Origin of the sequence: Nocardioides sp. NPDC058538 (assembly GCF_042719275.1) — a bacterium.
Lineage (GTDB): Bacteria > Actinomycetota > Actinomycetes > Propionibacteriales > Nocardioidaceae > Nocardioides.
Map to the genome: position 1 here is coordinate 1 of NZ_JBHXNY010000031.1, position 55,151 is coordinate 55,151.

General features: G+C 69.7%; 55 protein-coding genes, 1 tRNA gene and 1 pseudogene (1 of these 57 running past the window's edge). 23 read left to right on the top strand and 34 right to left on the bottom strand.

The annotated features are described in order from the left end of the window. Positions 1–70: 70 nt before the first annotated feature. Positions 71–1,087: a LacI family DNA-binding transcriptional regulator gene (locus ACFWQC_RS22135; protein WP_378682944.1), complete on the bottom strand. Its 1,017-nt coding sequence runs from the start codon at positions 1,085–1,087 to the stop codon at positions 71–73. Positions 1,088–1,386: 299 nt separating this feature from the next. Here ACFWQC_RS22135 and ACFWQC_RS22140 point away from each other — a divergent pair, with 299 nt between their 5' ends. The 4 genes from ACFWQC_RS22140 (at position 1,387) to ACFWQC_RS22155 (ending at position 3,553) form a co-directional block, all read left to right on the top strand. Continuing rightward, entirely contained in the window at positions 1,387–2,331 is a 945-nt protein-coding gene (locus tag ACFWQC_RS22140) for an SDR family oxidoreductase (protein WP_378682947.1), read from the top strand. Positions 2,332–2,403: 72 nt separating this feature from the next. After that, positions 2,404–2,787, top strand: a complete 384-nt coding sequence (locus ACFWQC_RS22145) for a glycosyltransferase (RefSeq protein WP_378682950.1) — start codon at positions 2,404–2,406, stop codon at positions 2,785–2,787. After that, positions 2,784–3,044: a glycosyltransferase gene (locus ACFWQC_RS22150; RefSeq protein ID WP_378682952.1), complete on the top strand. Its 261-nt coding sequence runs from the start codon at positions 2,784–2,786 to the stop codon at positions 3,042–3,044. Before ACFWQC_RS22145 ends, ACFWQC_RS22150 begins: the two co-directional genes overlap by 4 nt. Positions 3,045–3,070: 26 nt before the next feature. Next, complete coding sequence (locus ACFWQC_RS22155) at positions 3,071–3,553, top strand: hypothetical protein (protein ID WP_378682954.1); 483 nt, start codon at positions 3,071–3,073, stop codon at positions 3,551–3,553. A gap of 44 nt (positions 3,554–3,597) precedes the next feature. On the opposite strand, the gene ACFWQC_RS22160 is transcribed toward ACFWQC_RS22155, so the two are convergent. Next, on the bottom strand, positions 3,598–4,746 hold the full coding sequence (locus ACFWQC_RS22160; protein WP_378682956.1) for an acyl-CoA dehydrogenase family protein: 1,149 nt from the start codon (positions 4,744–4,746) through the stop codon (positions 3,598–3,600). A 169-nt stretch (positions 4,747–4,915) separates the two neighbouring features. On the opposite strand from ACFWQC_RS22160, the gene ACFWQC_RS22165 reads away from it, so the two are divergent. Then, positions 4,916–5,860 (top strand): alpha/beta fold hydrolase, encoded by a 945-nt coding sequence (locus ACFWQC_RS22165; protein ID WP_378682959.1) that lies wholly within the window; start codon positions 4,916–4,918, stop codon positions 5,858–5,860. A gap of 144 nt (positions 5,861–6,004) precedes the next feature. Continuing rightward, positions 6,005–6,979, top strand: coding sequence for a 2-hydroxyacid dehydrogenase (locus ACFWQC_RS22170; protein ID WP_378682962.1), 975 nt, complete (start codon positions 6,005–6,007; stop codon positions 6,977–6,979). On the opposite strand, the gene ACFWQC_RS22175 is transcribed toward ACFWQC_RS22170, so the two are convergent. Next, entirely contained in the window at positions 6,930–8,222 is a 1,293-nt protein-coding gene (locus ACFWQC_RS22175) for a hemolysin family protein (protein WP_378682965.1), read from the bottom strand. The two genes, ACFWQC_RS22170 and ACFWQC_RS22175, sit on opposite strands and share 50 nt — an antisense overlap. Positions 8,223–8,418: 196 nt before the next feature. Here ACFWQC_RS22175 and ACFWQC_RS22180 point away from each other — a divergent pair, with 196 nt between their 5' ends. From ACFWQC_RS22180 to ACFWQC_RS22190, 3 genes are read left to right on the top strand one after another with little or no spacing between them, the layout of a single operon-like run. Then, positions 8,419–8,643, top strand: coding sequence for a hypothetical protein (locus tag ACFWQC_RS22180; RefSeq protein WP_378682968.1), 225 nt, complete (start codon positions 8,419–8,421; stop codon positions 8,641–8,643). Further along, a complete protein-coding gene (locus ACFWQC_RS22185) occupies positions 8,640–9,587 on the top strand; it encodes an NADP-dependent oxidoreductase (protein WP_378682970.1) in 948 nt (315 codons plus the stop codon). Before ACFWQC_RS22180 ends, ACFWQC_RS22185 begins: the two co-directional genes overlap by 4 nt. Then, a complete protein-coding gene (locus ACFWQC_RS22190; RefSeq protein WP_378682973.1) occupies positions 9,530–9,673 on the top strand; it encodes an alpha/beta fold hydrolase in 144 nt (47 codons plus the stop codon). The genes ACFWQC_RS22185 and ACFWQC_RS22190 overlap by 58 nt, the downstream gene beginning before the upstream one ends. On the opposite strand, the gene ACFWQC_RS22195 is transcribed toward ACFWQC_RS22190, so the two are convergent. From ACFWQC_RS22195 to ACFWQC_RS22205, 3 genes are read right to left on the bottom strand one after another with little or no spacing between them, the layout of a single operon-like run. After that, positions 9,663–9,797: a hypothetical protein gene (locus ACFWQC_RS22195; protein ID WP_378682976.1), complete on the bottom strand. Its 135-nt coding sequence runs from the start codon at positions 9,795–9,797 to the stop codon at positions 9,663–9,665. The two genes, ACFWQC_RS22190 and ACFWQC_RS22195, sit on opposite strands and share 11 nt — an antisense overlap. Further along, positions 9,794–10,585: a mycofactocin-coupled SDR family oxidoreductase gene (locus ACFWQC_RS22200; RefSeq protein WP_378682979.1), complete on the bottom strand. Its 792-nt coding sequence runs from the start codon at positions 10,583–10,585 to the stop codon at positions 9,794–9,796. The genes ACFWQC_RS22195 and ACFWQC_RS22200 overlap by 4 nt, the downstream gene beginning before the upstream one ends. Beyond that, positions 10,582–10,794 (bottom strand): hypothetical protein, encoded by a 213-nt coding sequence (locus ACFWQC_RS22205; RefSeq protein WP_378682982.1) that lies wholly within the window; start codon positions 10,792–10,794, stop codon positions 10,582–10,584. The genes ACFWQC_RS22200 and ACFWQC_RS22205 overlap by 4 nt, the downstream gene beginning before the upstream one ends. Before the next feature lie 150 nt (positions 10,795–10,944). Between ACFWQC_RS22205 and ACFWQC_RS22210 the strand changes: the two are divergent. Beyond that, positions 10,945–11,218 (top strand): annotated as a pseudogene (locus ACFWQC_RS22210) (hypothetical protein). A 557-nt stretch (positions 11,219–11,775) separates the two neighbouring features. Here ACFWQC_RS22210 and ACFWQC_RS22215 read toward each other — a convergent pair. The 13 genes from ACFWQC_RS22215 to ACFWQC_RS22275 form a co-directional block, all read right to left on the bottom strand. Further along, a tRNA-Ala gene (locus ACFWQC_RS22215) sits at positions 11,776–11,848 on the bottom strand. A 62-nt stretch (positions 11,849–11,910) separates the two neighbouring features. Continuing rightward, on the bottom strand, positions 11,911–12,546 hold the full coding sequence (locus ACFWQC_RS22220; protein ID WP_378682985.1) for a histidine phosphatase family protein: 636 nt from the start codon (positions 12,544–12,546) through the stop codon (positions 11,911–11,913). 6 nt (positions 12,547–12,552) lie between these two features. Continuing rightward, positions 12,553–12,927, bottom strand: coding sequence for a ribosome silencing factor (gene rsfS / locus ACFWQC_RS22225; protein WP_091047921.1), 375 nt, complete (start codon positions 12,925–12,927; stop codon positions 12,553–12,555). Then, complete coding sequence (gene nadD, locus ACFWQC_RS22230; RefSeq protein WP_378682989.1) at positions 12,924–13,613, bottom strand: nicotinate-nucleotide adenylyltransferase; 690 nt, start codon at positions 13,611–13,613, stop codon at positions 12,924–12,926. Before nadD ends, rsfS begins: the two co-directional genes overlap by 4 nt. Before the next feature lie 11 nt (positions 13,614–13,624). Next, positions 13,625–13,786 carry a hypothetical protein gene (locus tag ACFWQC_RS22235; RefSeq protein WP_160027856.1) on the bottom strand — a complete coding sequence of 54 codons (162 nt, stop codon included), beginning with the start codon at positions 13,784–13,786 and terminating at the stop codon, positions 13,625–13,627. 30 nt (positions 13,787–13,816) lie between these two features. Next, positions 13,817–15,067 (bottom strand): glutamate-5-semialdehyde dehydrogenase, encoded by a 1,251-nt coding sequence (locus tag ACFWQC_RS22240; RefSeq protein ID WP_378682993.1) that lies wholly within the window; start codon positions 15,065–15,067, stop codon positions 13,817–13,819. Between the two features lie 156 nt (positions 15,068–15,223). Then, positions 15,224–15,634, bottom strand: coding sequence for a hypothetical protein (locus tag ACFWQC_RS22245; RefSeq protein ID WP_378682996.1), 411 nt, complete (start codon positions 15,632–15,634; stop codon positions 15,224–15,226). Between the two features lie 52 nt (positions 15,635–15,686). Next, positions 15,687–16,592 carry a phosphotransferase family protein gene (locus ACFWQC_RS22250; RefSeq protein WP_378682999.1) on the bottom strand — a complete coding sequence of 302 codons (906 nt, stop codon included), beginning with the start codon at positions 16,590–16,592 and terminating at the stop codon, positions 15,687–15,689. A 107-nt stretch (positions 16,593–16,699) separates the two neighbouring features. Further along, positions 16,700–17,917, bottom strand: coding sequence for a phosphatidylserine/phosphatidylglycerophosphate/cardiolipin synthase family protein (locus ACFWQC_RS22255; RefSeq protein ID WP_378683002.1), 1,218 nt, complete (start codon positions 17,915–17,917; stop codon positions 16,700–16,702). Between the two features lie 289 nt (positions 17,918–18,206). Beyond that, the gene (locus ACFWQC_RS22260) at positions 18,207–19,160 is read right to left on the bottom strand and encodes an electron transfer flavoprotein subunit alpha/FixB family protein (RefSeq protein ID WP_378683004.1); all 954 of its coding nucleotides are present in this window, start codon (positions 19,158–19,160) and stop codon (positions 18,207–18,209) included. 22 nt (positions 19,161–19,182) lie between these two features. Further along, entirely contained in the window at positions 19,183–19,983 is an 801-nt protein-coding gene (locus ACFWQC_RS22265) for an electron transfer flavoprotein subunit beta/FixA family protein (protein WP_378683007.1), read from the bottom strand. A 110-nt stretch (positions 19,984–20,093) separates the two neighbouring features. Then, entirely contained in the window at positions 20,094–20,429 is a 336-nt protein-coding gene (locus ACFWQC_RS22270; protein ID WP_378683010.1) for a hypothetical protein, read from the bottom strand. A gap of 5 nt (positions 20,430–20,434) precedes the next feature. Beyond that, complete coding sequence (locus ACFWQC_RS22275; protein WP_378683012.1) at positions 20,435–21,214, bottom strand: enoyl-CoA hydratase/isomerase family protein; 780 nt, start codon at positions 21,212–21,214, stop codon at positions 20,435–20,437. Positions 21,215–21,354: 140 nt separating this feature from the next. Here ACFWQC_RS22275 and ACFWQC_RS22280 point away from each other — a divergent pair, with 140 nt between their 5' ends. After that, a complete protein-coding gene (locus tag ACFWQC_RS22280; protein WP_378683015.1) occupies positions 21,355–24,768 on the top strand; it encodes a M36 family metallopeptidase in 3,414 nt (1,137 codons plus the stop codon). A gap of 161 nt (positions 24,769–24,929) precedes the next feature. Here the strand turns inward: ACFWQC_RS22280 and ACFWQC_RS22285 are convergent, their stop codons facing one another. Together ACFWQC_RS22285 and ACFWQC_RS22290 are read right to left on the bottom strand one after the other, a co-directional pair. Continuing rightward, on the bottom strand, positions 24,930–26,123 hold the full coding sequence (locus ACFWQC_RS22285) for an MFS transporter (protein ID WP_378683018.1): 1,194 nt from the start codon (positions 26,121–26,123) through the stop codon (positions 24,930–24,932). Between the two features lie 67 nt (positions 26,124–26,190). After that, positions 26,191–27,072, bottom strand: coding sequence for an RNA polymerase sigma-70 factor (locus ACFWQC_RS22290; RefSeq protein ID WP_378683021.1), 882 nt, complete (start codon positions 27,070–27,072; stop codon positions 26,191–26,193). 263 nt (positions 27,073–27,335) lie between these two features. Here ACFWQC_RS22290 and ACFWQC_RS22295 point away from each other — a divergent pair, with 263 nt between their 5' ends. Continuing rightward, positions 27,336–28,079 carry an NUDIX domain-containing protein gene (locus ACFWQC_RS22295; protein ID WP_378683024.1) on the top strand — a complete coding sequence of 248 codons (744 nt, stop codon included), beginning with the start codon at positions 27,336–27,338 and terminating at the stop codon, positions 28,077–28,079. A gap of 9 nt (positions 28,080–28,088) precedes the next feature. On the opposite strand, the gene ACFWQC_RS22300 is transcribed toward ACFWQC_RS22295, so the two are convergent. From ACFWQC_RS22300 to ACFWQC_RS22310, 3 genes are all read right to left on the bottom strand, one after another. After that, the gene (locus ACFWQC_RS22300) at positions 28,089–31,502 is read right to left on the bottom strand and encodes a glycosyl hydrolase (RefSeq protein WP_378683026.1); all 3,414 of its coding nucleotides are present in this window, start codon (positions 31,500–31,502) and stop codon (positions 28,089–28,091) included. Positions 31,503–31,511: 9 nt separating this feature from the next. Further along, positions 31,512–32,390 (bottom strand): alpha-L-rhamnosidase C-terminal domain-containing protein, encoded by an 879-nt coding sequence (locus ACFWQC_RS22305; protein ID WP_378683029.1) that lies wholly within the window; start codon positions 32,388–32,390, stop codon positions 31,512–31,514. A gap of 123 nt (positions 32,391–32,513) precedes the next feature. After that, complete coding sequence (locus tag ACFWQC_RS22310) at positions 32,514–33,446, bottom strand: EamA family transporter (protein ID WP_378683032.1); 933 nt, start codon at positions 33,444–33,446, stop codon at positions 32,514–32,516. A gap of 73 nt (positions 33,447–33,519) precedes the next feature. Between ACFWQC_RS22310 and ACFWQC_RS22315 the strand changes: the two genes are divergently transcribed. Next, a complete protein-coding gene (locus tag ACFWQC_RS22315) occupies positions 33,520–34,446 on the top strand; it encodes a LysR family transcriptional regulator (RefSeq protein WP_378683035.1) in 927 nt (308 codons plus the stop codon). Here ACFWQC_RS22315 and ACFWQC_RS22320 read toward each other — a convergent pair. The 4 genes from ACFWQC_RS22320 to ACFWQC_RS22335 all read right to left on the bottom strand — a co-directional run bounded on the left by ACFWQC_RS22320 (position 34,419) and on the right by ACFWQC_RS22335 (position 38,144). Next, a complete protein-coding gene (locus ACFWQC_RS22320; protein ID WP_378683038.1) occupies positions 34,419–35,378 on the bottom strand; it encodes a co-chaperone YbbN in 960 nt (319 codons plus the stop codon). The genes ACFWQC_RS22315 and ACFWQC_RS22320 overlap by 28 nt on opposite strands. A 50-nt stretch (positions 35,379–35,428) precedes the next feature. After that, the gene (locus ACFWQC_RS22325; RefSeq protein ID WP_160027818.1) at positions 35,429–35,935 is read right to left on the bottom strand and encodes a PH domain-containing protein; all 507 of its coding nucleotides are present in this window, start codon (positions 35,933–35,935) and stop codon (positions 35,429–35,431) included. 64 nt (positions 35,936–35,999) lie between these two features. Next, positions 36,000–36,944, bottom strand: a complete 945-nt coding sequence (gene meaB, locus ACFWQC_RS22330; protein WP_378683042.1) for a methylmalonyl Co-A mutase-associated GTPase MeaB — start codon at positions 36,942–36,944, stop codon at positions 36,000–36,002. 12 nt (positions 36,945–36,956) lie between these two features. Beyond that, positions 36,957–38,144 carry an acetyl-CoA C-acetyltransferase gene (locus ACFWQC_RS22335; RefSeq protein WP_378683045.1) on the bottom strand — a complete coding sequence of 396 codons (1,188 nt, stop codon included), beginning with the start codon at positions 38,142–38,144 and terminating at the stop codon, positions 36,957–36,959. Positions 38,145–38,288: 144 nt separating this feature from the next. Here ACFWQC_RS22335 and mce point away from each other — a divergent pair, with 144 nt between their 5' ends. The 4 genes from mce (at position 38,289) to ACFWQC_RS22355 (ending at position 42,911) form a co-directional block, all read left to right on the top strand. Next, positions 38,289–38,738 carry a methylmalonyl-CoA epimerase gene (gene mce / locus ACFWQC_RS22340; RefSeq protein ID WP_378683048.1) on the top strand — a complete coding sequence of 150 codons (450 nt, stop codon included), beginning with the start codon at positions 38,289–38,291 and terminating at the stop codon, positions 38,736–38,738. A gap of 159 nt (positions 38,739–38,897) precedes the next feature. Beyond that, on the top strand, positions 38,898–40,238 hold the full coding sequence (gene ccrA / locus ACFWQC_RS22345; protein WP_378683051.1) for a crotonyl-CoA carboxylase/reductase: 1,341 nt from the start codon (positions 38,898–38,900) through the stop codon (positions 40,236–40,238). A 319-nt stretch (positions 40,239–40,557) separates the two neighbouring features. Then, positions 40,558–41,721 (top strand): hypothetical protein, encoded by a 1,164-nt coding sequence (locus ACFWQC_RS22350; protein ID WP_378683054.1) that lies wholly within the window; start codon positions 40,558–40,560, stop codon positions 41,719–41,721. Beyond that, positions 41,718–42,911: an AI-2E family transporter gene (locus ACFWQC_RS22355; RefSeq protein ID WP_378683057.1), complete on the top strand. Its 1,194-nt coding sequence runs from the start codon at positions 41,718–41,720 to the stop codon at positions 42,909–42,911. The genes ACFWQC_RS22350 and ACFWQC_RS22355 overlap by 4 nt, the downstream gene beginning before the upstream one ends. A gap of 55 nt (positions 42,912–42,966) precedes the next feature. Here ACFWQC_RS22355 and ACFWQC_RS22360 read toward each other — a convergent pair whose 3' ends face one another. Then, the gene (locus ACFWQC_RS22360) at positions 42,967–43,929 is read right to left on the bottom strand and encodes a DMT family transporter (RefSeq protein WP_378683060.1); all 963 of its coding nucleotides are present in this window, start codon (positions 43,927–43,929) and stop codon (positions 42,967–42,969) included. Between the two features lie 38 nt (positions 43,930–43,967). Between ACFWQC_RS22360 and ACFWQC_RS22365 the strand changes: the two genes are divergently transcribed. After that, positions 43,968–44,519, top strand: coding sequence for a CGNR zinc finger domain-containing protein (locus ACFWQC_RS22365; protein ID WP_378683063.1), 552 nt, complete (start codon positions 43,968–43,970; stop codon positions 44,517–44,519). Here the strand turns inward: ACFWQC_RS22365 and ACFWQC_RS22370 are convergent. Then, complete coding sequence (locus ACFWQC_RS22370; RefSeq protein ID WP_378683066.1) at positions 44,501–45,787, bottom strand: SLC13 family permease; 1,287 nt, start codon at positions 45,785–45,787, stop codon at positions 44,501–44,503. The two genes, ACFWQC_RS22365 and ACFWQC_RS22370, sit on opposite strands and share 19 nt — an antisense overlap. 102 nt (positions 45,788–45,889) lie before the next feature. On the opposite strand from ACFWQC_RS22370, the gene ACFWQC_RS22375 reads away from it, so the two are divergent. From ACFWQC_RS22375 to ACFWQC_RS22390, 4 genes are all read left to right on the top strand, one after another. Beyond that, the gene (locus tag ACFWQC_RS22375) at positions 45,890–46,837 is read left to right on the top strand and encodes a sensor histidine kinase (protein ID WP_378683068.1); all 948 of its coding nucleotides are present in this window, start codon (positions 45,890–45,892) and stop codon (positions 46,835–46,837) included. A 5-nt stretch (positions 46,838–46,842) separates the two neighbouring features. Beyond that, positions 46,843–47,496, top strand: coding sequence for a response regulator (locus tag ACFWQC_RS22380; protein ID WP_378683098.1), 654 nt, complete (start codon positions 46,843–46,845; stop codon positions 47,494–47,496). Between the two features lie 19 nt (positions 47,497–47,515). Beyond that, positions 47,516–48,886 (top strand): pyridoxal phosphate-dependent decarboxylase family protein, encoded by a 1,371-nt coding sequence (locus ACFWQC_RS22385; RefSeq protein ID WP_378683071.1) that lies wholly within the window; start codon positions 47,516–47,518, stop codon positions 48,884–48,886. Between the two features lie 646 nt (positions 48,887–49,532). Continuing rightward, entirely contained in the window at positions 49,533–50,153 is a 621-nt protein-coding gene (locus ACFWQC_RS22390) for an HNH endonuclease (RefSeq protein WP_378683073.1), read from the top strand. Here the strand turns inward: ACFWQC_RS22390 and ACFWQC_RS22395 are convergent. Then, positions 50,135–51,550 (bottom strand): serine hydrolase domain-containing protein, encoded by a 1,416-nt coding sequence (locus ACFWQC_RS22395; RefSeq protein ID WP_378683076.1) that lies wholly within the window; start codon positions 51,548–51,550, stop codon positions 50,135–50,137. The two genes, ACFWQC_RS22390 and ACFWQC_RS22395, sit on opposite strands and share 19 nt — an antisense overlap. Before the next feature lie 44 nt (positions 51,551–51,594). On the opposite strand from ACFWQC_RS22395, the gene ACFWQC_RS22400 reads away from it, so the two are divergent. Then, a complete protein-coding gene (locus tag ACFWQC_RS22400; protein WP_378683079.1) occupies positions 51,595–52,224 on the top strand; it encodes a TetR/AcrR family transcriptional regulator in 630 nt (209 codons plus the stop codon). A 1-nt stretch (position 52,225) separates the two neighbouring features. Here the strand turns inward: ACFWQC_RS22400 and ACFWQC_RS22405 are convergent, their stop codons facing one another. The 3 genes in view from ACFWQC_RS22405 to ACFWQC_RS22415 are tightly spaced (at most 27 nt apart) and all read right to left on the bottom strand, a layout consistent with a single transcriptional unit that may run on beyond the window. After that, positions 52,226–53,917, bottom strand: a complete 1,692-nt coding sequence (locus tag ACFWQC_RS22405) for an FAD-dependent oxidoreductase (RefSeq protein ID WP_378683082.1) — start codon at positions 53,915–53,917, stop codon at positions 52,226–52,228. Between the two features lie 27 nt (positions 53,918–53,944). Next, positions 53,945–54,724: an alpha/beta fold hydrolase gene (locus ACFWQC_RS22410; RefSeq protein WP_378683085.1), complete on the bottom strand. Its 780-nt coding sequence runs from the start codon at positions 54,722–54,724 to the stop codon at positions 53,945–53,947. 17 nt (positions 54,725–54,741) lie between these two features. Continuing rightward, a protein-coding gene (locus ACFWQC_RS22415; protein ID WP_378683088.1) for a hypothetical protein crosses the window boundary here: on the bottom strand, positions 54,742–55,151 show its 3' portion. It continues 379 nt past the right edge of the window; only the last 410 of its 789 coding nucleotides appear in the window; its start codon lies beyond the right edge, outside the window; its stop codon occupies positions 54,742–54,744.

Genomic DNA, 55,151 nt, shown 5'->3' on the forward strand with positions numbered 1-55,151 from the left:
AGTTGGCACCGTGGTGCCAACTCGGCCGACGGGGGTGACGCTTCGGCCGACCTAGGTGACGCTTCGGCGGCTAGCTGGGCTTGCGGGCAGCAGAGGCCCGCACCACCAGCTCCGGCGCAATCAGAGCGGGCGTCTCGACGGTCCCGTCGGCGATGGCCTTGATCGCCACCTCGACCGCGAGCTCGCCGAGCGAGGCGAAGTCCTGCCGGACCGTGGTCAGCGGCGGCCAGAGGTACGCGGCGTCCGGGACATCGTCGAAGCCGACGACGCTCACGTCCTGCGGGACCCGGCGGCCGGCCTCGTGCAGCGCCCGGATCACGCCGAGCGCCATCGAGTCGTTGGCCGCGAAGACCGCGGTGACCGAGGGGTCCCGGGCGATCTCGGCCCCGGCCTCGTAACCGCTCTTGCTCGACCAGTCACCGAAGATCTCGGGCCCGGGCTGCACCTCGCTGTCCCGGAGCGCGGCCAGCCACCCCTCCCGGCGCTGCCGGGCGTCGATCCAGCCGACCGGACCGGCCACGTGGGCGATGTTGCGATGGCCGATGTCCAGCAGGTACTGCGTGGCCAGCACGGCCCCGGCGTGCTGGTCGATCCCCACCGAGCGCACCCCCGCCGGCGGGTCGCTGTGGATCATCACGACCTCGACCGTCGAGGCGAGCTGGGCGACCAGGTCCTCGAACGACTGGTGCGAGACGCCGAGGAGCACGGCCTCGACCGCGTCGTCGAGCAGCGCCTCGATCGCCCGCTCCGCCGAGGTCGCCTCCAGGTGCGGCACCGGGCTCAGGATGATGTCGTAGCCGGCCCGCTGACCGGCCTGGTGCACCGAGGCGGCCAGCGTGCCCGGCCCGTAGAGGTGCGGCTGGGTGTAGAGCAGGCCCAGCCGTCCCGACTTCCGCGTCACCAGAGCGCGCGCCGACTTGTTGCGCCGGTAGCCCAGCTCGTCGATCGCTGCCAGCACCCGGTCGCGGGTGTCGCCGCGTACGGCGTCGGAGCCGTTGACCACGCGGGACACGGTCTGGTGCGAGACCCCTGCCAGGGCCGCGACATCTGCCATGCTCGGCGCGTTCTTCGACTCCCCGTTGACCATGCGGTGATCCTAAGCGGCATCACCGCTGGCGGCAGGACTGCCTCAGGTCTCCTCGAGCTCGGGAAGCCCGTGACGTGCCCGGGCGAGCGCCGCCACGGGCGAGGCGCAGCGGCCGCCGGGGACGAGTGACGCGAGCTCGTCCGGGTTCTCGGGCAGGCCGAGGTCACGAGCCTGGTCGAGGAGTCGATAGCCGGGCGCATGCGCTGCCTCCGCAGGCTGGGATCGGCAGACCCTGGATAGATCCTGGTGGGCAACCCAGGATGGATCCGACCCGAGATCCTCTCTCCAGGAGCAGACCGATGCCACGTCGACCCATCGACATCACGATCCCCGACCTGTCCGGTAAGCGAGCCCTGGTCACCGGCGCCAGCGACGGCATGGGCCTGGTGATGGCCACCCGGCTGGCCGCAGCCGGTGCGGAGGTCGTGATGCCCGTACGCAACGCCGGCAAGGGCGAGAAGGCACTGGCCACGATCCGCGGGCACGTCCCGGAGGCCCAGATCTCGCTGCGTGACCTCGACCTGTCGTCGCTGTCGTCGGTGGCGGCGCTCGCCGAGACGCTGCTGGGCGAGGACCAGCCGTTCCACGTGATGATCAACAACGCCGGCGTGATGACGCCGCCGGAGCGGCAGACGACCGCCGACGGGTTCGAGCTCCAGTTCGGCACCAACCATCTCGGACACTTCGCCCTCGTCGCCCGGATCCTGCCGCTGCTGCGGGCCGGGCAGGCCCGGGTGACGTCGCAGGTCAGCGTCGCCGCGAGGCGAGGCGCGGTCAACTGGGAGGACCCCAACTGGGAGCAGAGCTATGAGGACATGAAGGCCTACAGCCAGTCCAAGATCGCCGTCGGCCTCTTCGGGCTGGAGCTGGACCGGCGCAGCCAGGCCCACGGCTGGGGCATCACCAGCAACCTCTCCCACCCCGGCGTCGCGCCGACCAACCTGCTGGCCGCTCGCCCTGAGATCGGACGTACGACGGACACCCTCTCCGTACGCATGATCCGCTGGCTCTCGGCCCGCGGGATCCTCCTCGGCACCCCCGAGACCGCCGCCCTTCCCGCGCTGCTGGCCGCGACCTCGCCCGCGGCGACCGGTGGCCGGCTGTACGGCCCCAGCGGCCCCGGGCACCTCGGTGGCGCCCCCGCCGAGCAGGCGCTCTATCGGCCGCTGGTCAGCGCCGAGGACGCCACCCGGCTGTGGGAGATCTCCGAGAGCCTCACCCGGACCGCGCTCCCGACATCCTGATCCGGCGGCGCGGGAACCTTATGCTGCCGTCGTTCTCGGGCCCGGCCCGATGCCCATGGAACGGAGCAATGGATGCGCGTGCTGTTGTCGACGTACGGGTCGCGGGGAGACGTCGAGCCGCTGGTGGCGCTCGCGGTGCAGCTGCAGCGGAGAGGCGCTGAGGTGCGGATGTGCGCGCCGCCGGACCAGGAGTTCGTCGACCTGCTGGAGCGGGAGGGTGTGCCGCACGTGCCGTTCCTCAAGCCGTGGCGGTCCTGGGAGCGGCCGCCGACCCCCGAGGAGAGTCACCAGCGGGTGACCGACTTCATCAGGGCGCAGTACGACACCGTGGCCGAGGCCGCTGCGGGCTGTGATGTGGTCGTGGCGACGACTGCTTCGTCATCGGCGAGGTCAACCACCAGCAGCTCTTCGGCCGGGTCGCCGCCGTCATCCACCACGGTGGCGCGGGCACCGTGACGACGGCCTACCGGGCCGGCGCTCCGCAGGTGGTGGTGCCGCAGGCCGGCGACCAGACCTACTGGGCCGGGCGGGTGGCGGAGCTCGGCATCGGGGTCGCCCACGACGGCGCCGCACCGACGGTCGAGTCGCTCACCGCGGCTCTCGGCGCCGTCCTGGCGCCTGAGGTCCGCGCGCGGGCGACGTCGCTGGCTGCCGCGGCCAGGGTCGACGGAGCGGCGGTGGCCGCGGAGCTGCTGCTCAGCGGTGAGGCCTGACCCTCAACGACCGAGTACGTGGCGCAGTGCCGCCTCCAGCGTCGGGGGACGGAACTGGTGGTCCTGCCCGCGGCGTACGTCCTGTGGTGGGCCGCGAGGTCGGCGACCAGCTGATCGTGGCGGTAGCCGAGCATCCGGTCCACCATCCGCCCGAGCACGTTGGTCTCGACCCGGTCGGTGACCAGCGTGGCGTCGCCGTCGGCGGCGAACTCGTGCCGGTGAGTCCACGACAGCGGCCGCAGCGAGGCGAGCCGCTCTGTGAACAGGTGCGGTGCTTCGTAGCCATCGGGATCGTGGCGGGCCACCCAGTCCACACCACGGCCGAGCGAGATCACCGCCGTCCCGTCGGCCAGATCGGTCGCCTCCACCCGCACCTCCCCCGGCGTCCACGGCGGCGTCAGCCGGCGGATCGCCCCCGGGCGCCGATGCCGCCCGAAGACCTCCTCGACCGGCGCATCGACGCGCGTCGTCAGCGTGTGGACCCGGACCAGCGGGGACGTCATGTCTGAAGCCTCGCGCGGATCGCGGGAGCGTACAACCTCGAGCTACTCGCTCACCCCCGGAACTCCTTCACCATCTGCTTGGCGATGATCAGCTTCTGGATCTCGCTGGTGCCCTCGTAGAGCCGGAACAGCCGCGCGTCGCGGTAGAACCGCTCGACCGGAACCTCGCGCATGTAGCCGAGGCCGCCGTGGATCTGGACCGCGCGGTCGGCGATCCGGTCGACCGCCTCGGTGCAGAACAGCTTGCACAGCGACGGTGCCGTCCGGCGGTCGCTGCCATCGTCCCAGCTGCGGGCCGCCTCGAGGACCATCGCGCGACCGGCGTACGCCTCGGTCCGGCTCTCGGCGAGCATCGCCTGGATCAGCTGGAACTCCGCCAGCTTCTGGCCGCCCTGGCCGTTGGTCGTGGCGTGGCGCAGGCTCTCCTCGATCAGCCGGTCCGCCAGGCCGACGGTCAGCGCGGCGATGTGCAGCCGGCCTTTGGCCAGCGATCGCATCGCCGCGGAGAAGCCCTCGCCCTCGACCTCGCCGACCAGGTTCTCGGCGGGCACCCGGACACCGTCGAGGAAGATCTCCGACGTCACCGAACCGCGCTGGCCCATCTTGTGGTCCTTCGGACCGATGGTGACGCCGGGGGTGTCGGTCGGCACCACGAACACCGAGATGTTCTTCGCGCCCTCGTCGAGGTCGCCGGTGCGGGCGAACACCATCAACAGGTCGGCCCAGATCGCGTTGGTGATGAAGCGCTTCTGCCCGTTGATGACGTACGCGTCGCCCTCTCGGACCGCGCGCGTGCGCAGGCCGCTCGGGTCGGAGCCGGCCTCGGGCTCGGTGAGCGCGAACGAAGCCACCAGGTCACCGCTGGCCAGCCCGGGCAGGTACTGCTGCTTCTGCCGCTCGGTGCCGCAGTTGACCAGCACCTGGCCGGCGATGCCGTTGTTGGTGCCGAACATCGAACGGAACGACGGCGTGGTCCAGCCGAGCTCCATCGCCAGCCGGACCTCCTCGGACATGGTGAAGCCGAGACCGCCGTACTCCTCGGGGATGGCATAGCCGAACAGCCCCATGGCCGCGGCCTGCTGCCGGAGCCGGTCGGGGATCTGATCGGTCTCCTCGATCTCGTCCTCGGCCGTGACGACCTCCTTGCGGACGAATGCGCGGACGGCTTCGAGGATCGACGTGAACTCGTCGGGCTCCATGGGTGCTGCTCCTTCGTGCGGGCGGGTCGAGGCTCAGGACGAGTATGTCGGCGAACCCGCCGACCACGCGATGGCCGCCTGGCACGCCGACCAGTAGCTGGGGGATCGCCGGCGACGACACGGCGCCACTGCAACATGCCCGAAACCCGCGGCGACTACCGTGCCGACCATGGCGCGGGCGGTGGAGCAGCAGTCGCGGGTGATCCACGGCTACAGGCGTGCGTACCGCATCGGCGGCGAAGGCTCCGCGATCATGTTCATCCACGGAATCGGCGACAGCTCGCGGACGTGGGACGACGTGCTACCTCTGTTCGCCGAGAACCACCTCGTCATCGCTCCCGACCTCCTCGGTCACGGCGACTCCGACAAGCCGCGGGCCGACTACTCGATCGGCGGGTTCGCCAACGGGATGCGCGACCTCCTGGCCGTGCTGGACGTCGAGCGAGTCACCCTCGTCGGCCACTCGCTCGGCGGAGGTATCGCGATGCAGCTCGCCTACCAGTACCCGCAGCTGGTCGATCGGATCGTGCTGGTTTCCAACGGCGGCTCCGGAAACGGTGTCTCGACCTGGCTACGGCTCGCGACCCTGCCGTTGGCGCCAGAGCTGCTCAAGCTGTTGCGGCTGCCGATCTCGCGGACCGGGGTGTCCGTCTCCCTCGCCCTGCTGCGCCGCCTCGATCACGACCTCGGCGTCGACGCTCCGGACCTGACCAGGATCGTCGACGCGCTGCCCGACGGTCCCTCGCGCCAGGCGTTCGCCCGGACCCTGCGGGCCGTCGTCGACTGGCACGGCCAGGTCGTCACGATGCTCGACCGCTGCTACCTGGCCTCGGACGTACCGATGCTGATGATCTGGGGCGACCGCGACGGCGTCATCCCCTACCGCCACGCCGGGCAGGCGCAGGCGGCGCTGCCCCAGGCCGCGCTCGAGGTGTTCGACGGCGCCGGCCACTTCCCGTTCCGGTCCGACCCCGAGCGCTTCACGACGGTCGTCGAGCGGTTCATCCGCGAGACCGTGCCCGCGACGTGGGACCAGCAGACCTGGCAGACACGGCTGCGCACCGGGCCCGGACCGGAACCCGATCCCGCGGCCACCCAGGTGCTGAGCGAGTAAAGGTCGGCGATCGACCCGCCGCGCCCTCCCTGTCACCTCCATACCCATGCCGCATCGGTCGATGCCGTGCTGCTGTTGGACGCGCATCACCGTCGCGACCTAGCCTCGGAATCCCGATGTCGTCCAACCTCGAGGAAGAGACCCATGACCCGCCGCATCCTCCAGGTAGGACCGCTCAAGCCGTCGCTGGCCGCCACCCTCACCGACCACTACGACGCCCTGGTGCTGCCCGACGACGACAGCCGCGCCGCGTTCCTCGCCGAGCACGGGCCCTCGATCGGTGCCGTGGTGACCACCGGGCGTACCGGCGTACCGGCCGAGCTGATGGCGCAGCTGCCCGCGCTCGGCGCTGTCGTCAACTTCGGGGTCGGCTACGACACCACCGACGTCGAGACCGCGGCCGCACGTGGCGTACTGGTCTCCAACACCCCCGACGTGCTGACCGACTGCGTGGCCGACACCGCGATCGGCCTCGCCATCGACACCCTGCGCCAGCTCAGTGCGGCCGACCGGTTCGTACGCCGCGGCGACTGGCCCGAGGTCGTCACCTACCCGCTGGCCCGCAAGGTCTCGGGCAAGCGGGTCGGGATCCTGGGTCTGGGGCGGATCGGTCAGGCCATCGCGACCCGGTTCGAGGCGTTCGGCTGCCCGATCTCCTACCACTCCCGCCGCGAGGTCGCCGGCTCTCCCTACACCTACGCCGCCTCCCCCGCGCAGCTCGCCGCCGACGTGGACATCCTGGTCCTCGCCACCTCCGGTGGCAGCGGTACGCAGCACCTCGTCGACCGCAAGGTGCTCGAGGCGCTCGGGCACGAGGGCTATCTCATCAACATCGCGCGCGGCTCCGTGGTCGACCAGGACGCACTGGTCGAGCTGCTCCTCGAGGGCGGCATCGCCGGCGCCGGCCTCGACGTCTACACCGAGGAGCCCGCGGTCCCCGCGGAGCTGATCGACCTCGACAACGTGGTGCTCCTCCCGCACCTGGCCAGCGGCACCGTCGAGACGCGTGCCGCCATGGAGCAGCTGACCCTCGACAACCTCGACCGCTGGCTCGCCGACGGCACCGTCCTCACTCCGGTGCCGGAGGTGACGCCTCGGGGCGCAGCGCGATCTCGGTGATGCGGTTGCCGTTCCGGGCGGTCACCTCCAGGGTGCCGTCCCGGAGCGCCAGCACCTCCCCGACCTGCGGGATGTGGCCGAGCCGCGAGATGAGATAGCCCGCGACGGTCTCGTAGGCACCGTCCTCGAGCTCGATGCCGGTGGTGTCCGCGAAGTCCTCGATCGTCATCGCGCCGTCGATCCGGGACAGGTCACCGTGGTCGCGGATGCGGGCCTCGCCGTGGTCGTACTCGTCACGGATGTCGCCGATCATCTCCTCGACGAGGTCCTCGAGGGTCACGATGCCGTCGGTGCCGCCGTACTCGTCCACGACCATCGCCAGGTGGGTGCCGCCCTCGCGCATCGTGGCGACCGACGGGATCACCCGCTTGCTCCCCGGCAGTGAGAGCACCGGACGGCAGATGTCCCGGATCGTGCGCTCGTCGGTCGCGACGACACCGAGCAGGTCGCGTACGTGCAGGAAACCGAGGATGTCGTCGAAGCCCTCGCCGGTCACCGGGTAGCGGGAGTAGGGCAGGTCACGCACCGTCTCGGCTGCCTCGGGAAGCGGCATCGCGGCGGGCATGAAGGTGACGTCGCCGCGCGGACGCATCACCTCCCTCAACGTCGTCTCGGTGGTGGCGAACACGTCACGCAGGATCCGGCGCTCGTCCTCCTCGAGGTCCCGGTTGGTGGAGACCATCTCGCGCAGCTCCTCCTCCGAGACCTGCTCGGCCGAGGCTTTGGGGTCACCGCCGAGCAGCCGTACGACGGCGTCGGTGGAGACCGAGAGCAGCCAGATCACCGGTCGCATCACGGTGGCGAACCGGTCCAGCACCGGCGCGACGGCCAGCGAGATGCCGGCAGCCTTCTGCAGCGCCAGTCGCTTCGGCACGAGCTCGCCCAGCACCAGGGAGAGATAGGCGATGAACAGGGTCAGCACGATCAGCGCCGTGGTCTCGGCCAGCGCCTCGGTCAGGCCGAGGCGCTCGAGGTAGGGCGCGACGTCGGGAGCGATCGCCGACCCGCCGTAGGCCGCGGAGAGGAAGCCGGCGACGGTCACGCCGATCTGCACCGCGGCCAGGAAGCGGTTGGGGTCGCGGGCGACCTCCGCCACCCGTGCTCCACGTGCGCCTTTTCGCTCGAGCGCGGTCAGCTGGCTCTCACGCAGCGACACCAGCGCCAGCTCGGTCGCGGCGAAGACGCCGCCGACCAGCACGAACACCAGCACCAGCCCGAGGCTGAGAAATGTCTGGCTGTCCATCAGGCCCGCTCACCATCCGACATGAATCCAGGTGAGCGGTAAGTACTTCGGGGCCTCTTCACAGGGATGAATCTACAGCCGCATCACCAGCGGACTCAGGTCGCCGGGCGAGTCGCCCGACCGAGGCGCCCTCCTGGACGAGATCGGCCGCTGCGACGCGACGACCCGAGACGCCTACACCGAAGGCGCCCGCTCGATGATCGAGGCGATCTCGCGCCACCTCGACGAGGGCGATGCCCAGCAGACCGACGAGCGTGCGATCGGCATCTTCACGCTCCTGGTCGGCTCCCTGCAGCTGGCTCGCGCCGTCACCGACACCGAGCTCTCCGACCGCATCCTCGCCGCGGCCCACACCCAAGCCATGACCATCGCGGGAGCCCGTCCGGGTCCCGCGACAACACCCACCCAGGAGTCGCCATGAAGGCGTTCGTCGTCACCCACTACGGTCCGGACGGGCTCGAGGCGGCCGATGTCCCGACACCGACGCTCGGGCCTCGCGACGTCCTGGTCGACGTCCGCGCGGCGAGCATCAACCCCCTCGACAAGATGGTCCGCAACGGGGAGCTCAAGCAACTGCTGAAGTACGAGCTGCCCTTCACCCTCGGCCACGACGTCTCCGGTGTGATCACTCAGGTCGGGCCGGAGGTCCGTGACTTCAAGGTCGGCGACGAGATCTGCGCCCGGGCGCGCGACCTGCGCATCGGCACGTTCGCCGAGCAGATCGCCATCGACTCCGACGACATCTCCCTCAAGCCGAGGTCCCTGTCGTTCGAGGAGGCCGCCGCCGTACCCCTGGTCGCGCTCGCCGCATGGCAGGCCCTGGTCGGCCTGGCCAGCGTCAAGCCGGGCCAGAAGGTCCTGGTTCACGCCGGCGCCGGCGGCCTCGGTTCCACCGTCATCCAGGTCGCCAAGCACCTCGGTGCCTACGTCGCCACCACCGCCGCGACCAAGGACGTCGAGAAGGTCCGTACGCTCGGCGCCGACGAGGTCGTCGACTACACCAGCACCGACTTCGCCCAGGTCCTGTCCGGCTACGACGTCGTGCTCGACTCTCTCGGGACCGCTAGCCTCGAGAAGTCGCTGACCGTGCTGAAGCCGGGCGGTCTGGCGATCAGCGTGGTCGGCCCACCCGACCCGCACATGGCGGACCAGCTGGGCAAGCCGCTCCTCAAACCCGTCATGGCCCTGTTGAGCCGCAAGATCCGGTCCCGCGCCAAGAAGCTCGGCGTTCGCTACTCGTTCCTCTTCATGGAGGCGAACGGCACCCAGCTCACGACCCTCGCCGCGCTCTACGACGACGGCACCGGATGGTGCCCACGGCTCTCTCCGAAGACCTCCATCGCCGCATCAAGGGCAGCCAGCTGATCATCTACCCGAACTCCGGTCACGGCGGGATCTTCCACTTCCACGAGAAGTTCGCCCCGGTCGCCGCCGACTTCCTCACCGACTGACCTTCGCGCCGGGGTTCCTACCGCCGAGGCCGGCACCGTAGGCGAGGTCATCGAGGCAGCGGCGAGCGATGAGGTCGGAGGCGGCATCGTGGACCCGAACCGCGAACCCGTCCGGCAGCCTCATCCGCCGAAGCCTCCGTCGGCGGCGACGACCGAGCCGTTGAGCACCGCCCCGGCACGTGAGCAGGCGTGGACGACGGTGGCGGCGACCTCCTCGGGCGTGAGCGGGCGGCGCAGGAGCTGGTGGGCGGCAAGGTCGTCCGGGCCGACCGCATAGAGGTCGGCGGTCGCGGCGAGCATCGCGGTGTCGGTGGAGCCCGGTGAGACGGCGCAGGCGGTCACACCCGTGCCGGCGAGGTCGGCGGCCAGGCCCTTCACCAGACCGACCACAGCGTGCTTGGCGGCGTTGTAGGCGGCGAGGTGGAACAGGCCGCGCGATCCGGCCGCGGAGGCAAGCGCTACGAACCGGCACCCGCCGGGATCGGGCCCGGCGAGCATCACTGGGACGGCGGCCGCCGCGGTGTTCCAGACCCCGGCGACGTCGATCTGCCACTGCAGGTCGAGCGAGGTGTCCTCCCACAACGGACGCCCACCGGCGATCACCGCCGCACCTGCGACCGCGACGTCGAGCCGCCCCCACCCGTGGTGCGCGGCGTCGACCGCGGCGGTCAGCGCCGCCGGGTCCCGTACGTCACCGACGACCGGTTCGACCCAGCCTGCCGGGAGCGAGGCGACCAGGGTGTCCAGGTCGGCCTTCGTGGCCTGGGGATAGCCGGCCGGGGAGTCCTCACCCGCGCACCAGTCGAGCGCGACGACGCGTACGCCCTCGGCCACCAGGCCACGCACGGTGGCCGCGCCGATCCCGCGTGCGGCGCCGGTCACCAGCGCGACCCGTGTCGTCTCGACACTCATCGTGCCGCCGCTCCGATCCTGAGCCGGTCATCGGCAGCGACGCCCACCGCCTCGAAGAGGCTCGACCGCTTCCAGACTCTGTCGAAGCCGCCGTCGATCAGGAAAGCCACCCGACCCGCGCCACATGGGTTGAGCCCAGGAAGCGCCTCACCGAAGGCAGCCAGATGGAAGATGACATTCTCCTTCATCTCGGGTTCGACGTGACTCACAGCACATTAATGACACTCAGGGTCAAGAGATAGGGTGCGCAGCACGAAGCGATTCTCTGCTCAGAGCGCTGCGGTAGATTGCGGCAGGTGCCCACCAGCCCCGTCTCCACGACGCGGCGCTCGCTGCGCGGACGCCCCCACCGCGACCGGATGCGTCTGATCCTGACCACCCCGGCCCTCCAGGCCCACTCGGTGCTCGGCTACGCCAGCTGGCGCGAGGTCATCGCCGAGTACGTCGCCGAGCGCACCGGCGGGCGTCCCGCGGACATCCTCCCAGACCATCGGGCAGGTCTCGCTGGCCCTCACCCTGGCCTCGTATCAGGCCTGGCTCGCCGACGACGACGCCTCGCTCCCCGATCTGCTGGACCTGCTGGACCTGCTCGACGCCCCGATGGCGCACCTGCGCTCGTACGTCTCGAGCTGAGGCCCGGCACTACGGCGACGCGGCTACGGGCTTGCTGCAGCAAAGCCTCCTGCGCCACGTCGACCACGCCTGCCGTACGGCTCTCACCAACTGGTCGTTGTCGCCGTACGAACCGGGCTGTCACGACGAAGCTGATCGCGACGCCATGACAGCCCGGACGGTTGCCGATCAGGTTCAGCTGAACTGGGTCCGGAGCTTGGCCCGGGCCAGGGCCCGGGGTGCGGTCTCGGGCAGCAGGCAGAGGCAGATCAACGGCCGTAATCGGCTGAGCGGTCGGCGCTGACCAACTGATGTCGCCTCAGAATAGGAAGGCGATCACCACGGTCATACGGGAGAAATCCTTATCCGAGTAAGGCCTTCGAACCGGCGCGATCTCCCCGAGACGGTGTGCTCATGAGCAAGTGATGCGAACCTGTATCAAGACAGAGATTCAGCCCGGAAGATGGCGACGGGCAGACGTTCCGAAGTCGGAACAACAGATGCGCCTCAAAAGCGATCAAGCCGTGTTCTCAACCTTCGGTGAAGGTTCAGAACACGGCTCTGATCAGGTGTTTCGGTGGAGGTGAGGGGACTCGAACCCCTGACCCTCTGCATGCCATGCAGATGCGCTACCAGCTGCGCCACACCCCCTTGGCGTTGTCCCGGAGATCAACCCGGGCAACGAGAAGAACAGTAGCGGAATGCTCCCGAGATCACGAAATCGGGGCCCCCATTCCGTACGTCGCGAGTCGCCAGGGCGCCGACGGGATGAGTCCGTGGGCGGACTCCCGGGCGGTGAGCTCGATCCAGGCACAGTTCGTCAGCGGAGCGAGGGTGGTGACGACGGACGGGTCCCAGCCGAGGAAGGCGGCCAGACCCTGCCGGATGGCACCGCCGTGAGCGACGACCACGACGGTCTCGCTGGGCGCGACGGTCTCGGCGACGTCGTGGAGCGCGCCGCTGAAGCGTGCCGCGACCGTGGGCCAGGACTCGCCGCCATAGGGCTCCCAGCTGGCCGGCATCTCACCGAAGCGCTCGAGGATCTGGGCACGGTTCATGCCTTCGGCCTCCCCCGCGCAGACCTCCCGCAGCCGCGGGTCGTACGCGGCCTCCAGGCCGGTCTCCTCGGCGACGTACGCAGCGGTCTGCCGGGCCCGCATCAGGTCCGAGGAGACGAGGCGGGTGACGGCGTAGGTGGTCCCGAGCGCCCGAGCGGCGGCCTTGGCCTGCTGGTGGCCGGTCTCGGCCAGCTCGATGTCGGTCTGGCCCTGGTAGCGGCCGTCGGCGTTCCAGCCGGTCACACCGTGACGGAGCAGGATGAGGCGACGGATCTCCACAGGTTCGACCACCGGACCTCAGCCCTCGGAGACGATGTCGGCGGGCAGCGAGATCGAGGGGCAGTCACGCCAGAGCCGCTCGAGAGCGTAGAACTGGCGCTCCTCCTCGTGCTGGACGTGCACGACGATCTCGCCGTAGTCGAGCAGCACCCAGCGCCCCTCCTTGTGCCCCTCGCGGCGCAGCGGCTTGGAGCCGAGGTCGCGGAGCTTCAGCTCGACCTCGTCGACGATCGACTGCACCTGCCGCTCGTTGGGGGCGGAGGCCAGCACGAAGGCGTCGGTGATGGCCAGCTGGTCGCTGACGTCGAAGGCCAGGATGTGCCCGGCCTTCTTGTCCGAGGCCGCCCGGGCGGCGGTGATGGTGAGCTCGATGGCGTGCTCGGTCGCGGTCATGCGCGGTCCTTATTTCGGGGAGTCTTGGATTGAGGGGCCCTGGTTTCCTTGGGCCGGTAGAGGTCGTGCTTGCCGATGTACTGCACCACGCCGTCAGGGACGAGATACCAGACCGGTTCGCCACGGTGATGCCGCTCGCGGCAGTCGGAGGAGGAGATCGCCAGAGCCGGGATCTCGAGCATGGTGATGCGGTCGGAGGGGATCTTCGCGATGACCTCAGGATCCATGTTGTAGCCCGGGCGCGTGCACCCCACGAACTGGGCGAGCTCGAAGAGCTCGTCGGTGTCGCGCCAGGTGAAGATCTCGGCGAGCGCGTCGGCCCCGGTGATGAAGTAGAGCTCGGCCTCGGGCAGCGCCTTGGCGAGATCGCGCAGCGTGTCGATGGTGTAGGTCCGGCCGGCCCGGTCGATGTCGACCCGGCTCACGGTGAAGCGCGGGTTGGCGGCGGTCGCGATGACCGTCATCAGGTAGCGGTGCTCGGCCGGCGACACGTCGCGGTCGGCCTTCTGCCACGGATCGCCGGTCGGCACGAAGACGACCTCGTCGAGGTCGAAGAACGACTGCACCTCGGAGGCCGCCACCAGGTGGCCGTGGTGGATGGGGTCGAAGGTGCCACCCATCACCCCGACGCGGCGCTTGCCGGTCAGGCCCTCCAGACCTGGCTCGGGCGCTCCCCCGCTGCCCATCGGATCAGCGCTCAGGAGTGCTCACGGCCGCCGGCGAACCAGACCAGGACCAGGAGCGCGAAGACCAGGATCGCCAGGGCGCCGCCGCCGATGACCCACTCGATGCCAGAGGTGCCGTGCTCGGCCCCGTGCTCAGCGGAGGTGATGATGCTCGACACAACAGAGTTCGACATGGCGCACAGATTACCTTGCCCCGTCCCAGGTCAGCGCACGTGCCCGTTCCCAGTGACGACATACTTCGTCGAGGTCATCTCGGGCAGCCCCATCGGGCCCCGGGCGTGCAGCTTCTGGGTCGAGATCCCGATCTCCGCGCCGAAGCCGAACTCGCCGCCGTCGGTGAACCGCGTGGAGGCGTTGACCATGACGGCCGCGGAGTCGACAGCAGCGGTGAACCTCCGGGCCGCGCCGAGGTCCTCGGTCAGGATCGCCTCGGTGTGACCGCTCGACCAGCGCCTGATGTGGGCGATGGCGGCGTCGAGATCGGGCACGACCGCGGCGCTGATCTTCAGCGCCAGGAACTCGGCCGCGTAGTCCTCGTCGGTGGCGGGCTCGACGAGGTCGTAGGCCTGGAAGGTCTCGTCGCCGTGGATCTGCACCCCGCGCTCCTGCAGGGCGGGGACGATCATGGGCAGGAACTTCTTGGCGATGTCGGCGTGCACGAGCAGCGACTCGGCGGAGTTGCACACGCTGGTGCGCTGGGTCTTGGAGTTGACCACGATCGAGACCGCCTTCTCGAGGTCGGCGGCCTTGTCGACGTAGACGTGTACGTTGCCCACCCCCGTCTCGATGACCGGCACCGTCGACTCCTCGACGACGCTGCGGATCAGCCCGGCGCCACCGCGCGGGATGAGCACGTCGACCAGGCCGCGGGCCCGCATCAGTGCCTTGACCGAGTCGTGGCCCTCACCGGGCACGACCTGGATCACGTCGGCAGGGAGACCAACGGAGACGACGGCGTCGCGCAGCACGGCGGCGATCGCCACGTTGCTGGACGCGATGTTGGAGGAGCCGCGCAGCAGCGCCGCGTTGCCGGACTTCAGGCAGATCCCGGCCGCGTCCACGGTCACGTTGGGGCGCGCCTCGTAGATCATCCCGACGACACCGAACGGCACCCGCACCTGGCGAAGCTCGAGACCGTTGGCGAGGGTGCTGCCGCGGACGACGTCTCCGACGGGGTCCGGGAGAGCGGCGAGTTCGCGGAGGGCGGCGGCGATGCCGTCGAGACGCTCCGGGGTCAGGGTGAGGCGGTCGATGATGTTGGCCGGGCTGCCCGAGGCCTCGGCACGGGCGACATCGGCCGCGTTGGCCTCCAGCACCTCGTCGGCCCGCGCCAGGAGCGCGTCGGCCATCGCGTGCAGCGCCGCGTCCTTCACGCTGCGCGGCGCGACCGCGAGCTGGTAGCTCGCCTCTCGTGCCTTCGCCGCCACCTCACGGATCGCTGCCTCTGCACTCATGCCGTCGCCTCGGTTCGGCAGATCGAAGAATACGGAACCGGCGGCCTGAGGCCCATTGCCGCTCGCTGGCGCTCGCTCATGTCGGAAAGCCTATGCCGTCCGGCTTAGACAGCCACCACCCCTTTCGCCGTACGGACCGGACCGCACGGCGAAGGGTCACTCCTCCTCGCCCAGGCCCAACAGCACGCCGAGACCCCCGAGCGGGTCGAACGGGCTCTCGGACGGCTCCGGCGTCGCCATCGGCTCGCCGCTCCCCGATCCGGAGTCCGAGGGCCGGACCTTCCGCGGCGCCTTCACCGGCGTCGGGTCGGCGGGCGCGCCCGTCGGTCGCGTCGAGGGCGACTCGCGCCGGTCCTGCTTCGACGGCGCGGACGACGAGGTGCTGGCCGCCGGCTCGGACTCGGTCATCGCCGGGTAGTCCACCGGCGGCTGATACGACTTCCGCACGAACGCGATCCCCGATGTCGCACCTGCGAACAGCGCCGACAGCACGAGCGCCGAGATCCAGGGCGCCCAGCCACGCCACCAAGCTCCGGCGGGGCCCCGAGCCCCGTCGAGATCACTCACTCCCACAACCATCCCCCAGGTTGCGCCGGCACCGTCCGGCGCGCTCCGAATCCTAGCGGCGATCGGAGCCTTCCGGGGCGGTGTGGACATCCCCGGATCGAGCGATCTCGAGCAGGAGGTCGTGCGCCCGGGCGGCCACCGGGTTTGCGGTACGCCGCGCCCCGAGCTCGACCAGCGCGACCAGGTCCGCGGAGCGGGCCAGGTCGAGGGCCTCCGTGGCGTTGCCGCCGCGCACCGCGACGTAGCCGTCCAGCACCCCTGAGACGTACGCCGCCTCCCGATCGAATCGCAGCAGGTTGCCGAGGTCGGCGAACGGCGAGCCGGCGTGGGCGAACTCCCAGTCCAGCACCGCGCGCACGCGCAGCGTCTCCGGGTCCACGATGAGGTTCTTCGGGTTGAGGTCGCTGTGCACCAGGCTCACCCGGGAGACCGTGTCGAGCAGGTCCTGGGCGTCGGCGGCCACGTCCCGCAGGCCCTCCAGGTCGGCCGGTGACCAGTCGAGACGCTCGGCGTACGACTCGACCCACTCGGTCAGGTCCAGGGCGAACGCCTCGACCCGCAGCTCCTTGTCGGCGAAGGTCCCGGCGGTCAGGAACGGCATCCCGGCCAGGGTGCCGGCGACCCCTCCGAGGCAGCGCCCGAGGCTTCCCTGTTGCGCCTCGTCCAGGTCGGGGAGCAGCAGGTCGCCGCGTACGCCCTCGACGAACTCGGTCACCAGGAGCGCGGGCGTGCCCGTGGCCGGGTCGGCGCGGCGTACCTCCAGGACGTCCGGGACGGGGACGAGGCCCCGCACCAGACGGTGCAGGGCCTCATGGACCTCCGCGGCCTGCGGGTGGTGGCGCGGGTCGGCGAAGACCCGCACGACCGACCTCTCCCCGCCTGCCTCAGCCAGGAACGTCTCGCCCGACCAGCCGCCGTCGAGTGGCCGAAGGCCCCCACCGAGTTCACCGAAGCTCATGCGACCACGTCCGTAGCGCTAGCGCCAGGATACGGACGTGGTCGCGTGCCGTTTGGATGGTTCACTCGCTGACGCTCGCTCACCCGGCGAGGTTAGCGCCCCATGCGTCAGGCGCAGGGCCGGCTCTTCGGCTCCAGGTAGATCCGGTGGGTGGCCCTCGCGCTGTCCCACATCTTGTTGAACCGGGCGGTGTAGGCGGTGTAGTAGCTCTTCGAGGTGAACCGGAAGGTGACCTCGTCGTTGCTGAACGACGGCGGCGACCAGTTCTCCGAGCCGGTCCAGACGCTGTAGGTGCCCCTGTTCGAGTAGCGGCCGTTGACGCTCATCCACTTGTAGTGGGAGTAGCAGCGCGAGCCGTAGACGATGTTGTCGCCGCTGGTCGACTTCTTCTGACCCCAGTCCCAGGCGGCGTCGCGCGCCGGGATACCGACCCGTCGGAGCTTGCGGTAGACCACGTCGCTGGTGACCGAGCCGATCACCCGGACCACGCAGCCTCGCTTCTTCAGCCGGACGACCTCGTCGGCGATGCGCTCGCCACGGCGGCCGTACCAGGCGTACATGTGGATCCGCAGGATCGTCTTGCCCTTGGTGCCGTAGCCGCTCGGCGCACTGCAGCCGATCAGCCGCAGCCGGTCGATCACCCGGTCACCGCTACCGCGGGCGTAGATCTCGTCGCTGGTCGCGCCCGGACGCTGACGCTGGAAGCCGACGGAGGTGCCGCCACCGGTCCACGACACGTAGCGCGGCGAGGCTTTCCGGTCGGCCTTGAGCTCGTTGAACATCCGCAGCCAGGTCTTCCACAGGCTGTCGTTGGCGTAGATCGTCTGGGCGTCGTTCCACTGCGAACCAGCCGCGCCGCCACCGAGGTTGCCGGAGCTGTTGATCAGGATGTTGCGCTTGGTGCCGACCTGGGTGAACGAATGCATCTTGATGTGCAGGTTGCCCTTGTCATATCCACGGCAGGCGCCTGCGCAGCCGTAGATGAAGCTCGGACGGGAGCGCTTGGTGCCGAACCGGGCGGCCAGCTTCCGCTCACCGCTGCTCCACATCTTCCGATTGACCAGGATCTGCACGTGCACTCCGCGCTTGTGCGCGGCGATGAGCTGATCGACAGTGTCGGCGCGGTCCAGGTTGTAGGTGACGAACCGGATGTAGGAGCCCGCGCGCGCGTAGCGGATGCTGTTGTTGATCCGGTGGACGATGGCGTTGCGCTGCGACGCGTTGCCGGTCGGGTTGTTGAAGAACGGCCCCGCCGGGGGCGACCAGGTCGCCGCGGTCGCCGGCGTCGAAACCACGGACATCGTCGCCACGACCAAGGCAGCCACGCAGCCAGCCACAGCCGAAGCGATCGAGATCTTCCGGGTCGTCCTCGACCTCAGCGCATTCACCCACATGCGGCCGGACTATACCCAGCGACGTATGGCTCGCAACGACAATTCCCAGAACAAGATGCCAAACCGAAAGAAACCCGCCTCCGAGCCGTGCTCAGAGGCGGGTTTCGGGACGAACGTCACACCGTGACTCGGCCTGGCGCCCTTCGGGCGCCTTACTCCCTCGCTCGGCACGAAGGGACGAGCAAGCTCGCCCTTCGACCTCGCTCAGTCGTTACGCTCGTCAGCCCTTTGCGGCCTGCACGGCCTCGGTGACGGCCGGGAGAACGGTGTGCAGATCGCCCACCACACCGAAGTCGACGAGCTCGAAGATCGGTGCCTCCTCGTCCTTGTTGACCGCGACGATGGTCTTCGAGGTCTGCATACCGGCACGGTGCTGGATCGCACCGGAGATCCCGTTGGCCACGTAGAGCTGCGGGGAGACCGTCTTACCGGTCTGGCCGACCTGGAAGGTGTGCGGCATCCAGCCCGAGTCGACTGCGGCACGCGAGGCACCCACAGCGGCACCGAGCGCGTCGGCGAGACCCTCGACTGCGGAGAAGTCACCGCCGGTGCCACGACCACCGGAGACCACGATCGCGGCCTCGGTGAGCTCGGGGCGGCCGGAGGCCTTACGCGGCTGGGAGGCCACGATCTGGGCGGTCTTGGCGGCATCGGAGATGGTCACCTCGAACGGGGTGACCGCGGCGGCGCCGGCCTTCTCGACCGGAGCGGCCGAGTTGGGCTTGACCGTGACGATCGGGGTGCCCTTGGTGACCTTGCCCTTGACCGTGAAGTTACCGGCGAAGACCGACTGGGTCGCCACACCGGACTCGTCGAGGTCGACCGCGTCGGTGATCAGACCGGAGTCGAGCTTGATCGCCAGGCGGGCGGCGACCTCCTTGTTCTCCGCGGAGGAGGGCAGCAGGATCGCGGCCGGGGAGGCAGTGCCGGCCAGCTGCGCGAGCGCCTCGGCCTTCGGGGCCACCAGGTAGCCCTTGATCTGGGCGTCGTCGATGACGTAGACCTTCTCGGCGCCGTAGCCCTTCACGGCCTCCGCTGCACCAGCGGCACCGTCGGCGCCACCGATGTAGACCGCGGACGGCTCGCCGAGCTTGGCGGCCAGGGTGAGCAGCTCGTAGGTCGGCTTCTTGACCTGACCACCCACGTGGTCGATGAGAACGAGAACTTCAGCCATGATTCAGAATCCTTTCTCGGCCTCAGATGAACTTCTTGGACGCGAGGAAATCGGCCAGCGCCTTGGCGCCCGAGCCGTCCTCGTCGGTGACGATCTCACCGGCAGTACGCGGCGGGCGGGCCGCCGTCTCCTCGACCGCGGTGTACGCAGCGCCCAGGCCGACCTGGCCGGCGTCGACACCGAGGTCGGCCAGCGACCACGTCTCCAGCGGCTTCTTCTTGGCCGCCATGATGCCCTTGAAGGACGGGTAGCGGGCCTCGCCGGACTGGTCGGTGACCGAGAGGACCAGCGGCAGCGTGCCGCCGATGACCTCGGTGGCCACGTCGCCGTCACGCTTGATCCGGATCTGGTCGCCCTGGGTCTCGACGACCGAGGCCAGGGTGACCTGCGGCAGGCCGAGGCGCTCGGCCAGCATCGCCGGGACGACGCTCATGCCGGCGTCGGTCGAGGCCAGACCGCCGACCACGAGGTCGACCTTCGTCTCGGCACCGATCTTCTCGATCGCCTTGGCCAGCACCAGCGAGGTGGCGATGGAGTCCGAGCCGGCGATCGCGTCGTCAACGACGTGGACGCCCTTGTCGGCACCCATCTGCAGCGCCTTGCGCACAGCTGCCTCAGCAGCCTGCGGACCAACGGTCAGCGCGGTGACGGTGATCTCCTCACCCTCGCGCTTCTCCTTGATCTGCAACGACTGCTCGACGGCGTACTCATCGAGCTCGGAGAGCAGACCGTCGACGTTCACCCGGTCGACGGTGAAGTCGTCCTCGAACTGCCGGTCCGCGGTCGCGTCCGGCACGTACTTCACAAGCACAACAATGTTCATGATGGTGCGGCCTTGCCGGCCCCTCCTGGAATGGTCGTAGTTCGCCAGCGATGTTACCCGTCAGTCACATACGATGACAGGTGCCTACGCGTTGAGAATGTCACATGGGCTCAGGGCCGGATCACACCGGCCACGATGCGGCCGACGATCAGCCACGCCAGCGCACCGATGCCCCAGTTGAAGAGCGCGTTCTTGATCTCGGCGTCCTCACCGCTGAACTGCTTGATGCCGTTCTCTCGCGAGAACAGGCCGAGATCGGCGATGTCAGCGAGGTCGAGGATGAACGCCACGAGAGTGTTGTCCTGGTTCGCCTTGAGCGCGATCAGCAGCGCTCCGATCGCCAGCGCCAGCGCGGCGAGCAGCGCGATCGCCCAGACCACCCTCGAGGCGTAGGACCGGATGGTGTGGACCATGCCCGGGCCGGTGGACGTCTTGGTGTCGGACACGAGATTCACTTCCCTTCGAAGTTGGCTTTGCCGGGGCCGTTCTCCAGGAACGATGCCATTCCGGTCTGGGAGTCCTTCGTCGCGAACACGCCGGCGAACTGCTGCTGCTCGATGGCCAGCCCGGTGGCGAGGTCCACCCCGAGCCCCTTGTCGATCGCCGTCTTCGCCGCCGCCAGAGCGTACGGTGCCGCCAACTTGTACTGGCTCGCCCACGCGAGCGCCTCCTCATAGACCGAGGCCGCCGGTACGAGCCGGTCGGCCAAGCCGATTGCAAGCGCCTCGTCTGCCTTGACGAAGCGGCCCGAGAAGATCAGATCCTTGGCCTTGGACGGCCCGACCAGCCGCGCCAGCCGCTGGGTGCCGCCGGCGCCCGGGATGATGCCGAGCAGGACCTCCGGCTGACCGAAGGTCGCGTCGTCGGCGGCGATCCGGAAGTCGGCCGCGAGCGCCAGCTCACAGCCTCCACCCAGCGCGTAGCCGGTCACCGCGGCCACCACCGGCTTCGGGATCTCCGCGACGGCCGTCACCGCGGCCTGCACGCCGGCGACCCGCTTGGCCATCTCGGAGTAGGAGAGGCCGGCCATCTCCTTGACGTCGTTCCCGGCGGCGAACAGCCTCTCGCCGCCGTAGACCACGACCGCGCGTACGCCATCGTCGGCTGCCGCCTCGGTCGCGACCTCGAGCAGCTCGGCCTGCACCTGGAAGCTGATCGCGTTCATCTTCGGCCGGTCGAGCCGGATCGTGCCGATGCCGTCCTCGACGGTGAGGTTGACGAAGTCACCCATCGTGGCGCTCCCCTGTCTGTGAAGGCGGTTACATGTGTCCGGAACACTATCGGGTGCCTTCCATCTCTTGTGCGCCGGTTCGCGGTACAGGCGTTGCGTGTATCGCGTAACCCCCGTCGGTAAAGGGGCGTTTCAATAGCATGACCGATATTCGTTCCAGTCGCGCCAGGGCGAGCCTCGGTGCTGCGCTGAGCCTCGCCCTCGGCGCTTTCGTGCTGGTGACGCCGGTCTCGGGTGCCGCGCTCTCCACTGCTGATGACCCTGCAACCACAAGGACTGAGACGGCCCGCTCCGGCGGGCTGCTCGGTCACGAGGCCGATGCCGGCCTGGACGTACGCGACCGCGTGCTGCCCACCTCGACCCAGGAGTCCGCGGCCCAGGCCCTGGCCGCCGTCGACATCCGCTGGAACGCCCACGGGACTCCGACCTCGCTGATCTCCTCCGACGGCGTGCTGGCCACGGCCGGCTCCTCGGACCCGGTCGCCGCTGCCCGAGGCTTCCTCGACGACAACGCGGCGGTCTTCGGGCTCAGCGCAGCGCAGCTGGCCGACCTCGAGCTCGTCAGCGACCAGTTGCTGGCCGGGGGAGGCGGTCATGCGGTGCTCTTCCGGCAGACCTACGACGGTCTGTCCGCCGCCACCGAGGGGATGGTCACCGTGGGCGTGGCCGACGGCGCCATCACCTACGTCTCCTCCTCGCTGTCCAAGGTGACCGGCACCCCGGCCAAGGCCGAGCTCACCCCCATCGAGGCGTGGCTGAAGGCGGCGGCCTCGGCCGGACGCCCGATCTCCGGCTCGAAGGTCGGCGAGATCGTCACCGATCTCGCCGCCAAGCTGACCGACTGGACCACGCTGACCGTCCCCGGCCTGGCGACCGACCAGCTGGTGCGGCTGCGGGCCCTCCCCGTCCCCGGCGAGGGGGTACGTCCCGTATTCCAGGCGACCGTCGTCGACTCCGCCGCCGCCACCCTGCTGGGGCAGACGGTGCTGGTCGACGCGGTCACCGGCGAGGTGCTCCTGCGCCGCGACAACGTCGACCACGAGAACGACATCGAGGGTCCGTTCACCGGCACCGCGCTCGGCTCCTGCGGCCCGAAGCACACCTTCGAGATCGCCGATGACAAGACCCGCACCCTGGCCGCTGTCGCGATCGGGCTGCCGACCGACGACTTCACCGTCAAGCTCTTCGCTCCGGACGGGAAGCTGCTCGTGGAGGGCGACCTGCTCACCAGCCCCGAGACCGCGACCTACACCGCGCAGAAGATCGACCCCGGAACGTACGCGGTCCAGGTCTGTCCCTTCGACGACTCGCTCCTCGTCGGCAGCTACACGGTGACCGTCGCCTCCTCCGATGCCGGCGCGGCGACCGGTGACCTGCCGGGCAGCAACCCGCGCTGGTCCTACTTCCCCGGCACTCCCGATGCCGCCTCGACCGGCGGCGAGGCGGTCCCGGCCAACGACGTGATCGCGTGCTGGACCAAGGTGGCCGAGTGCACCGGGCCGGAGCTGAAGAGCCTGGCCAACGCCGGCCCGTGGGACACGCTGCTCAACACGGCGATCGGGGTGCCGAGCCTCACCACGATCGGCAACAACGCCAACACCCATGAGGGCTGGCTCTCGCCGCTGGCGGCCGGTGGCCTCGAACAGGCGCCGATCTCGCCGGTGCGCGACTACACCGGCACGTTCACCGACGCCTGGAACAACTCCAAGTGCTCGCCCACGACCCTGGTCCCCGGCGGCAACGACGTGAACTACGTGGTCGGAAACCTGTTCGCCAGCCACAACCGGATGCACGACTGGTCCTACTTCCTCGGTTTCACCGAGGAGAACTACAACCTGCAGACCGACAACCTCGGCCGTGGCGGTCGTGGCCTCGACGCCGAGGTCGGCAACGCGCAGGCCGCCGCCCTCGACTCGCAGATCATCGAGCAGACCGGGCTGCTGACCGGTCGCAACAACGCCAACCAGCTCACTTTGATGGACGGGGTTCCGGGCGTCACCAACCAGTACCTCTTCCAGCCCGCCGCCGGCGCCTTCTACGCGCCCTGCACCGACGGCTCGCTGGACTTCGGGATCGTCGGCCACGAGTACACCCACGCCATCTCCAACCGGATGGTCGGCGGTCCCGACGACGGCCTGACCTCCGAGCAGGGCGGCGCGATGGGTGAGTCCTGGAGCGACCTGGCCGCGGCCGAGCACATGTTCGCCCACGACCTCTACAACGGCGGCAACCCGTGGGCCGTCGGCTCCTACGCCACCGGCAACACCGACGTCGCGATCCGCGACTTCGCGATCGACAAGAACCCGCTCAACTTCTCCGACTACGGCTTCGACAGCACCGGGCCCGAGGTCCACGCCGACGGCGAGATCTGGAACGGGACGATGTGGTCGGTGCGGCAGGCGCTGGTCGACAAGTACGACGCGACCCATCCCTACGCCGACAAGGCCCTGCAGCGGCGCTGCTCGGTCGGGACGACCACCGCCTCGCCGCTGGCCGCCGACAAGTGTCCCGGCAACCGCCGCTGGATCCAGCTGGTCTTCGACTCGTTCCTGCTCCAGCAGGGTGCGACCTCGATGCTGGACGCCCGCGACGCGTTCCTCGCCGCCGACCAGATGCGCTTCGGTGGCGCCAACCGCCAGGTGATCGCGGATGCGTTCGCCCGGCGCGGCATGGGTCAGTACGCCACCACGACCGCCGACAGCGACGAGCCGACCCCGAGCTTCGCCTCACCGGTCTCGCGCAACGTCAAGGTCACCTTCAGCGCGCCCGCACCCGGGAAGGTCTACGTCGGCCGCTTCGAGGCGCGGGCCACCCCGATCGCCGACACGCTCTCCGGCACGGCGCTCGGGTCGGTGGCTCACTTCGTGCCGGGGACGTACGAGCTCCTCTACGTCTCCGCCGCCGGGGGCGCCCAGCGCAAGACCGTCACGGTCTCCCCCGCGGAGATCGCCAAGACCGTCTCGTTCGCGACCGGGACCAACCTGGCCGCGGCCGCCAACGGAGCCAAGGTGCTCACCTCGACCGAAGGCTCTCGCAACCCGGGCGCCCTGATCGACGGCACCGAGGGCACCAGCTGGGGCGGGGTGACCGCCGCCAACGTGGATGTCACCACGCCCTCGGTCGCCGTGGACCTGGCCGGCGGGACCCGCACGGTGAAGACGGTCAACGTCAGCGCCTACCTGTCGCCGGCGACCGACACCGACGCCGACTCGGGGTCGCGCTTCACCGCACTGCGGAAGTTCGCCCTGGAGGCGTGCGTCTCCGCCTGCGACACGGCCGGCGCGACCTGGAAGCGCTTCTACACCTCGGCCGACGACGCCTTCCCCGGAAAGCGCCCGAGGCCGGTCGCCCCCAACCTCAACCTGCGCACCTTCGACGTCCCTGACACCTCCGCCGCGGCGGTCCGTCTGGTGACGTTGGAGAACCAGTGCACCGGCTATGTCGGGTACGCCGGTGAGCAGGACGCCGATCCGTTCACCACGACCGACTGCAAGTCCGGCTCCGACCGCGGCACCATCGTCCATGCCGCCGAGCTGCAGGTCTTCGGGCAGTAGCCGGATCGGCCTCTGCCCTGACGTCCTCGCGGACGCCAGGGCAGAGCGGGATGCAGCGGCGGTCGGGGTCCTGCCGGTCTGGAGATCGACGATGAAGGCTCTGATACCGGAGCCGGCACCGGACCAGGTGCGGGGGTGAGGATCACTGCGGCCGGCGCCTGTCACCGCCGCCCAGACGACGCCAACGCAACCCCAGCAAGCAGAGCAGCAGCGAGCACAGTCCCAGCAAGAACCCAGTAGAGCGCGTCGTACCCGCCCAGCACCGCAGCGAGCGCAGCACCCACAGCAGGAGCAAGCGCACCAGCAACCCCAGCAGGAGCCGAGTAGACACCGTTGAGCGCGGCGTACCTCTCCGGCCCCCACACGTCACTGACGACGGTCGCCGCAATGAGCGTGTAGAGACCGCGGGCCGTCCCGGTGAGGACCGAGGCGACGATCATCACCCAGCCGACCGCGGGCAGCAACGGAAGCAGCGCGACGGAGACGGCGAACCAGAGCACTCCCCCGATCATCCGGGCCCGGACGCCGAAACGCCGCGCCAGGAACGGATAGAACGCGCGTCCCGCGACCTGGCCGGCGCCGCTGAGCCCGAGGGCCCAGGCGGCGGTGGTGGCGCTCAGCCCGTGCTCGACGAGGAACGGAACCAGGTGGACGATCGAGGCGAACACGGCCATCGAGACCAGGGTGCCCGCAAGCGTGAGCAGCACGAACCGACTGCTCCGCAGCACGTCCCGGTCCCGCACAGGTCGACCGTCCTCAGCCGGAGCAGTCGGCTTCCAGGCGAGATCGAGCACGACGATGCTCGGCACGAACGTCAGCACGACGAAGGCGCCGGCCAGGATCACGTACGTCCATCGCCACTCCACCCAGCCCGCCAGCGCATCGGTGAGCGGCGCGAAGATCGTCGAGGCGAATCCGCCGGCGAGGGTGAGGGTCGTGATCGCATCGACCCGCCGCGTACCGAACCAGTGGGTCAGCGCCGCGAAAGCCGGCGGATAGAACGTTCCGGCGGTCGAGAGCCCGACCAGCAGCCAGCCCAGTGCGAAGATCCAGTACGAGGGCGCGGCAGCGACCACGAGCAGCGACGCCGCCCCCAGCAGGCTGGCCCCGGCCATCACCCACCGTGGCCCGAAGCGCTGGATGACCCGCCCGACGGGGATGCCCGCGACGGCGCCGACGAGCGTCCCGGCGGAGAAGGCGGTGGTGATCGCGGCCGCCGACCACCCGGTGGCGTCGACGATCCGCGGCTGCAGGACCGTGAACGCGTAGTAGAGGACGCCGTACGCCGCGGTGACGGTCACGCAGAGCGTGACCAGCACCGCGAGCAGCGGCCGCCCGTCGACCCGCTCTTCCATCGCCAACCTCCAAGCAGCACGTAGGGCGTCACCCTCGCACGCGCCGCCTCAGGGCCGGCGCCGGGCCTCAGCGTTCCAGATGAACCTGCTCGGCGACGCCGCTGAGCTTGGAGGGATTGCGTACGTAGTAGAGGCCGGTGACCATGCCGTCCTCGACGTGCAGGGTGACGACGCCGTCGACCTCCTCGCCGAAGTAGAGCAGCATCCCGGGGGCGCGGTTGACGCTGGTCAGCTCGAACCTGGGGATCCCGTACTTCGTCGCCAGCCCCGCGAAGAACCGCAGCACCTTCTCGGCGCCGTGGATCGGATTGCGGGCTGCCTGCACCACGCCACCGCCGTCGGAGAAGAGCACGACGTCGGGGGCGAGCACGTCCAGCAGGGACTGCAGGTCGCCACCGGTCGCGGCGTCGCGGAACCGCTCCAGGGCGTGGCGTGCCTCGACCGCCGAGACCGACTCGCGCGGGCGCCGCTCGGCGACGTGGTCGCGCGCCCGGTGGGCGATCTGACGCACGGCGGCCGGCGACTTGTCGACCGCTGCCGCGATCTCGCCATAGCCCAGCGCGAAGACCTCACGCAGCACGAAGACCGCCCGCTCGGTCGGCGAGAGCGTCTCCAGCACCAGCAGCACCGCTGTCGAGAGCGAGTCGGCGAGCTCGGCGTCCTCGGCGACGTCCGGCGCGGTCAGCAGCGGCTCAGGCAGCCACGGACCGACGTACGTCTCCTTGCGGCGCGACAGTGTCCGGATGCGGTTGAGCGCGAGCCTGGTCGTGATCCGCACCAGGTAGGCGCGGTGGTCGCGCACCTCCTCCAGCGGCACCTCTGCCCAGCGCAGCCAGGTCTCCTGGAGCACGTCCTCGGCGTCGGCGGCCGAGCCGAGCATCTCGTAGGCCACCGTGAAGAGCAGGTTGCGGTGGGCGACGAAGACCTCCGTCGCGGCATCCTCACTCATGCCCGCGACCCTACCTGCGCCTGCGCCAGCGTGATCGCGCCGTAGAGGCCGGTCAGATCCACCTTCGGGATCCTGAACGTGCTGGGCATCGTCGCCTCCTGTGTCATGTGAGCATCTCGTCGCCATCCAGACACCGGCGACCGCCGGGTTGTGACAGGTCCGGCTCGCTAGGGTGGTCGCGTGAGCGAGCGCCGGCGAGTGAACCAACGAAATGTCACGCGACCGCGTCCGTACTCTGGCGCTTGCGCTACGGAGGTGGTCGCGTGAGCGAGCCAGAGACGACGACGGTGGCTGAGGGCGTTGCCCGGATCGAGTGGGCCGCGGGCGAGGCCGTCGATGTCGTACGCCGCGAGGTGGCCGCCGCGCTGCTCACCCATCATCGGGTGGAGGCGCTGGTCGACCCGGACGACCCGACCGAGCAGCGCACCGCGACCTGGTCGGGGCTGCACCGCGAGGGGCTGCTCCGCGGCGTGGCGGGCGGCAAGGACCGGATGATCTACGCCCGGGTCGCGAGCGATGCCCCGGTGGAGGCACCCGAGGGCTTCCGGGCGCTGCTCAACTCGTTCCTCCCGCGCAAGCGCGCGATCGGGCAGATGCTGGTGCGCGACGCCGAGGAGCGCGTCCTGATGTGCCAGCTGACCTACAAGAAGGACTGGGACCTGCCCGGCGGCATCGTGGAGGTCGGCGAGTCGCCGAAGCTCGCGACGACCCGCGAGATCGAGGAGGAGCTCGCCCTCGTCATCCCCGCCGGAAACCTGCTGCTCACCGACTGGCTGCCGCCGTGGGGCGGCTGGGACGACGCCGTCTGCCTGGTCTTCGACGGCGGCGTCCACCCGTCCTCGATCGTCGAGCGCACCACTCTCCAGCCGCGCGAGATCCGCTCGGTGGCGTTCTGCACACTCGACGAGGTCCGCGAGCGGGCCGCCGACTTCACCGCACGCCGGGTCGAGGCCGCCCTCGCCGCGCTGCGGGGCGGCCCCGGCTACACCGAGTCGGGCCGCCCCTAGCTCTCCATCTCACCGCGACGGCGTCAGCTCCGCGACGACCACCGCCCGCGGACGGAGGTTGACCGGCCCGAGCAGACCGGAGGTCGGCGGGACCTGGTTGGCCTTGCCGCGCTGGTTCAGCAGCGTGTTGGTGACGCGGACCTCGATCGTGTTCGCGCCGGCACGTAGCGCCTCGGTGGCGTCGATGACGTACGGACGCCACAGCGCCCGCGGCAGTACGACCCCGTCGATGGTGACCTGCGCGATGTCGCGCACCTCGCCGAGGTCGAGCAGCATCCGCCGCCCGGCCAGGTCGGCGGCGGTGACGTCGACCGAGGTGCGGTAGGTCGCGCTCCCGGAGAAGCGGGGATCGATGGTCGTCCACGATCCCAGCGGCCTGGTCTGCTCCGACTCGCCCTCGCGCTCGAGCTTCACCGTCCACGGCCCGTCGAGCGCGATCGGCTGCAGCTGGTCGGTCGTCGTGGCCTCGCCACGGTAGGTCCGCTGCCCGTCCTTGCCGGTGAGGGTCGTCGTCCCGGGCTCGTCGACCAGGACGGTCGCCTCGAGCGTCTTCCCGCTCCGGGTCACCGACTCGGCGAGCTGGTCACCGACCAGGTGCGCGCCTGGCTTGCTGCCCTTCTGGAAGACGATCGCGAGCGTCTCGTACGGATCGAGGTGCAGCGGCACGGTGGTCTCCTTGCTTCGGCCCTCGTCGTACGTCGCGGCGACCTCGGTGCTGCCGTCACGCGGGCCCCAGATCTCCGGCACGCCGTCGACCGGAAGGGCCGCCGAGGTGCTGACGGCCTGGTCGCTCTCGTTGTTGACCAGGAACGCGACGTCCCCGTCGCGGCTGGTACGCAGCACCCGCACCGCCGGAGCGGCCGGGCTGAGCTCGGCGGCGGAGACACCGGCGGAAGCCGCGAGCCCACCGAGAGCGTCCGGGTCCGCGACCACGGCGACGTGGCCCTCGCCGTGACGGGTCCAACCCGCCGAGGCGCCACCGAACAGCGAGCGCAGCTCCCGGTCCAGCTCGGCGGTCCGACCGCCGGCCTCGAGCTCGGGCAACGGCCCGACGGCCGCGACGCGGCCGCCGCTGCGTACGAACTTCTTCAGGGTCTTGGCCGTCTCCAGGTCCAGCACCGGCGTCGTCGGCAGCACGAGCATCCGGTAGCTCGCCTTGCCGACCTTCAGCTCGCCGTCGTCGGAGCGCGCCTGGTAGCGAGTGCCCGGATCACCGGACAGCGAACCGTCGCTGACCAGGTCGAAGTCGACCTGGCCGCGCTCGAGCGCGAAGGCAGCCTCGGCGAGGCGGTCGTCGAGCTCGTGCTCCGCGTCCGTCGCCCGGGTCTGCTCCGCGGCCCGCTGTGGCTGGACCACGGCGGTGCGGGCGAGCGAGTCGCCACGGCCGAGCTCCATGACCCGGCCGATCCAGGCGTCGACGTCGCCCATCGCGTCCCAGTAGGTGCTGGCCGGACCGAACGGCGGCGCGAAGTAGACCTGCTTCTCGTCGGTCCACATCGCGTGCAGCGCGGTGAAGTTGGCTCCGCGGGTGGCCAGGGCGCCGATCGTGGCGTGCATGAACTCCGGTGCGACACCCCAGCCGGAGTTGCCGAAGACCTCCACCAGGGCACGGTCCGCGCCGCTCTGGTGGGCCGCCGAGGCGGCGTTGCGCATCAGGGTGGTCTGCTTGCCCGCGGTGTAGTCGGCGGTGATCATGTCGGTGCCGGGGACCTGGGCGTACTGGTTGTTCTTGGCCAGGTCGCCGGTGCTGTGCATCCGCTGCTGCGGACCCTCTTCGTCGAGCAGCGGGTTGGTGATCAGCTGCAGCCGGTGCTCACCCATCCACGTGGCCTGGCGCTGGTAGTAGTTGGTCGCGAACGAGTCGTTGATCGCGCGCCAGTAGGACCCGGCGTACTGCTCACCGGTGCGGCCGAGCTGGTCGGAGGCGGCGGTGAACGCGACGCCCGGGGTCCCGCCCGCGTTCTCGATCATGTCCGCGAGACCGTCGGACCAGGCGAGCCGCTTGAAGGGCCACGGCTCGGCCGAGGAGATGAAGGGCTCGTCGTCCCAGAAGCCCGGAACCACCGAACCCATCGCCCAGCCGAAACGGCGCAGGTACTCGCCCTGCACCACCTCGAGCAGCCGGTCGGTCGCGTCGGGGTCGAGCAGGTTGAGGTAGCCCCGGTGGTAGCCGCTGGTGTCGTCGACCAGGGTCGTGTGGGCGAAGGTGTCCACCTGCCAGCGCCCCGCCGGCACCGTCCAGGAGCCGTCCTCGAGGTTCGGGGTGAGCTCGACCAGGTCGCCACCGTCGGTCGATCCCGTCGGGCGAGCCGCTGCCGCGACCGTGTCCTTCAGCCTGACCAGGGGGCCACCGAAGTCGCCGATCGCCTCGCTGTCGTCGAACATCTGGGACCACAGCGCCGCCCCGGCCGGGTCCGTCACAGTGAGGTCGTTCCACTGCACACGCTGAAGGCCCTCGACCGCGTCCTCGATCCCGACACCGCCGAACTCCGCGCTGACCGCCGGAGCACCCGTGGCATACGTCGCGTCGACCGCCTCGGGCTGGACGGTCTTGTTGATCACCGGCTGGATCCGGTCGCCGGAGACGGTGACGCTGATCGTCTGCTCCCGACGTGGTGAGAAGCCCGGCGTGTTCACACCGGTGGTCAGCCGGGTCCGCGAGCCGCCGTCGAGACGCCAGACGCTCGCCTTGCCCTTCACGTCGACATCGACGAGGTAGCCGCGGCTGCCGTCCTCGGAGGCGCGTACGACGAGCTGCGCGCCGGAGGCGGTCAGCGTGACCTTCCCGGTCGCGGTGTAGTCGCCCCAGGTCGCACCGGAGCTGATCGGGTGCGCGCCCTCGCGGATGGCCGCGTCCACGACGAGCCGTCCGCCCTCGACGCTGAGGCCGCTGGACTCGGCCGGGTCGATCGTCGCCGGGCCCTCGACGACGCGCGTCGAGCGCTGTAGCGCCTTGAGGCGCAGCTCCGGGCTCGGCTCGTAGGTCTTGTCCCCGACCGTGCCGCCGTTGGCGATGATGCCGCCCGCCTTGCCGCTGGGGAAGTTGCTGTCGTTGAACAGCCAGATCCGCATCCCGGTGCGCTGTGCCTCCCGCAGGACGTGCTCGACGATGTCGAACCAGGCCTCGGTGAAGAACGCCGGCTGCATCTTGTCGCCGCCGTAGGGGAAGAGGACCGCCTCGTAGACGCCCTTGTCGCGCATCTCCGCCATCTGCGCGTCGACGACGTCCGGGGTCACGTTGCCCGTCCAGTACCAGTAGAAGGCCGGGCGGCTGTCGCTGGGCGGGTCGGCGAAGGCCGCAGGGTCGAAGCCGCGTGCCTGGGTCGCCTGGGTCGCCACCGCGGGATCGGTGGGTACGGTGCCGAGCGCGAGCGCTGTCGCCAGGGCCGCGGTGCCGGCGAGAAGGCCGGTGAGTCGGATCATGTTCTGCTCCTACCTGGTGATGAACGTGTACGTGCCGGTCCCGACCTCGAACTCGGCGAACCCGGGGACCCTCGAGGCCACCCGGCGGGCGCCGGTCGGGGTGGTGACCCGGACGCCCTCGGCTGCCGGCACCCGGACGGTCGCGGTGGTGTTCGGCGGGATCGTGGCGGTGAGCCGGACCTGCCCGTCCGTCCGGACCCACGAGCTGGAGATCGTGCCCCGGACCGACTCGTAGGAGGACGCAGCCGACTCGACGTCACCGACGAGCGCGGGCTCGATCACGACCTTCTTCCAAGCCACCGAGTCGTCGGCCTGGGTGATGCCGGCGACCCCACCGGTGAACCAGGAGTCGATCGCGCCGAGCATGTAGTGGTTCTGCGACGCGCCGGAGCTGGTCCAGCTCTCCGGCAGCGAGGTCGCGCCGGCGGCGAGGAACTTGCCGTAGCTGACCCCGTCGTCGCGCTGCACCCACTCGTCGAGCAGACCCATCTCGAAGGAGGCCGGCCTGCTCCACTCGCTCGCCCTACCCGCCGCGTCCCACACCCGGACCTGCCACGACGCCTTGTCGCGGGAGCCGAGGCGATCGCCAGCGTAGGACGTCGCCATCGCGGCCGAGCGGACCCGGCCGCTGTCCCAAAGGTCGGGGTCGCCCAACCGGCTGCGAGTCGAGGCGACGCGGACCTGGTAGGCCGTCTGTCGGGCGACGCCGGCGCCGTTGCGCCACTGCAGATCGGGGGTCAGGTCGTCGATGCCGATCGGGTCGCTCACCCCTCCGAGGCTGAGTTTCGCCGGGGCGGCAACCCCGCCGGACGGGTCGCTCGCGACCGCCGCGGACGACATCAGACCGACGCCTGACGCCACCAACGCAAGGGTGACCAGGGCTCTCATCGCACCTCCTGAAACGATTCAACTCCAATGGAGGTTCAGTATGGCGCACGTCACACGTATGACGGGAGGCTCATGACGGACTGGCCGAATGCGGCCAGTCCGTCACTCAGGCCAGGAGAGCGCTCAGTGGCGCTTCCCGCTCTCGACGAGGTCCGGGAGCGGCCCGGCGACCCCACCGGACCGCGGCAGGCGCACCACTCCCTGAGCGACGAGCGCGCCGATCACCAGGAGGGCGCCACCGGCGAGCTCGCCGGGGCTCGGCACCTCCCCGAGCAGCAGCCACGCCGAGCCGATCGCGACCGGCGGCACCAGCAGGATCCACGGCACCACCGACGACGCCGGGTGCCGCGCGAGCAGCGAGTTGAAGATCCCGTAGCCGACGAACGAGGCCAGCACCACCGTGTAGACCGTGGAGACGAGCGCCTCCCAGCCGAAGGCGGCGACCCCCTCGCGGACCCCCTGCGGCCCGTCGAGAACCAGCGAGAGCGCCAGCAGCGGGAGCGGAACGACCAAGGCCGACCAAACCGTCAGCGAGAGCCCGCCGGGCACCTTGGCCGCCCGGGAGATCACGTTGCCGATCGCCCATGACAGCGCGGCGAGCAGGCAGAGCACCAGCGCGACGACGGGCACGTGGCCGCCCCGCCCGAGAGCCACCACGACCAGCCCGACAGCGCCGGCGACGACGCCGATCACCTGCAGGAGGGTCGGCCGCTCGCGCAGCACACCAGCCGCGAGGACGATGGTGAGCACGACCTGCGCCTGCAGCACCAGCCCGGCGAGACCGGGCGGCATCCCGGCGGCCATGCTCGTGTAGAGCAGCCCGAACTGGCCCAGGCTCATGAATATCCCGACCGCCGCCACGACCCGCCACGACGCCTTCGGACGCGGGAGCAGGAACACCGCCGGGAACGCGACCAGGAAGAACCGCACCGCGACCAGGAGCAACGGCGGCACGGACTGTCCCTCGCGCGGCGACAGGCCCCAGTCGATGACGACGAAGTTGAAGCCCCACAGGACGGCGACGAGGACGGCGAGCAGCGAGTCACGGCGGTTCACACCATCAACGATGACCCCAATGACCATGAAGCACCAGCGAATGATTCTTCATCCGATGACGTAGCATTCCTTCATGATTGACCTCGCCTCGCTCGTCGCCCTGCGCACCGTCGACACCCACGGCTCGGTCGTGGCGGCCGCCGACGCCCTGGGCTTCACGCCCAGCGCCGTGTCACAGCAGGTCAAGCGGCTCGAGCGACAGGTCGGCGTACCTCTGCTGGAGCGGATCGGGCGCGGCGTCATGCTCACCCACGCCGGCAGGCACCTGGTCGAGGAGGGGTCGCGGCTGCTCGCCGACATGGAGTCGCTGGAATCCGGGCTGCACGAGCAGGCCACCACCGTGGCCGGCCGACTGCGGCTGACCGCCTTCTCGACCGCGATGCGCGGACTGATCGCGCCGGTCGCGGGCGAGCTCCGCGTCGCCCATCCCGAGCTCGCCCTCACCCTCTCCGAGCGCGAGCCGTGGGACACCGTCGACCTGGTCGCCACCGGTCACAGCGAGATCGGCGTGGTGCACTCCTGGGGTGATGTTCCGCTGTCCATCCCCGACCATCTCGTCACGACCGAGCTCCACCGCGACATCGCCGACGTGATCGCCCATCGCGACCATCCACTGGCTCAGCTGGCCAAGGTGACCCCGCACGACCTCGTCGCCCAGGACTGGATCGCCACTCCGGAGGGCACGATCTGCAGGCAGTGGCTGAACCGGATGTACGCCGGCACCGGCCAGCTGCCGCGGATCGCGCACGTCTCGATGGAGTTCGACAGCCATCTGGCTCTCGCGCGAGCCGGGCTCGGGATCGCGCTCGTCCCCCGCATGGGGCGGGCGGCGCTGGGTGAGGACCTGGTCGCGGTACGCGTCGTCGACCCGGTCCCCACGCGCGAGATCCTCGCGCTGCACCGGCGCACGATGGCCGCCTCACCGGCGGTCACCGCCGTACTGAGCGCCCTAGCGGCTCAGAACAAGGCCGCTCAGAACAGGGCTGAGGCCAGCGACTGACGACCCCTGAGCACCCGCTCGTCGTCATTGCCGACCGCGGCGAAGAGCCCCAGCAGGTGCTCGCGCGCCTTGTTGCGCTCAGAGTCCGACGTACGCCGCACCAGCTCGACCAGCCGGATGAACGAGTCCTCGACGTGGCCGCCGAGCAGGTCCAGGTCGGCGACGAGCGTCTGCGCGTCGACGTCGTCGGGCGCGGCCGCGGCGGCGGCACGGGCGGCGTTGAGGTCGACCCCCTGCGTACGCTGCAGCACCTTGGCCATCGCCAGCCCGGCGGCGGCCTCGGAGTCGGCGGGGTTGGAGGCGATCAGCTTCTCGTACTCGGCCACGGCGGCATCGATGTCGCCGCGCTCCAGGGCGTCCTGTGCCGGGGCGTAGCGCGGATCCATCGCCGGCTCGTCCCCGTCCTCGGTCGCCACGGCACCGCCGAGGGCGTTGGGCTTGTGCCGCCCGCCGATCCCCTGGGTGGTGAGCTGCTGGCCGAGCTGCTGGAAGACCGTACGCAGCTCCTCGGGGTTGAGCGCGCCCGGGATCGGCTGGGTGACCGGACGGCCGTCGAGCAGGATGTAGAGGAGCGGCACCTGAGGAACCTGCAGCGCCTGCGCGATCTGCGGGTTCTTGTCGATGTCGACGAGGCCGACCAGGAAGCGGCCGTCGTACTCCTCCACGACCGTCGACACGTCGCCCGCGTAGGTGACGCTCTCGGGCGCGCGGGAGGCCGAGTAGAAGACCAGAACGACCGGAGCGGTCATCGACGCCTCGAGCACCGACTGGAAGATCTGCTCGTCGACCTCGGCGGTGTAGGAGCCGGCGCTCCGCCCCTGGGCGGGAGCCGCATCGGCCGGACCGCCGAAGGAGGCGTCCTGTGCGGGCGTGGTGCTGGCGAGCCCGGAGAGATCGACGGCTCCGGGACGGGAGAACGGCTGCTGCGTCATGTTCTCAATCCTATGAGCAGGCACCAGCGTGGCGTGCACCCGACGCTGGTTTATCCCACGCTGCCGCGCAGACCGGCGCGCTGGACGACGCGCTGGATGGTCAGGTCTCGCTCGTTCGGCCGGCCGACGAAGTAGATGTTGTTGAGGCCCTGCTCCTGGGCGGCCGACTCGAAGACGAAGTGGCCGTAGTTGAAGATCTGGCCGGTGAACGACTGCTTCACGGTGATGTCGAGGACTCGCGCCAGCGGCATGGTCGCCAGCTCGCTCGAGAGCACACCGTGGACGCGGAAGATGCGCATGTTGGTGACCACGAACCGGTCCCGGCTCACCACCAGCGCCCGCCAGAACGCATGGCCGACCAGCGCGAAGGCGAGCAGCACGATGATCCAGGCGACGTTCATGTCGATCGTCGCCGCGACGATCATCAGCGCCAGCCCGAGGATCGCCTCGCCCACCGGACGGAGATAGGAGACCCAGTGATGGGTGACCTCGTCGACGACGACCTCGCCTTCGTCGCGAAGGAGGTGCTTGGAGATGTCGACACCGAAGAGGTTCACGGAGTCAACGATAGTGACTCCGCCGAACCCATGGCGAGAGAACAGGCCGTACGCCGGGACAACTCTAGTCGTCGAGGAGGGTGTCGGCGGCTGCGTACGGGTCACGTGCGCCTTTGACCACATCCGCCGCCAGGGCGTCCAGGTCGCCGTCCGAGCCCACGCTCGACCATCGCGCGCGCAGGGTCTCGACGGCGATGGCCTCGACCTCGGCCCGGGCCCGGCGCGTACGCCGCAGCTCCAGCGTCCCGCTGGAGCGCAGCCAGTCCCAGTGCTCGTCGAGCGCGCCGACGACCTCGGCCAGACCCTTGCCGGACTGAGCGACGGCGGTCAGGACGGGCGGGGTCCAGGACCCCTCGGTGCGGTCGGTCAGGCGCAGCATCCCGCGCAGGTCGCGCTGGACCTTGGTCGCGCCGTCGCGATCGGCCTTGTTGACGACGTAGAGGTCGCCGATCTCCAGGATCCCGGCCTTCGCCGCCTGGATGCCGTCACCCATGCCGGGCGCGAGCAGCACCACGGTGGTGTCGGCGAGGCCGGCGATCTCGACCTCCGACTGGCCGACACCGACGGTCTCGACCAGCACGACGTCGAACCCGGCGGCGTCCAGCACCCGGATCGCCTGCGGCGCCGACCAGGCCAGCCCGCCGAGGTGACCTCGGGAGGCCATCGAGCGGATGAAGACACCCGGGTCGGTGGCGTGGTCGGTCATCCGGATCCGGTCGCCCAGCAGCGCGCCACCGGAGAACGGCGAGGACGGGTCGACGGCCAGCACCGCCACGGTGCGCCCCGCGGAGCGCAGCTCGCGGACGAGCGCGGAGGTGGTGGTCGACTTCCCCACCCCGGGCGCGCCGGTGAGCCCCACGATCTGGGCGTGGCCGCCGTGAGGCGCGAGCGCGGCCATCACCTCGCGGAGCCGCTCTCCCCCGCCGACCGGGGCGTTCTCGACGTACGACACCAGCCGCGCGACCGCCCGGGGATCACCGCCCCGGGCGCGCGCGACCAGGTCGCTCACATCAGCGATGGCTCAAGCCTTGGGGACACGCACGATCAGGGCGTCGCCCTGACCGCCACCGCCGCACAGCGCGGCGGCACCGGTGCCACCGCCACGGCGCTTGAGCTCGTGGGCGAGGTGGAGCACGACCCGCGTCCCGGACATGCCGACCGGGTGGCCGAGGGCGATCGCGCCGCCGTTGACGTTGACCTTCTCGGGGTCGAGGCCGAGCTTCTTGGTGGACTCGATGCCGACGGCCGCGAACGCCTCGTTGAACTCGACGAGGTCGAGGTCTGCGGCGGTGATGCCCTCCTTCTCGAGGGCCTTGGCGGTGGCGTTGGCCGGCTGCAGCTGCAGCGAGGAGTCGGGGCCGGCGACCATGCCGTGGGCGCCGATCTCGGCCAGCCACTCCAGACCGAGCGACTCGGCCTTCTCCTTCGACATGACCACGACGGCGGCAGCGCCGTCGGAGATCTGCGAGGCGGAGCCGGCGGTGATGGTGCCCTCCTTGGAGAACGCCGGGCGGAGCTTGCCGAGCGACTCGGCGGTGGTGTCGCCGCGTACGCCCTCATCGGCGCTGATCACGATCGGGTCGCCCTTGCGCTGCGGGATGGAGACCGGGACGATCTCGTCGTCGAAGACGCCGTTCTTCTGGGCCGCGGCGGCACGCTGGTGCGAGGTGGCGGCGAAGGCGTCCTGCTCCTCGCGGGTGAGCTTCACACCCTCGGTGTTGATCTGCTCGGTCAGCCCGCCCATCGCCTGCTGGGTGGCCTGGTCGTAGAGCGCGTCGTAGGCCATCGAGTCGACCAGTGTGGTGTCGCCGTACTTGAAGCCCTCGCGCGACTTCGGCAGCAGGTGCGGCGCGTTGGTCATCGACTCCATGCCGCCCGCGACGATGACCTCGGCCTCGCCGGCCCGGATCAGCTGGTCGGCGGTGGCGATGGCGTTGAGGCCGGAGAGGCAGACCTTGTTGATGGTGATCGAGGGCACGTTCATCGGCAGCCCGCCAGCGATGCCCGCGGCGCGCGCCGGGTTCTGGCCGGCACCGGCCTGGATGACCTGGCCCATGATCAGGTAGTCGACCTGATCCGGCGAGACGCCCGCCTTCTCGAGGGCGCCCTTGATGGCGATGCCGCCCAGGTCGGCCGCGGACAGGCCCTTGAACCCGCCGAGCAGGCGGCCGATCGGCGTACGTGCCCCGGCGACGATGACGTTGGACATGGGTCCTCCAAGAATGTTGGGTGGTGCTGATCTGCCTTGAGGTTACTAATTAGTAACCTCAGTGGGAAGAGTGTTGAGCGCAGCCTGGTGTGGCTGTCATCACACATTGTGCCCGTTGAGCCCGACCTCAAGGAGAGTAGGCCCATGACATCCGTGGAAATCCCATCGCACCTGTTCACCCAGATCGACCACGTCGGTCTCGCCGTCGCCGATCTGGACGCGGCGATCGACTTCTACGAGAAGACCTTCGGCATGAAGCTCGCCCACCGTGAGACCAACGAGGAGCAGGGCGTCGAGGAGGCGATGATCGCGATCGGCGACTCCGACAACAAGCTCCAGCTGCTCGCCCCGCTCAACGAGAACAGCACCATCGCGAAGTTCCTCGACCGCAACGGCCCCGGCATGCAGCAGCTCGCCTACCGGGTCACCGACGTGGAGCAGGTCTCGGCGATCCTCAAGGAGCGCGGCGTACGCCTTCTCTACGACGCACCGCGACGCGGCACCGCCGACTCCCGGATCAACTTCATCCACCCCAAGGACGCCGGCGGCGTCCTGGTCGAGCTCGTCGAGCCGGCCGCCAGCACCGCCCACTGATCCCCAGGGTCCACCACGGCACGTGCGCTGTATCGAGCTTGTCGAGATGAACGATCCAAGAGTCATGTGTCACATCAGGCTGGTCATTGCGGTTACTCACCAGTAATGTCCAGCGAACTAGAGTCAACCGCGACCCCTACGACGACGCAGGAGCCGACCATGCAACACATCCTCGACGCGATCCTTGCCGGCGATACGCCCGGCGAGGAGTTTGCGAACCTCGAGATCCCCGACCACTACCGCGCCGCAACCGTCCACAAGGACGAGGTCGACATGTTCGAGGGCGTCGCGACCAAGGAGAAGGACCCGCGCAAGTCCATCCACGTCGAGGATGTCGCCCTGCCCGAGCTCGGTCCGGGCGAGGCCTTCGTCGCGGTGATGGCGTCCGCGATCAACTACAACACCGTGTGGACCTCGATCTTCGAGCCGGTCTCCACCTTCGGGTTCCTGGAGCGCTACGGCAAGGAGTCCGAGCTCGGCGCCCGCCACAACCTCGACTACCACGTCGTCGGCTCCGACCTGTCCGGCGTCGTGCTGGCCGTGGGCGCCGGCGTGACCAAGTGGAAGCCCGGCGACCGCGTGGTGGCCCACTGCCTCTCGGTCGAGCTCGAGGCCCCCGACGGCCACAACGACACGATGATGGACCCCTCCCAGCGCATCTGGGGCTTCGAGACCAACTTCGGTGGCCTGGCCGACGTCGCGATGGTCAAGGCCAACCAGCTGATGCCGAAGCCCGAGCACCTGACCTGGGAGGAGGCCGCCTCCCCCGGCCTGGTCAACTGCACCGCCTACCGCCAGCTCGTCTCCGCCAACGGCGGCAACATGAAGCAGGGCGACAACGTCCTGATCTGGGGCGCCTCCGGCGGCCTCGGCGGCTTCGCGACGCAGTACGCCCTCAACGGCGGCGCCAACCCGGTCTGCGTGGTCTCCAACGAGGAGAAGGCCAAGATCGTGCGCAACATGGGCGCCGAGATGGTGATCAACCGTTCCGAGATGGACTTCAAGTTCTGGAACGAGGACGGCACCCAGCAGAACCCGAAGGAATGGAAGCGGCTGGGCAGCGCGATCCGCGAGCTCACCGGTGGCGAGGACATCGACATCGTCTTCGAGCACCCGGGCCGCGAGACCTTCGGCGCGAGCGTGTTCGTCACCCGCAAGGGCGGCACCATCACCACCTGCGCGTCGACCTCGGGCTACATGCACGAGTACGACAACCGCTACCTGTGGATGAACCTCAAGAAGATCATCTCGAGCCACTTCGCGAACTACCGCGAGTCGTGGGAGGCAAACCGCCTCATCGCCCAGGGCAAGATCCACCCCACGCTGTCGCGGACCTACACCCTCGAAGAGGTCGGCCAGGCCTCTCTCGACGTCCACCACAACAAGCACCAGGGCAAGGTCGGCGTGCTCTGCCTGGCTCCCGAGGAGGGCCTCGGCGTCCTCGACGAGGAGAAGCGCGCGACGCACATCGACAAGATCAACCTGTTCCGCGGAATCTGAGACGTCGAACCCGGGTAAATAGCCCATTTGAGACTGGATTCACGGCCGGTCTCCCCTTGCGCGAGGGGTGACCGGCCGTAGTCTTGCCCTTTGGGAGCAGAGGGCAAGACACAAACCCCCCTAAAGTGTGAGGAATCCGCCACAAATGACGAATGAGGGACTATCCATCTTCAACGAGGCTTCCGAGCCTCGGAAGAAGCCCGACCAGGACTCGACGGAGACGCAGGTTCTCCCTCGGGTTCCTGGCGCTTCAGGATCGCCCAGCTCCGGCCACAACTCGGCTCCACCGGCTCCAGGCTCACTCCCAGCCTTCCCGGTCGTGCGGCGTGGCGGATACGACCCCGGCACGGTGAACGCGCGGGTGCAGCAGCTGCTCCAGGCCAACGGCCAAGGTCAGTCGGCGCTGCGCAACGCCCAGCGCCGCATCGCCGAGCTCGAGCGCAAGGTCACCGACCTCAAGGCCGCTGCCACCCAGGGCAACGAAGCCCCCTCCTACGCCTCCCTGGGTGGTCGCGCCAGCGCGATGCTCCGGCTGGCCGAGGAGGAGGCCGCCGCAGTCAAGGAGTCCGCTGAGAAGGAGGCCGCGGTCATCCGCGAGGCCGCCCAGCGTGAGGCTGCCGCGACCAAGGCGTCCGCCCAGCGTGACATCGAGGCGCTGCGTACGACGCACTACAAGGAGATCGACGATCACCGCGAGAAGGTGACCTCGGAGGTCCAGCAGGCCCGCAAGATGGTGCAGGCCGAGAGCGACGAGCTGCTCGCCGCCGCCAAGCGCGAGGCCGACCAGATCCGGCTCGCCGTCCAGCAGGAGGTCACCCAGCTGCGTACCTCGACCCAGCGTGAGGTCGAGAAGGCACGCGCCGGCGCGGACCGCGAGGTCCAGGAGGCCCGGCGGATGCTCGCCGTCGAGCGCGAGCGTCTCGCCCGCGAGGCCGCCGACCACCACGACCAGGCGATGGCCGAGACCTCTCGCATCGTGACCGAGGGCGAGACCCGCGCCGCGGACGCCGAGGAGCGGGCCCGGATCGCTGCCCAGCACGTCGCCGACCAGCGCGCCGAACTGGCCAAGGAGTCCGAGGGGATCATCGCTCGCGCCCGCCGCGACGCCGAGGCGATCCTGTCCAAGGCCCGCGCCGAGGCCGACCACCTCGCCTCCACCGCGACCGTCGAGGCCGAGAAGGGCCACGCGATCATCAAGGCCGAGGTCGACCGTCTCACCAAGCGTCGCGACGCGATCGCGGCTCAGCTCTCCTCGCTCACCGACCTGGTCTCCGGGTTCGGCAAGACCGAGGACCCGGCTGAGCTGGAGGCACCGAAGCCGATCGCCGAGGACGAGGACATCGTCGACGGCGAGCTGGTGGTCGACGAGAGCGTCACCCTGGTCGACTCGGACGACGACCTCGCCGACGACTACGACGACTACGACGAGCCCTCCGAGAAGACCGCGATCCGCGAGCCCGAGACTGCGACCGAGAGCCGGTGAGCGGGGCCGCTGCCGACCGTCCTGCGGACGGTCCGGAGACGACGTCTGCCCAGACCGAATCCACCGACGACGCGACGGTCGACAGCGAGGCCGCGATCGACGTCGAGGAGCCGGAGGAGAGCGAGCGGGACAAGCGGTTCGGTAAGCCCGGACCGCCGTTCGACCGGAGGTCGCCCTACCTGTTCGGGCTGCTTCTGGGCCTCGGCCTGCTGACGGCCTACGCAGCGGGCAACCTCCTCACCACGATGGGGAGCGTGATCCTCCAGGTGGTGGTCTCGCTCTTCATCGCCGCGGGGATCAACCCGATGGTGGTGTTCCTGCAGAGGCGTGGCTTCCCACGGCCGTGGGCGGTCCTGAGCGTCATCCTCGGCGTGCTGGGCGCCCTCGTGCTCTTCTTCGTGGCGCTCGTGCCGGTGATCAGCGACCAGGTCGCCAAGATCTCGGCCAACGTCCCGGACTGGATCGACGAGCTGCAGCGCAACCAGCGCATCCAGCGGTTCAACGAGGACTACCAGATCCTCGACAAGGTGCAGGACTACGTCGCCAGCGGCGACTTCGTCAGCAGTGCCTTCGGCGGGGCGCTCGGCGTGGGCCTGGCGGTGATCAACGTGCTTGTCACGGGCTTCATCGTCATCGTCCTGACGCTCTACTTCATCGCCGCCTACGACCAGACGAAGAACGCCATCTACCGTCTCGCCCCGGCCTCACGCCGCGAGCGGGTCGGCAAGCTGGGTGACCGCGTCTTCGACGGCATCGGGGGCTATGTCTCGGGCGCGTTCATCGTCGCGCTGTGCGCCGGTCTGTCCACCCTGGTGCTCCTCTTCGTCATCGGGATGGGCGAGTACGCCGTCGCCCTGGCATTCGTCGTCATGATCACCGACGTGATCCCGATGATCGGAGCCACCATCGGCGCGGTCATCGTCTGCGCGATCACCTTCGCGACGACCGACCTGAAGACCGGGCTCATCGCGGTTGTCTTCTACATCGCCTACCAGCAGTTCGAGAACTACGTCGTCTACCCGAGGGTCATGTCCCGCTCGGTCGACATCCCCGGCGTGGTCACCGTGATCGCGGCCCTCATCGGTGCCTCGCTCCTCGGTGTCGTCGGCGCCCTGCTGGCGATCCCGACGGCGGCCGCCATCCTGATGCTGATCCGCGAGGTCTACGTCAGGGCCCAGGACGAGCGCTAGTTCCACCCACCTGTGAAGCGCCGCACGCAGCCGATGCGTGCGGCGCTTCGCGCTCTCAGGAGGCGGTCGTCGACTGCTCTCCCTGCTGGACCGCGATGATGCCGGCCAGCACGACCAGCCCGCCGATGAGCTGGATGAGGCCGGGCGCCTCGCCGAGCAGCAGCCAGGCAACGACGACTGCCGAGACGACCTCGAGGAGCCCGACGAAGGACGAGAGCCGCGACCCGAGGGTGCGGGTGGCGGCGATGCCGGTGGCGTATGCGACCGAGCAGGTCAGCACGCCGAGGCCGATCAGCGGGCCCCACCACGGCATCTCCAGGCCCGCCAGGACCACCGGCGTGGTCTCCATCGTGAACGGGATGGCCCCGATCAGGCAGAGCAGCACGAGCAGAACCGTGGCCCCGGTCAGGCCGAGCCAAGCCAGCGCGAGCGGTGGCAGCGTGGTGCTGGACTGGGCGTTGAGCACGTAGTAGCCGGCCAGTCCGACGGCGGCCGCGGAGCCCCACATGATGCCGAGCGGGTGCACGTTCGCCCCGCTGACCAGGTCGAGGACGAGCACGAGCCCGGCGATCGCGACCAGGGCGCCCACCATCGTCAGCCGCGAGGGCCGCTCGCCGTGCCGCAGCCACATCCAGGCGACCACGAGCACCACCCCCATGTACTCCAGCAGGAGCGCCGGCCCGACCGCCATCCACTGCACCGCCGAGAAGAAGGCGAACTGCGGCACCACGATGGCCAGCAGTGCGTACGCCACCACGACCCGCCAGCTCGCGGCGACACCCCGCCACCGGCCGGCGAGCGCGCGCAGCGCAAAGGGGGCCAGCACGACGGCGCCGATGCCGACACGGAAGACCAGCACGCCGCCGGTCGACCAGCCGGTGTCGAAGAGGCCGCGTCCCAGCGGTCCCGAGAGGCTGAACGTGACCGCCGAGACGACCGCCATGAGCAGTCCGGCAGCCACCAGCGGCGTCTTCTGCGTGCTCTGCGGCACCGCCTGGTCATTGGTCAAAGTCGTCATGACACATGACGATCCCAGCGACGCGGTAATGTGTCAACATGGTTTTCACCCATGACACCGACGTAGGCCTCCAGGCAGCCGCGGCGCTGGCGAACACCCTCGCCCTCTCCCCCGGCTCGGTCGACGAGCTGGAGACCGTGGCGGCCCTCGACGAGTTCTTCGTGACGTACGACTACACGGGGAGACACGACCGCGACCGCGCCGAGCTCGACGAGGTCCGCGCCCTCCGCGTCCGGCTCCGCGACCTCCTCACCGCCGAGCGCGACGAGGCCGTGCGGCTGACCAACGAGCTGCTCGCCGAGCACCGCGCGACGCCTCAGCTCGTCCGCCACACGAACTACGACTGGCACATCCACGCCACCGAGCCCGACGCCCCGCTGGCCACGCGGATCGCCGTCGAGACCGCGATGGCCATGGTCGACGTCATCCGCGCCGACGAGCTGTCGCGGCTCTCGATCTGCGACGACGAGGGCTGTGCGGGAGTGGTCGTCGACCTCTCCCGCAATCGCTCCAAGCGCTACTGCTCGCCGACCTGCACCAACCGGAACGCCGTCGCCGCTTATCGAGAGCGTCAGGCGAGCACGAAGTAGCGGAGGGCGACGTAGACCCAGGCGACGGCCAGGGTCACGATCGTGACCACGATGCCGTACCTGGTGAACTTCCAGAAGCTGATCGGGTGGCCGGCCTTGGCGGCGAGGCCGAGCACCACCACGTTGGCGCCGGCGGCGACGGCGGTCGTGTTGCCACCGAGGTCGGCGCCGAAGACGAGGGCCCACCACAGCGGGCTGTCGGCGCCGGAGGACGGCGTCGAGGCGACCATCTCCTCCACGATCGGCACCATCGCCGCGGTGTAGGGGATGTTGTCGACGAACCCGCCGACGACGGCCGAGCCGATCATCAGCCCGGTCACCCCGGCGAGCTCGTTGTCGCCCATCAGGTCAGCGGCGTACGTCCCGAGCGACCCGATCACCCCGACCTCGACCAGGCCGCCGACGAGCACGAACAGCGCCATGAAGAAGGCCAGCGTCGACCACTCGACCTCCTCCAGGAACGCCTCGGTACGTGTCTGGGAGACGATGACCATCGCGCCGGCGCCGAGCATGGCGACCATCGACGGGTCCAGGTGGAGCTCGGTGTGCAGGCCGAAGGCGAGCATCACCAGGGCCAGGACGGCCAGGCAGCGGTAGAGCAGCCCGCGGTCCGGGATCGCCGAGGCGGGCGGCTCGATCAGGCCGTCCAGGTCGACCCGGCCACGGAAGTCACGCCGGAAGAGCACCCGGACCAGCCCGATCAGGACGACCAGCAGGATCAGGCACAGCGGCAGCGAGTGGATCAGGAAGTCGTCGAAGGTGAGGTTGGCCCGGCTGGCCACGATGATGTTGGGCGGGTCGGCGATCAGGGTCGAGGTGCCGCCGACGTTGGCGGCCAGGATGAGCGAGATCAGGTAGGGCATCGGGTTCAGGCCGAGCCGCTCGCAGACCGACAGCGTCACCGGCGTGACGAGCAGGACCGTGGTCACGTTGTCGAGGATCGGCGAGAGCGCAGCGGTGACCAGGATCAGCAACGTCGCCAGGCGCGCCGGGCGGCCGCCAGAGTGCTTGACCGCCCACAGCGCGAGGAACTCGAACAGGCCCGTCTGCTTGAGGACACCGACGATCACCATCATCCCGAAGAGCAGGAAGATCACGTCCCAGTCGACCCCGGTCTCGTGACTGAAGAAGGCCGACTCGGCATCGATGATCCCGAGCGCGACCATCGCGGCGACGCCACCCAGGGCGGCGGCGACGCGGTGGACGCGCTCGGTGGCGATGAGGCCGTAGGTGACGATGAAGACGGCCACCGCTGCGTACACGATCATGCGTTGAGCTCCATACCATCGACCCTCCGTTACCGGAGACTCGATCCGAATGGGTGCTGCCACCCATAAGTCCTGGCCAGAGGAAATGTCAGGGTAGGTCGCATGAGTCATCTGCCCCTCTACTGGCGGGTCTGCCTGACCAACGGCACCGTCTTCTGCGTCGGGACCCTGGTCCTGGCGCTGTCCCCGGCCCGGGTCTCCGAGCGCGTCCTGGCCTCAGAGGCCGTGGTGCTGGCTGTCGGGCTGGCGGCGATGGCGACCCTCAACGCGCTCCTGCTGCTACGCAGCCTGGCGCCGATCGACCGGGTGATCCGCACCATGGACTCGGTCGACCACCTCTCCCCCGACCAGCGGCTGACGACCCACGGCGAGGGCGCCGGCGCCCGTCTGGTGGCCAGCTACAACGCGATGCTGGAGCGGCTGGAGACCGAGCGGAGCACCAGCAACGCCAAGGCGCTCGCCGCGCAGGAGGCGGAGCGACACCGGATCGCCCAGGAGCTCCACGACGAGGTGGGACAGTCGCTCACCGTCGTACTCCTGGGGCTCAAGGGGCTGGAGCGACAGGTGCCGGAGGAAGTTCGCCCCGAGCTCGCCGCCGTCCGCGAGTCCGCGCGCACCGGCATCGACGACGTCCGCCGGGTGGCCCGCCAGCTGCGGCCGGGCGTACTCGAGGATCTCGGCCTGCACGCCGCCCTGGCCTCGCTGGCCACCGATGTCGGCGCCCTGGGCCGCACGACCGTACGCCGCACCACCGGCCGCGGGCTTCCCGAGCTGCCGCAGGACCGCGAGCTGGTGATCTACCGGGTCGCCCAGGAGGCGCTCACGAACGTCGTACGCCACGCCCACGCCGCCACCGCCGAGCTCTCCCTGTGCAAGGTCGGCGACAAGGTCGTCCTCACCGTCTCCGACGACGGCCGCGGCAGCGCCGTCCTCGTGGCCGGCGCCGGGATCAGCGGGATGCGGGAGCGGGCCCTGCTCGTCGGTGCCGACCTGAGCGTGACCAGCACCCCCGGCCGTGGCACCACCGTCCGCCTGGAGGTTCCGCTGTGACCCCCATGCCCGCGAAGATCCGGATCCTGCTGGCCGACGACCACACCCTCGTACGCCGCGGGGTCCGCCTCATCCTCGATGCCGAACCGGACCTCGAGGTGGTCGCCGAGGCCGCCGACGGAGCCGAGGCCGTCGCGGCACTGCGCGACGTCGAGGTCGACCTGGTGATCCTCGACGTCGCCATGCCCCGGATGACCGGGCTGCAGGCCGCCCGCACGATCGCCCGGATGCGTACTCCTCCGAAGATGCTGATGCTCTCGATGCACGACAACGAGCAGTACTTCTTCGAGGCGCTCAAGGTCGGCGCCAGCGGGTACGTCCTCAAGTCGGTCGCCGACGAGGATCTGGTCAAGGCGTGCCGTACCGCTATTCGGGGGCAAGCCTTCGTCTATCCCGGGGCCATGAGTGCCCTGGTCCGCGACTATCTGGACCGTCTCAACCGTGGCGAGAGTCTGCCGCGCACGGTGCTGACCGAGCGCGAGGACGAGGTGCTCAAGCTCATCGCCGAGGGCCACTCGACCCGGGAGATCGCCCGCGAGCTGACGATCTCCTACAAGACCGTCGAGCGGCACCGCGAGAACATCCTCGCCAAGCTGGGCCTCCGCGATCGCACCCAGGTCACGCGATATGCCATCAGAGCAGGTCTCATCGAGCCCTGAGAAGGCCTACCGTCGAAGGATGGACCCACGGCTCGACACGGACCTCGCCGGGATGACCGATCTCCTCGGCGCGATCCAGGACTACGCACAAGAGATCATCGCCGGACTCGACCGCCGGCCGGTGACCTCTCCGTTCCGCCCGCCCTCCGTCGAGCAGCTTCCGGCCCGGGGGTTCGGCGGCCAGGCCGCCCTGCGCCACTTCGAGACTCGCTGGGCACCCGGCCTCTCGGCGAGCGCCGGCCCCCGCTACCTGGGCTTCGTCACCGGCGGGGCGACCCCGGCCGCGGTCGCCGGCGACTGGCTGACCTCGGTCTTCGACCAGAACACCATCACGGTCCAGGACTCCGCCGCCAGCGACCTGGAACGCGAGACGGTGCGCTGGGTCCTCGACCTGCTGGACCTTCCAGACGAGTTCAGCGGAGCGTTCGTCACCGGCGCGACCATGTCCAACCTCACCGGGCTGGCGCTGGCCCGCGAGTGGCTCGGCGACCGGCTCGGGGTGTCGGTCTCGACCGAGGGCGTCGCGGCGCTCGGTGGGGTCGTCGTGCTCTCCGGCGCCGCCCACTCCACCGTCTCCAAGGCGCTCTCCGTGCTCGGGCTGGGTCGCGACAGCCTCCAGCCGGTCGCTCTCCTCCCCGACCGCGATGCGGTCGACGTCGACGCGTTGCGGACCGCGCTGCGCGAACAGGACGGCCGGCCCGTGATCATCGTCGCCAACGCCGGCACGGTGAACACCGGCGACTTCGATGACCTGGACGCCATCGCCGACCTCCGCGACGAGTTCCCGTTCTGGCTGCACGTCGACGGCGCCTTCGGGGCGTTCGCTGCCCTCTCCCCCGCGCATGCCCACCTCGTCGCCGGCCTCTCCCGCGCCGACTCGATCTGCGTCGACCTGCACAAGTGGCTCAACGTCCCCTACGACTCCGCGATCCAGCTCAGCCGCCACTCGGACTTGCAGGCTCGCGTCTTCAGCAACGCCTCGGCCTACATCGGTCTCCCCGGCTCTTCCCCCGACTTCGTACACCTCACCCCGGAGAGCTCCCGGCGCCTGCGCGCCCTGCCTGCCTGGTTCACCCTGTACGCCTACGGCCGCGAGGGCCACCGCGAGATCGTCGAGCGCACCATCGCTCTTGCTCGCCGGGTCGGGAGGCTTCTTGCCGAGATCGACGGCGTCGAACTGCTTGTGCCTGTCCGGCTCAACATCGTCTGCCTTCAGGTTCCCGGCGATCCTGCCGTGCTCGCTCGCCGAGTCGCCGATACCGGCGTCACCTTCGTGACTCCTACGGTTCATCACGGCACTCCCGCGCTGCGGTTGGCGTTCAGCAACTGGCGTACGTCCGAGGCGGATGCGGACCGCATCGTCGAGGTCTTCCGGCGGCTACTGTCATAGCCGGTCCGCCCGCTGGTCGAGCCGCCGGGGCCGCTAGGCGGAGGCGTGTCGAGACCAACACGGTCCGCTTCTTCGGGAAACCTCGCTTGGTGGCTGTTCTTCGTTTCAAGGTTCGCCGCCGACCCTTGATTTGAGTGTTTCTCCTATATCGGGGCGGCGGCGAGAGAGTGGCGCGGAGCTCCGTTGCATATTCACTGACTGCGTAACTGTCGCCTGAACAGCATAAATAGGTCGCGGCCGGGTACTCGATCGCATATAATAAGGCGCATGTACGAGACCGTCGACCACCTCCTCGCTGGGCCGCCTTCGGGTGCGTCCGAGGCTGAGTTGGTCGACTGGATTGCTGGTCTCGAAGCGATGAAGTGCACTGCTGAGGCGGTCCAGGCAGAAGCGGCGGTACGTCTCGACGAAGCCGTCCGGGCACGCCAGGCCGAGGCCGGGGTTCCTGCCCGCAAGCTTGGCGAGGGCGTGGCTTCGCAGATCGCGTTGGCGCGGCGGGTCTCGCCCGAGAAGGGCGCGAAACTGCTCGGGCCGGCGAAGATCCTGACCACCGAGATGCCCCACACCTTCGCCCTCATGAAGGCAGGTCTGTTCTCGCAATGGCAGGCCACCATCCTCGCCCGCGAAACCGCGTGCCTCTCGCTCGATGAACGCAGCCGGGGTCAGGTCATGGGCCGACACCCTCGTCGACCGAGTCACCGGGCGCGAGGCTGGTGGCGCGAAGCCCCGGATCGAGGTCAAGGTCGTGATGACCGCCGACTCCCTCACCAACACCGGCGATCAGCCGGCCATGGTCGAGGGCTACGGCCCCGTCCCCGCGACCTGGGCCCGCGACGCGCTCAACGACGCCGAGGTCTTCGTCCGTCGCCTGTTCACCGACCCCGCCGGTCGGCTGGTCGCCATGGAATCACGTGCCCGCAAAGCACCCGACGGGCTCGCGGAGTTCATCGCGACTCGTGATGGCGGGATCTGTCGTACCAACGGCTGCGATGCCCCGATCCGCAACATCGACCACGTCGAACGCCACGCAGACGGCGGCGAAACCAGAGCCGAGAACCTGCAGGGCCTGTGCGAACGATGCAACCAGGCCAAAGAAGCCCTCGGATGGCGGGCCAGGCCAAGACCCGACGGCACCATCATCACCACCACACCCACGGGCCACACCTACACCAGCCCGCCGCCCGACACCTGGGCACCAGATCCGCCACTATCGCCAGCAGAGCTCAGGCTGCGCCGCATACTCCGCGATCACGCCCTCGCGGCCTGATCCACCGCGTCGGACGTACGACGACGAAGACTTCCCGGGCGAATGACGCAAGAAGCCGCCACGACCAGCAGTGTCACGCTGCCTGCCGCGACACCGACGGCGAGATCGGGCAACCAGATGACGGCGAAGCCGAGCGACGCGCCCAGCAGTCTCGGCAGCAGAATCAGGCCCATCGCAGCCGAGCCCGCAGCCACCGCGCAGACCCAGCTGAGCGGCGACGAACCCGGGATGCGACGGGCGGCCAGAGCGAGCAACAGACCGATCGGGACGGATCCGGCCAACAGCCAAGGCGCTGCAGACAGCAACGGGTCACCGTCCTTGACGGTTGCCGATCCCCCGCGCGCGATCTCGTCGATGTCCGCAGCCGCGGCGCTCAGGCTCGGCGCGCGCTTCTCGGCGTACGAGTTGGCCAGCACGACCACAGCCCGGTCCTCTCCGGGGAGGAGGGAGATATGAGCGAAGTACCCAGGGGTGGCACCGGTGTGGTGAACACGGCGGCGATCACCGTCCTGGACACTCCAGCCGTAGCCATAGCCGCGCCCATGCCCGGTGACCTCCTGAATGCCCCAGGCGTCGCTCTCGAGGTTGGGCGGCAGTACTTGACCAGCCAGATTGGCCCGGGCGTACACCACCAGATCATCGATCGTCGAGATGACGTACCCGTAGGAGGCGCCGGACTCGTCGAAGCCGGGCTGGTAGGCCCGCGTCCACGACCACCAGTGGCGATGACCGGCCGGCAGCGTCGCGGCATCGTCGGCATCGGCAGTGGTGTCCTTCATCCCGAGCGGCCCGAAGAGGGACTCCTCTGCGACGGCAGCGTACGAGTTGCCCGTGAGCTCCTCGACCAAGGCGCCCAGCACGAGGTAGTCGGCGCTGTTGTACGCGTACTCCCCTGGCGTCCCGTTGTGCTCGAGATCGCGAGCCGCCCGACGCAGCGCACCGGTTCCGTTGTCGAACCGCTCCGAGACAGCGAGTCCGTCAAGGGCGGTATAGCCGGCCGTGTGCGTGAGTAGCTGACGCACGGTGACTCGCGGCGCGTCCAGCCATGTCAGATACCGGTCCACTGGATCGTCGAGTCGGAGTCGGCCGTCCTCGACCAGGCCGAGCACCAGCGCACTGGTGAAGGTCTTGGCGACCGAACCCACCAGGAACGGAGTCTCGCGGGCAACCGGAGTCCCGTCACCGTCCTCGCCCGAGACGTAGGTCCGCACCTCGTCGCCGTCGATGACCGCGACCGCCGCACCTGGAACGCCGTTGGCTTCGCGCCAGCTCTCGACGTACGCCTCGACCGCATCATCCATCTCCGTCGGCACGTCCGCTGACGCCGGAGAGGTGATCAACACGATCGCTGCCGCCGCGGCGGCGAAGGCACTTGCCCGAAGTCGAGAAACATCCATGCCCTCGAGAATAACCATATGGATATATTGTTATCATCTGATTTATGCCCAGGACCGCAGACCATGACAGCCGACGCGCCCAGATCACCACGGGTGTACGCGAGCTCGCACTCGCCTCCGGGCTCGGTGCCGTGACCATCGCCGGGACCGCCAAGGCCGCAGGCATCTCCGTCGGCCTGGTGCAGCACTACTACGACTCCAAGGAGTCGCTGCTGGCCGACACCCTGAGCCATCTGCTGGGCGACATCGAGGGTCGGGTCGACGCGGCGATCATCCGCGCGGAGCGCGACCATGCGCGGATCGAACACATGCTGGGAGCAGGTCTGCTGGAACTGCTTCCGCTGAGCCCCACCCACCGGAACGAGACCTATCTCCGGCACGCCTTCGCCGGCCTCGCGCTCGACAGTCCGACCCTCGCAGGGCACCAGCGGACCTTCGACCGGCGACTTCGCGACCGGATCACTCAGGCGGTGAGGAACGGGATGGCCTGCGGGGAGGTCATCCCCGAGACCGACACCCTCCTCGAAGGGGAGGCTGCGTTCGCCCTGGCCCAAGGGCTCGCCGCGCGCCTGCTCCTCGACCAGGACGATGGTGCCCGGAGCCGAGCGAGGGCCGCCATCGCCGCCCGGATGGCGAGCGTGTTCGTCGGCCCGTGCGCGCGGGAGTCCCCGTAGCTCAGGCGCCGAACTCCCGAGCGCGCATCCGCGCGAGGTGGGCGTGCACGAGTGGAAGCACCGAGGCGCCCTCGCCGCTCGCGGAGGCGACCCGTTTCATGGATCCGGCGCGCGCGTCGCCGACGGCGAAGACACCCGGAACCGTCGTCTCCAGGCTCGCAGGCGGGTTCCCCTCGACCCACGCGTCTCGCGGTACGTCGCGGCCGGTCAGGACGAACCCGTGCTCGTCGAGCGCGACCGCCTCCGCCAGCCACGCGCAGTCGGGTTCCGCTCCGAGCAGGCAGAAGAGGCCGTCGGCAGCGGTCTCGGTGTCCTCGCGGGTGTCCAGGTTCTCCAGTCGCAACCACTCCAACTGGACCTCGCCCCCGCCGTCGGCGACGACCGTGCGGGTCCGGACCTGGATGTTCGACGTCGCCTCGATCTCACGCACCAGATAGGCCGACATGGTCTCCGCGAGCTCGTGACGCCGAACCAGGATCGTCACCGCACTGGCGAACTTGGCGAGGTGGATGGCCGCCTGCCCTGCCGAGTTCCCCCCGCCGATCACGAAGACGGCGCGGCCCTGCATCTCGCGCGCCATCGACGTCGCGGCGCCGTAGTAGACACCAGCACCCACGAGATCGTCCACACCGGCCACCCCGAGACGCCGGTAGGTCACGCCCATCGCGAGCACGACCGTACGGGCGCAGAACTGCGCGCCGCGCACATGCACGTGCTGGTGCTCGGGCTCGTCAGCCGGACCGGGCTCGATCCGGGTCACCGGGCGCCCGGTGAAGAAGCGTGCGCCGAACCGTCCTGCCTGGATGCGGGATCGCTGGGCGAGGCGCATGCCCGAGATGCCGCGCGGGAAGCCGAGGTAGTTGCGGATCATGGAGCTGGAGCCCGCCTGACCGCCGATCGCGTCGCGTTCCACGAGGACCGTCGCCAACCCCTCCGATGCCGCGTACACCGCCGCAGCCAGGCCCGCCGGCCCGCCGCCCACGATGGCGACGTCGGCGATCACGCCCTCGGGAATCTCGTCGAACCCGCCGTAGATGGCCTCGGCGGCCGTCGCTGCCGTCGCCCCGGAGACCACGCGACCCGAAAAGGTACGGACCAGAGGCAGCTGTGCGCCCGCTCCTGCTGCCTCGATGATCTCCTGTGCCTCGTCGTCGCTCGGCTCGAGTGCGCGATGCGGGAACCCCATCCGTTCCAGCAGATCCCGGACCGCCGCCGCGTCGCGGTCACCCGCCTCCGCCACGACGTCGGTGACGGTCACCAGGGGCCTGCCGACCGACCATCCCCACTCGGAGAGCAGCTCGATCAGCGCCGTGTGGAACTCCTCGTCCCGCGGGGCGCGCGGGATGAGCACGAAGGTGTCCATCTCACGTTGGAGTGCCGCGGCGCGCAGGTCGTCGAGAGCACCGGAGAAGTCGTCCCACGAGACCAGCGCGACACGGCGCGCCGTCGCCACGATGGCCGGTACGTGGTGCAGGAACTCGATCGAGGTGCCTCCGTCGAGCACGTGCTCGGCGGCGACCATCGCGATCTGCGCACCCTTGGCCACGAGGGTGCGTGTCCTGTCGAGGCCCGCGGCGAAGCCCACCACCGGCTCGATCCGGTAGTCACGGTCGTACCGTGCCCGGAACTCCTGCTCGATGACGTCGGCATGCTCGCCGCCGACCAGCACGATGACGGGCTTGTCGCGCTCCATGCCGCACAGCGTAGACGCCGCGGTGTCTCAGTCGCCGAGGAACTGACGCAGGGCCGCGAGGAAGGTCTCCGGCTTCTCGGAGTGGACCCAGTGTCCGGCGCCCTTGATCGTCACCTTGCGGTAGCGCGGGAACCATTCCTTCATCGCCGGCGCGTACTCGTCGGTGACGTAGTCGGACAGCTCGCCGGCCAACCACATCACGGGCCCGTCGTACGGGTCGTACGCCTTCAGCTCGTCGGCCGGCCAGTCGCCGATGCGGTCCAGGTCGCGGCCCAGGACGGGGAGGTTCATGGACCAGCGCCAGCTGTCGCCGTCTCGGCGCAGGTTCTGCAGCAGGAAGCCACGGACCGTCGGGTCCGGGACCGCCTCCTGCATCCCGGCGTCAGCCTCCTCGCGTCGGGTGATGCTGGCCAGGTCGAGGCTCCGCATGGCGTCGACGTACGTCTTGAAGCCGCCGACGCGCTCGTAGACGACCGGCGACATGTCGGCCACGACGAGCTTCGCGACCAGCTCGGGGTGGGTGATCGCGAGCAGCATCGCCACCTTGCCGCCCATCGAGTGGCCCACCACGGTGGCGGGGTCGTCGGCCGAGAGCAGCTCGGCGACGGCGGCGGTCACCTCGAGGTAGTCGAAGGTGTCAGGCTGCGGAGAGCGACCGTGGTGCGGCAGGTCGACGAGCGTGACCCGATGCTTGTCTGCCAGCTGCTTGCCGAGCGTGTTCCAGTTACGTCCCTGGCCGAAGAGCCCGTGCAGGAAGACGACACGACTCCCTGCCTCGCCGAGCTCGAGCGTATGAAGTGGTGGCACCGGGGAAGCGTACGTCGCTAGAAGTCGAAGCCGTCGAACATGTCACCGATGCCGTCGCCGATCCCGCCGAACATGTCACCCATGCCTTCGCCGATGCCACCGATCGCATCGCCCATGCCCTCGCCGATCTCACCGAAGGCGTCGAAGCCACCGAAGGCGCTGAACATCAGCCCCGCGAACATCCAGTCCATCGGCGAGAAGGCGCCGAAGTAGCCGGCGGCGTAGGGCCGGTAGGCCGGGCCGCCTTGCCAGTAGGGAACGCGCTCGTTGCCGACCATCACCTTGCGGGTGTCGGGCTCCGCGCCGACCTTGACGCGCTCGGCGTCGAGCGCACAGGCAGGTACGTCGCGGCTGGTGCCGCCCGGCGGCGCCCAGGCCACGTCCTCGACCGAGAGCCCGTGGCGGGGGTCGAAGAAGCACGGCGGAC

What these genes read in the sequence shown, in the direction of transcription:
- ACFWQC_RS22250 (WP_378682999.1), bottom strand. Translation starts at nt 16,592, where the DNA reads ATGAGCTTCGGTGAACTCGGTGGGGGCCTTCGGCCACTCGACGGCGGC.
- nadD (WP_378682989.1), bottom strand. Translation starts at nt 13,613, where the DNA reads ATGGGCAGCGGGGGAGCGCCCGAGCCAGGTCTGGAGGGCCTGACCGGC.
- ACFWQC_RS22305 (WP_378683029.1), bottom strand. Translation starts at nt 32,390, where the DNA reads ATGAGAGCCCTGGTCACCCTTGCGTTGGTGGCGTCAGGCGTCGGTCTG.
- ACFWQC_RS22170 (WP_378682962.1), top strand. Translation starts at nt 6,005, where the DNA reads ATGACCCGCCGCATCCTCCAGGTAGGACCGCTCAAGCCGTCGCTGGCC.
- ACFWQC_RS22165 (WP_378682959.1), top strand. Translation starts at nt 4,916, where the DNA reads ATGGCGCGGGCGGTGGAGCAGCAGTCGCGGGTGATCCACGGCTACAGG.
- ACFWQC_RS22380 (WP_378683098.1), top strand. Translation starts at nt 46,843, where the DNA reads ATGCCCGCGAAGATCCGGATCCTGCTGGCCGACGACCACACCCTCGTA.
- ACFWQC_RS22315 (WP_378683035.1), top strand. Translation starts at nt 33,520, where the DNA reads ATGATTGACCTCGCCTCGCTCGTCGCCCTGCGCACCGTCGACACCCAC.
- ACFWQC_RS22375 (WP_378683068.1), top strand. Translation starts at nt 45,890, where the DNA reads ATGAGTCATCTGCCCCTCTACTGGCGGGTCTGCCTGACCAACGGCACC.
- ACFWQC_RS22175 (WP_378682965.1), bottom strand. Translation starts at nt 8,222, where the DNA reads ATGGACAGCCAGACATTTCTCAGCCTCGGGCTGGTGCTGGTGTTCGTG.
- ACFWQC_RS22290 (WP_378683021.1), bottom strand. Translation starts at nt 27,072, where the DNA reads ATGAGTGAGGATGCCGCGACGGAGGTCTTCGTCGCCCACCGCAACCTG.
- ACFWQC_RS22275 (WP_378683012.1), bottom strand. Translation starts at nt 21,214, where the DNA reads ATGGGTGACTTCGTCAACCTCACCGTCGAGGACGGCATCGGCACGATC.
- ACFWQC_RS22160 (WP_378682956.1), bottom strand. Translation starts at nt 4,746, where the DNA reads ATGGAGCCCGACGAGTTCACGTCGATCCTCGAAGCCGTCCGCGCATTC.
- ACFWQC_RS22195 (WP_378682976.1), bottom strand. Translation starts at nt 9,797, where the DNA reads ATGAGGCTGCCGGACGGGTTCGCGGTTCGGGTCCACGATGCCGCCTCC.
- ACFWQC_RS22300 (WP_378683026.1), bottom strand. Translation starts at nt 31,502, where the DNA reads ATGATCCGACTCACCGGCCTTCTCGCCGGCACCGCGGCCCTGGCGACA.
- ACFWQC_RS22370 (WP_378683066.1), bottom strand. Translation starts at nt 45,787, where the DNA reads ATGATCGTGTACGCAGCGGTGGCCGTCTTCATCGTCACCTACGGCCTC.
- ACFWQC_RS22360 (WP_378683060.1), bottom strand. Translation starts at nt 43,929, where the DNA reads ATGACGACTTTGACCAATGACCAGGCGGTGCCGCAGAGCACGCAGAAG.
- ACFWQC_RS22135 (WP_378682944.1), bottom strand. Translation starts at nt 1,087, where the DNA reads ATGGTCAACGGGGAGTCGAAGAACGCGCCGAGCATGGCAGATGTCGCG.
- ACFWQC_RS22320 (WP_378683038.1), bottom strand. Translation starts at nt 35,378, where the DNA reads ATGACGCAGCAGCCGTTCTCCCGTCCCGGAGCCGTCGATCTCTCCGGG.
- ACFWQC_RS22400 (WP_378683079.1), top strand. Translation starts at nt 51,595, where the DNA reads ATGCCCAGGACCGCAGACCATGACAGCCGACGCGCCCAGATCACCACG.
- ACFWQC_RS22385 (WP_378683071.1), top strand. Translation starts at nt 47,516, where the DNA reads ATGGACCCACGGCTCGACACGGACCTCGCCGGGATGACCGATCTCCTC.
- ACFWQC_RS22395 (WP_378683076.1), bottom strand. Translation starts at nt 51,550, where the DNA reads ATGGATGTTTCTCGACTTCGGGCAAGTGCCTTCGCCGCCGCGGCGGCA.
- ACFWQC_RS22285 (WP_378683018.1), bottom strand. Translation starts at nt 26,123, where the DNA reads ATGGAAGAGCGGGTCGACGGGCGGCCGCTGCTCGCGGTGCTGGTCACG.
- ACFWQC_RS22145 (WP_378682950.1), top strand. Translation starts at nt 2,404, where the DNA reads ATGCGCGTGCTGTTGTCGACGTACGGGTCGCGGGGAGACGTCGAGCCG.
- ACFWQC_RS22180 (WP_378682968.1), top strand. Translation starts at nt 8,419, where the DNA reads ATGATCGAGGCGATCTCGCGCCACCTCGACGAGGGCGATGCCCAGCAG.
- ACFWQC_RS22335 (WP_378683045.1), bottom strand. Translation starts at nt 38,144, where the DNA reads ATGTCCAACGTCATCGTCGCCGGGGCACGTACGCCGATCGGCCGCCTG.
- ACFWQC_RS22190 (WP_378682973.1), top strand. Translation starts at nt 9,530, where the DNA reads ATGGTGCCCACGGCTCTCTCCGAAGACCTCCATCGCCGCATCAAGGGC.
- ACFWQC_RS22280 (WP_378683015.1), top strand. Translation starts at nt 21,355, where the DNA reads ATGACCGATATTCGTTCCAGTCGCGCCAGGGCGAGCCTCGGTGCTGCG.
- ACFWQC_RS22390 (WP_378683073.1), top strand. Translation starts at nt 49,533, where the DNA reads ATGAACGCAGCCGGGGTCAGGTCATGGGCCGACACCCTCGTCGACCGA.
- ACFWQC_RS22405 (WP_378683082.1), bottom strand. Translation starts at nt 53,917, where the DNA reads ATGGAGCGCGACAAGCCCGTCATCGTGCTGGTCGGCGGCGAGCATGCC.
- rsfS (WP_091047921.1), bottom strand. Translation starts at nt 12,927, where the DNA reads ATGACCGCGACCGAGCACGCCATCGAGCTCACCATCACCGCCGCCCGG.
- ACFWQC_RS22365 (WP_378683063.1), top strand. Translation starts at nt 43,968, where the DNA reads ATGGTTTTCACCCATGACACCGACGTAGGCCTCCAGGCAGCCGCGGCG.
- mce (WP_378683048.1), top strand. Translation starts at nt 38,289, where the DNA reads ATGACATCCGTGGAAATCCCATCGCACCTGTTCACCCAGATCGACCAC.
- ACFWQC_RS22235 (WP_160027856.1), bottom strand. Translation starts at nt 13,786, where the DNA reads ATGTCGAACTCTGTTGTGTCGAGCATCATCACCTCCGCTGAGCACGGG.
- ACFWQC_RS22265 (WP_378683007.1), bottom strand. Translation starts at nt 19,983, where the DNA reads ATGAACATTGTTGTGCTTGTGAAGTACGTGCCGGACGCGACCGCGGAC.
- ACFWQC_RS22185 (WP_378682970.1), top strand. Translation starts at nt 8,640, where the DNA reads ATGAAGGCGTTCGTCGTCACCCACTACGGTCCGGACGGGCTCGAGGCG.
- ccrA (WP_378683051.1), top strand. Translation starts at nt 38,898, where the DNA reads ATGCAACACATCCTCGACGCGATCCTTGCCGGCGATACGCCCGGCGAG.
- ACFWQC_RS22200 (WP_378682979.1), bottom strand. Translation starts at nt 10,585, where the DNA reads ATGAGTGTCGAGACGACACGGGTCGCGCTGGTGACCGGCGCCGCACGC.
- ACFWQC_RS22240 (WP_378682993.1), bottom strand. Translation starts at nt 15,067, where the DNA reads ATGAGTGCAGAGGCAGCGATCCGTGAGGTGGCGGCGAAGGCACGAGAG.
- ACFWQC_RS22260 (WP_378683004.1), bottom strand. Translation starts at nt 19,160, where the DNA reads ATGGCTGAAGTTCTCGTTCTCATCGACCACGTGGGTGGTCAGGTCAAG.
- ACFWQC_RS22140 (WP_378682947.1), top strand. Translation starts at nt 1,387, where the DNA reads ATGCCACGTCGACCCATCGACATCACGATCCCCGACCTGTCCGGTAAG.